Below are 57,671 nucleotides of genomic sequence, written 5' to 3' on the forward strand. Positions count from 1 at the left end.
GCTGCCTGAGCTACCTGAGCTACCTGAGCTACCTGAGCTACCTGAACTTCCGCTTCCACTTTTGCCAGAGCTACCGCTGCCTTTGCTGCCTGAGCTACCTGAGCTTCCTGAGCTTCCGCTGCTTCCGCTACCACTGCTACCCTTGCTACCTTTAGGGCCTTTATGTCCTTTAGGGCCTTTTGGTTTTTTTCCGCTACCAGAGCTACCGCTGCTTCCGCTACCAGAGCTACCGCTGCTTCCGCTACCAGAGCTACCGCTTCCGCTTTTGCCAGAGCTACCACTGCCGCTTTTGCCACTGCCAGAGCTGCCACTGCTGCTTTTGCTGCTACCGCTTTTACCACTGCCAGTAGATCCTGAACTGTCTGAACTTGACTTATTGTTACCTCCCTTTTTACCAACAGGATTATTATCTAGAAACCCAACTACACCATTTTCTTTAGCTTGTGAAAGTAATTGTTCAATATCAAGCTTTAGTACCATTATTCCACCACTTTCTTAACAAATTTTTCTTTTCTATTTCAATTTATGATGATTTTATCCATTTGACATAGACAATCATATATTTTTAAACCATATTTTTTAGAGTTTCTATACACAACCACCCAAGAGAATGCATATATCTAAAAAAAATGTTATTTAGGAGAATTCAAGTGTTAAAATATGAAATTTTGATTAATCCGAAGTGGTTAAAAAAATTGGATAAAGACATTTGGAATGATGAATTAGTCCCTGCAGTATTAAAGATAGGAGAAGATCGTTTTAATGTAAAAATTTCCTATCGAGGCAATGTAATAAGGGATAAGAAAAAAAAATCTTATCGAATTGTCTTTCAAAATCCGTACAAGGTCAATGGTGCACATGAAATTCATCTTAATGCAGAATTTTCAGATGTATCATTAAGTAGAAACAAATTATCGCTGGATTTTTTTGATCGAATCGGAGTCATATCTCCCCACTCCCGGCATGTTCTGCTGAATATCAATGGATATAGTAAGGGCATCTATTTAGAGATTGAATCTTTTGATCAATATCTTCTTGAAAAAAGAAAATTGCCGGATGGTCCGATTATTTATGCCACCAATAATCGAGCCAATTTCTCCTTATTAACTAAGAAAAAGGAAATGAAAAAACGATTAGACCAGGGATATACATTAAAATATGGTGATAAAGAAGATATCCTTGATTTAAAAAACCTTATCGCGATGATTAATGCTCTAAACAATCAAGATTTTGAAAAAGAAATCCCACATGTATTGGATGTCGAGAAATATTTCAGATGGGTCGCTGGAGCTGTTTGTGTCCAAAATTATGACGGGTTTATCCATAATTATGCATTATATAAAAATGGTAAAACCGGACTATATGAAATTACTCCTTGGGATTATGATGGGACATGGGGTAGAAACCTCCATGGCAGAAAACTTGATTATGATTATGTACCATTAACAGGATTTAACACACTTTCAGCAAGACTTTTCCACTTTAACCACTTTAGAAAACAATATAAAGAAATACTTTCAAGTATTTTGGAAAACGACTTCACTCTGGACGTCCAAAAACCAATTATCAATAAATTATTTGATTATTTAAAACCACACATGAGTCTAGATCCCTTTATTAGTTCAAACGCAGCAACATTAGAACAAGAAAAAAAGGTTTATTTTAATTTTATTAAAAAAAGAAGCTCTTACCTTAAAGAAGAATTAGCATTATTCGTATAGATAAGAGGTATATGAATCTAATCATATACCTTTTTTTTGCCTATTTTTACCCAATTCAGTAAAAAAAGGCTCCTTTATTAGTACAACATCATCCCGTGATACATATAGATGCAGTGTAAATGTTTATTTAATTTAAAGGAGGATAATTCTTTTATGGATAGAGAAATGATGGAACAATTTGTTGGCAAAATAATTAAGGTTGACCGGGGTGGTCCAGAATCAAGAAGTGGTAAATTACTGGCAGTATTTGAAGACTTCTTTGCCATCTTAACTGAACACGATGGAGTCGTATATTATAAGACAAATCATGTCAGAAGTATCACAGAAAGTTCAAAAGATGATATGAAGTTTGGATTGAAGGTCCCAAATAAACTTGATTTTAAAACGGCCGAAAACTTTGTGAAGCTTTTAAGAAAAATAAGATTTCAATGGGTGAAAATTAATCGTGGCGGTCCTGAATCATTTGAAGGCGTACTAAGCGAGGTAAACAAACATTTTGCTTCACTGATTGTTAAAGAAGAAGTTGTCCGTGTCTCAATGAAACACATTCGAAACATAAGCTACGGACTGAAAGTGGATAATTCACAAAAAGATGATTCCAATGAATCTAATGGTAATGACAACGACCACAAGAACGACGATAAAGACGATGATAACAAAGATAACAGTAGTAAGAACAGCAGTAGCAAGGACAGCAGTAGTAAGGACAGCAGTAGTAAGAACAGCAGTAAAAAGAACAATGATAAATAAGGATCACGAATAAAAATTTGTCGCTTCTCCACTAGAGGAGCGACCCATTATCTCTTTAAGGAGGATTAAACATGGGGATAGATAAATTTTCAGCTGCATTGGATTTATTAAAAGGCTTTAGTGTAAATCTTTATGTAGGTGAAGAAGTATTTAAAGGAAAACTAATTGGTGTTGAGGCAGACCATGTAGTGCTGGAAACCGAAAATAAATACATTTTTTATTATAACATTGATAAAATTCAAGCAATCACAAAAAATACAAGAGAGTTTCAACCTGAGAAAACAACGGCAAAATTTCTAAAAACACAGAGTTTAACAGATTTACTCCTTTCCTTTCAACATACTTGGGTAACGATATTGACTATCAACAAACAAAGATTTACTGGTGTTTTAAGCGAAATTGATACAGACTTTGTTACTTTAATTAACGGTGATGAACGGATCTTAATAAAATTAACACATGTGTCCAACATCCTCAAAGGTATTATTAAAGAAGAGGCTGTGAAGACGTCTTCATCAAATAAAAACGAAAATAATAATAAAGATTCTGATAATAAAAAAGAATCAAAGGATCGTTCATCTTCTTCCGGTGATAAAGATGACTCAAAGAATCATTCATCTTCCTCCGGTGATAAGAAGGACTCAAAGAATCATTCTTCTTCCGGTGATAAAAAGGACTCAAAGAATCATTCTTCCTCTTCCGGTGATAAAAAGGACTCAAAGAATCATTCATCCTCTTCCGGTGATAAAAAGGATTCAAAGAATCACTCTTCTTCTTCTGGTGATAAAGAGGAATCCCAAAAAAAGAAACAAAAAAATTCGAATAGTAAAGAAAAGTCTGCTAAGAAAAAAGAAGAGACCGTTAAAGAAGAAGTGGTTGAACCTAACAATACAATGGTTTGGTCACAACCAATAAAAATTGAAGCAACAATGGTTAAAACCAGGGATGAGCTCGTTCCAAATAACTTTAAGATTAAGAAATCTCAAACAGACGAAAAAGAATCGTCCAAAAATTCCATTGAAATGAAAAAGTCAAATGATATGAGCACTAAAGATAACAAGTGTGAAGAAGCTAAGTCGACCAAATCAATATCTAGCGAACAATCGAAGGAAATGAAACAAGTAAAAGAAGTAGTTTCTATACAAAATACAGAAAATCAGCCTGCTCCGCCGTATAAATTACTACAGAATGAAACAAAATCAACAAAAAAACAAGAAGAAGCAGAGAAAGTAGTTAAATCAACAACTACACAAAACCAAGCAACTAAGAAAACAGAAGATAATAAACCAAATGATATGAACAATAATAGCAACAATCAGAATGTATGGAAACAAAAGGAGAAAGAGCAAAGAGTTCTTCGTTTTTCCGGTGAACCAATTAAAACTGACAGCAAAATACCTTTCCCGTTTTCCGGATGGCCAAACAGAAACAATCGAACATCAAGATTGAATTAATGAAATCTCATCGTAATAGTGAAAATATATATAAGACCATTCCTTCATATTGCCCCTGTTAAAATCCCCAAAAACCATACAAATATGAGTTGGGCAGTTCTAATCATGTATACATGTTATAAGTAGTTAGTGATATCAGCCCTCCTCTATTTGTAAAATGGGATTACCTAGGAAAGGATGTGAAAAAATGAAGTTGAAAGATAATATTGGAAAATATATCAGACTTGAGATTTCGGGAAAGAAATTCATTAGTGGAGTACTGATTGATGTAGGCAGCGATTTATTGGTCGTTTTTAATGGATATGACTACCTGTACATCCCTGTTATTCATTGCCAAAATTGGCGGTATTTAAAACATGATGAAATTAAAGAAATTGATGAAATTACCCTTAATGACGAACCAACACCCATTTATAATAATAACGAAGAAATTTCACTAAGAAAAACTCTGACAGCTGCTAAAGGTATTTTTACAGAAATATATGTAACAAGCAATCAAGCACTACATGGTTATATCATAAGTATTATGAATAATTATTTTGTTTTCTACTCGCCAATATATAAAACCATGTTTATATCTCTTAACCATTTAAAATGGTTAATTCCATACACAAATAATCAACGTCCATACGGTCTAAGCAACGCAAATCTGCCAGTAAATCCGAGCAATATCACCTTTGCCAGATCGTTTGAGGTTCAAATTGAAAAACTAACTGGAGAATTGATCGTCTTTAATATCGGGGAGAATGAAAATGTTATCGGAAAGGTAAAAGGGATTAAGGATAATTTCGTGGAATTAATCGGTGCAAAAGAAGATCCAGTCTTTATTAATCTTCAACATATTAAAACAATCCATTTGACTTAACTGGTTTATTTTTTCTATAGCTTATTTGTAAACAAGCTTTTAAAACAAAAAACAGAGTGTCTAGAGACACTCTTTTTATTAAACTATTTTTCTTTTACATAAGCAGTTTCCGTTTTTCGAGTAAATGACAATAATTCAAACGCAATTCCGTATAGGAAAGTAACAAGGAACATCGAACCAATCATATCAAATATGACATGCTGTTTAACAAATAGGGTTGAAATGATAATCAAAGTCCCGACAACATGGATACAAACATTGTTAATTAGATGTTTGTTTTTAATATGAAGTGAAGCAAGCATTATAACAAATGTGGTAAGTACATGGATACTCGGAAAACAATTAAACGGGCGATCATTTGCATAAATCCACAAAACAAGATGATTAAAGATATTATTACCTTCAATAGTTGGTCTTGGGACTGTGGTTTGAAAAAAGAAATAAATAACAAAACAAATCAGTTCTGCTACAACAATTAAAATTAACGTTTTAAGGTATACTTTTGTGTCCTTATAACAAAAGTAGATTAAATAACAAAAAATGTAAGCATACCAAAGGATATATGGAATGATAAAGATCGACAAAAACGGGATCGCTTGGTCAATTGACGTACTAATATCGACAGCTCTATGTGAACGGGAATTTAATAATTCATAAATTTTGGCTAGAAGAGGAATCACAAGCAAAAATAGTAAATAGGGAGCTTTTTTTATTAAACTTTTCAATCAAATTCCTCCCTTAATAAATAAAAACCTAATTTTCTAGTTTACTATACAGAAATAGTCGAACACACTCCATGGTACCACAAATACAGTAAAAATAAATGAACTTTCCATACTTCTCTCAAATTTTTTTGGAGTCCATTTTTAGTGTCACTACTTTGGTGTCATCTGTGGTGTCAGGCACCGTTCGTGGACACTTCTCATAGTTTGTCCGTCTCCAATGTACACTTTCCGAATTCCCAAGTGCTTACAAAACTGTCCCAGGATGAAATTATGCTAAACTAAATTACAACACAAACTTAGTTGTGAAGGTGGTGGAATGGTGGACCGTATTATCTTATTTGATGGGGTTTGCAATCTGTGTAATAACAGTGTGAAATTTATAATAAAACGAGACACCTCGGGCTATTTTAAATTTGCCTCACTCCAAGGTGAGACTGGCCAAAGATTATTAAAAAAGCATAGCTTAAACTATGACCTAAATAGTTTCGTCCTAATTGAAAAAGAAAAGGTCTATATAAAATCAAGTGCTGCTCTTCGTGTCTGCAGTCAATTAGGCGGGGCTTGGCGCATATTATCGATGTTCCGCTTCCTCCCTCCACTTTTCAGGGATTTCCTTTACGACATAGTTGCTAAGAATCGTTATAAATGGTTTGGAAAAGAAGAAAGTTGTATCCTCCCTTTGCCAAAATGGAAGCAGAGATTTTTGGACTAAGGGTGAATTGTTTAATACATCGGAAACTGGTAAATGGTGGAAAACACTCTAATTCTAACTAATATTTTATTCCCTATAGCATAGATATTATTAATACTATTTTTTACTGCAGGAGGGTATTTATGGAGGTTGTCGTTAGAAAAGGAGATTCATTATGGCATTACAGCCAGATGTTTCATATAAATTTGCAGCTATTAATTGATTCGAACAGAAATGTCGATCATAATAATCTTTCTGAAGGCCAACGTGTACGATTACCAGGCTTTGCTGCCCAGGATTATCAGATTCGCCCTGGCGATACCCTATGGAGTATTGGTCAACGCAGATCTCTTCCCCTAGAGGCTATTACTTTGGTTAATCCTAACCTGGATGAAAAAAATCTAAATGTAGGTCAAACCATTAAGGTTCCAACTAGGATCACTTGGAGATTAGTGGATAGTGGCCAAAGTTATGATTACATCAAATTGATGAATGATATCAAGAGATTATTAGAGGTTTATCCGTTTATGCAGATACCTGTGATTGGTAAGACAGTTCTTGGGAAAAAAATTCCAGAGATCATCATCGGAACGGGTGAAAAAAGAGTTCATTATAATGGATCATTTCATGCCAATGAATGGATAACCACATCAATCATCATGACCTTTTTAAATGATTATTTATTAGCCCTGACAAATCATAATCTGATCCGTGGACTACCCATGTTTCCACTTTACCAACAAAGCATTTTATCTATTGTCCCAATGGTAAATCCAGATGGAGTAGACCTCGTTCTACATGGCCCCCCAGAAATCGAAAATTGGAATAAAAGAGTGGTTGATTTCAATAAGGGCAGTACAGATTTTACGGACTGGAAAGCTAATATTCGAGGGGTTGACCTAAATGACCAATTCCCGGCTAGATGGGAATTAGAAAAGGCAAGGAATCAGACTGAGCCTGGACCAAGAGATTTTGTCGGTGAAAAACCTTTATCAGAGCCTGAAGCAATGGCAATGGCGAAACTAATAAAAAAACGAGATTTTGTAAGAGTTCTAGCCTTTCATACACAAGGTGAGGTCATCTACTGGGGTTTTGAAAATCTTGAACCTCCTGAATCAGAGGACATTGTGAAAGAATTTAGCCGAGTAAGTGGTTACGAGCCTATCAAAACGATCGAGAGCTATGCCGGTTGCAAGGATTGGTTTATTCAAGATTGGAAACGACCAGGATTTACGATTGAACTCGGCCGAGGAATAAATCCACTTCCATTGTCACAATTTGATGAGATCTATCAAAAATCACTGGGAATTTTCTTGGCGGGACTTTATATGTAAAAAAGGAGGCCGAAAAACACCTGCCTCCTTTCCCTCTAAATAAAATTAGGCTTTTGTATAATTAAGATCCCAAATTACACCAAAGGCATCTTTTACCTTCGCATATTTTGCTCCCCAAAAAGTATCTTGCAGCTCCATATAAACCGTTCCTTTTTGACTAAGAGTATCATATATCCCACGGATTTCATCTTCGCTTTCGAATTCCAGTGTTAATGAAATATTACTCCCTACTATGACAGAATTCCCCGGAAACGCGTCTGAGGCCATTAGGAAAAGATCATCCTTTTTAAATTGAGCATGGATTACACGATCATGCGCCTCTGGCGGTGTCGGATAGTCTGCCTCACCATAGGTTTGAAGATTTGATATTTCGCCGCCGAATACTTCACGGTAGTACTCTAATGCCTCTTTTGCATTTCCATCGAACATTAAGTATGGTGTCGCTTGACCCTTCATTTATAACACTCCCTTTTGATTAACATCAATATTATTTACTCCACTTACCGCAACAAGACCTGCTTTTCCTAAAAATTAATTTTTATTTCCTCCGACTTCTGATCCCTGATAAGATGCCTTATGAAACTTTTCAATTAACTTAAACAGTTCCTCACCCTTTTCAGGCAAGTTGGTGTCAGGCACCATATTCAAAAACATAGCTCGGTAAGATTCGGGCACCCATTTGTAATCATGTATGTAATCAGTTAAGGTAAAACCGCACTTTTTCCAAAAACGATTCCTTGAAAGTGTCTCAGGCGTTTCTTCGGATTCAACTTCAATCAACAGACTTTTCATATTTCCTTTGGTCATTGACCATTCTTGAATATACTTCATCATTTTCATGCCTATCCCACGATGCTGCCATTTGTGGTGGACAGCCAAATAATCAATTAGCAGTCCCTGCGCTCCTTCCAACTTCCCGGTCAATGCCATCGCCACTATTTGACCTTCTTCAACTCCTATATGTAGGAAACAAAGCTGTTTCTGAAACATATTCCGAATGATCTTCTCCGGCTTCGCTCCTTTCCCATCGAAAGCTTGATGGTAAATAGGACTCACCTGTTTCCAAAGTTTTTCATCCCATTGATTTATTGTTTGAAATTCCAAGGCAGTTTGCCTCCTACTTTTTTCTTTTATTACCAAAATACCCAGTAAGGAAGATTTTTATAAAAAAAAGGACCTTTGAAATAAAATCAAAGGTCCAAATGAGAACTTGGTGGTCTAGGCCAAGTCCTTAATTAGGAGGTCTAAACTCAGAAGAATTTAAACATCTTTATATTACCATTTTCAAAATTTTCTTTCAATCATTATTCCTTTAAAGTGTAAAAGTTTCTGCAATGTTATAAAAATAAAATTTTTCCTTGTTGACATACCTGTATATACAAGTTAGAATGAAATCGTAATCATAACTTGTATATACAAGCAACGATCGTTTATGAAAACGTACCCATTGACTGTATATAGAGTGATAAAAAAATAGAGGATAGAAACTGGGGACATGCCCATTCAAACAGGGGGAAAGACAAATGACGAAGTACACAGATCCTTCAAATGATCTATTAAAACACATTGGCGGTAAAGAAAACATTGCAGCCGTTACCCATTGTGTTACAAGAATGCGGTTCGTTTTAAACGATCCAAGCAAAGCGGATATTAAAGAAATCGAGTCCATTAAGCTTGTAAAAGGTACATTTACCCAAGCCGGACAATTCCAAGTCATCATTGGGAATGAAGTATCTAGCTTTTATAATGAATTTGTAAAAATTGCTGGTGTGGATGGAACTTCTAAAGAAGAAGCAAAAGAAGCAGCCAAACAGAATATGAACTGGCTGCAACGAATGATGGCCCACCTAGCCGAAATCTTTACCCCATTAATTCCTGCACTAGTTGTCGGAGGTTTAATCCTCGGCTTTAGAAACATCATCGGTGATATCAAATTACTTGATAATGGAACAAAGTCCATCATCGAGGTTTCACAGTTCTGGGCAGGTGTTCATTCCTTCCTATGGTTGATTGGTGAAGCAGTATTCCACTTCCTTCCAGTCGGAATTACCTGGTCGGTTACGAAAAAAATGGGCGGCTCACAAATCCTAGGTATCGTCCTTGGTATTACCCTCGTTTCTCCGCAATTGCTTAATGCCTATGCTGTAGCAGGTGCAAAGGATATTCCTGTCTGGGATTTCGGTTTTGCAAAAATTGAAATGATTGGTTACCAAGCACAAGTAATTCCTGCAATTTTAGCTGGATTAGTGCTTGCTTTCTTAGAAACTAGATTACGTAAAATTGTTCCAAATTCCATTTCCATGATTGTCGTTCCATTCTTAGCGTTAATTCCTACTGTTTTAATCGCTCATACTGTTTTAGGCCCTATCGGCTGGAGCATCGGTTCTGGAATTTCTCATGTAGTGTATTCAAGCTTAACCTCTTCATTTGGCTGGGTATTTGCGGCAATCTTCGGGTTCGCATATGCACCACTTGTTATTACAGGGTTGCACCACATGACGAATGCGATTGACTTACAATTAATGAGTGAACTTGGCGGAACAAACCTATGGCCAATGATTGCACTATCTAATATTGCCCAAGGTTCAGCTGTACTTGCGATGATCTTTATCAATCGTAAAAATGAAGAAGAAAAACAAGTATCGATTCCAGCAGCCATCTCTTGTTACCTTGGAGTAACAGAGCCAGCAATGTTCGGGATTAACTTAAAGTATGGCTTCCCATTCCTTGCTGCGATGATTGGTTCCATGATTGCAGGTGTTGTCTCCGTTGGTAGCCACGTTATGGCTAACTCAATCGGTGTCGGTGGTCTACCAGGCTTCCTTTCCATCCAAGGTCAGCACATGACGATGTTTGCCATATCAATGGTTGTAGCCATTGTCGTTCCATTCCTACTAACAATTGTTTTTGCTAAAACACGCATGAATAAATTTTCTTTTAAAAAATAAAAGCTAAATCACATATTTAGGAGGGAGACATGCTCCCTCCTTTTCTCCATTAAATTACTTAATCGAAAATAGGCAGGTGTTTGAAATGTCAAATGAATGGTGGAAAAAAGCAGTCGTCTATCAAATCTATCCAAAAAGCTTTCATGATACGACTGGAAATGGAACTGGAGATATTCAAGGCATTATTGAAAAATTAGACTATCTAAAAGAACTCGGTGTAGAAGTCCTTTGGCTTACTCCCATCTATAAATCTCCTCAAAGAGATAATGGTTATGATATCAGCGATTACTACGCAATTCATGAAGATTATGGAACGATGGATGACTTTGATAGGTTACTAGCAGAAGCACACAAACGCGGCTTAAAAATCATCATGGATATTGTTATTAATCACACATCAACAGAACATGAATGGTTTAAACAAGCACGCACCTCTCGAGATAATCCTTACCGTGACTTCTACATCTGGAAGGACGGCAAGCACGGTGAGACGCCGACAAACTGGGAATCTAAATTTGGTGGTTCGGCATGGGAATATGATGAGACAACTGAACAGTATTACTTACATTTATTCGATGTGACCCAAGCAGATTTAAACTGGGAAAATGAAAAGGTCCGTGCAGCTTTATACGAAATGATGCACTTTTGGTTAAAAAAAGGTGTGGATGGCTTCCGTCTCGATGTTATCAATTTAATTTCCAAAGACCAGAATTTCCCTCAGGATGACAGCGACGGCCGGAAATTTTATACCGATGGACCAAGAATCCATGAATTTTTACATGAAATGAACGAACAAGTTTTTTCAAAATACGATATTATGACGGTCGGTGAAATGTCATCTACATCAATTGATAACTGCATTAAATACACGAACCCAACCCAAGAAGAATTAAACATGACATTTAGCTTCCATCATTTAAAAGTCGACTATCCCAATGGTGATAAATGGACTAAAGCGGACTTTGATTTTCATACCTTAAAACAGATTTTATCTAATTGGCAGGTTGGAATGAATCAAGGCGGCGGCTGGAATGCCCTCTTCTGGTGTAATCATGACCAGCCACGAGTCGTGTCCCGTTTCGGCGATGATCAAAAATATCATAAAGAATCGGCTAAAATGCTGGCCACCACCCTTCATATGATGCAGGGAACCCCTTATATTTATCAGGGCGAAGAATTTGGGATGACCAATCCTAACTTCAACTCCATTGATGAATATCGAGATGTAGAGTCCTTAAATATTTTTAACATCAAGAAAAATGAGGGTATGGACCAACATGAGATTATTGACATCCTAAAACAAAAATCCCGTGACAATTCAAGAACGCCAGTCCAATGGAATGCAAATGAAAACGCAGGCTTCACAAGCGGGACTTCTTGGATTCAAACGGCAAGTAATTTCCAGGAAATCAATGCGGAGCAGGCACTTAAAGATTCAGACTCTATCTTTTTCCACTATCAAAAACTTATACAAATACGAAAAAAGTATGATGTGATTACAGATGGAAAATATCTCCCTATTTCTAATGAAGATGATGCTATATTTGCATATGTTAGAACAAGTGGCTCTGAAAAATTACTAGTGATCAACAATTTTTACGATAAAGAGAAAGCATTCGTTCTCCCTGCTGATTTACATCTTGATGAGTATGATAGTGAGATGTTACTCTCTAATTATGAGGATTCGACACCAAATGGCCCGGAAATCTCCTTGCGGCCATATGAATCGATTGTGTATTACCTGAAAAGATGAACGGAGATGTCATAATGACGAACAAGTACCTAACGATCTACAACATTATTGTCGAGCAAATAAAAAGTGGAGAAATTCCGCCACAAACGCTTCTTCCCTCTGAGAACGAATTAAAAGATCAATTCGATACATCGAGAGAAACGATTAGAAAGGCGTTAAATTTGCTTTCGCAAAATGGCTATATCCAAAAAGTTAGAGGAAAAGGTTCGATCGTGATCGACATCAGCAAATTTGATTTTCCTGTTTCGGGGCTGGTTAGTTTTAAAGAACTGGCAAATAAAATGGGCAGTAAACCAAAAACGATTGTGAACGAGCTCTCGTTAATCAAACCCGATGGTTTTGTCAGGCAGCAGCTACAACTGGGAAGTAAGGACCTGGTATGGAAGGTAGTTCGTACAAGGGAAATGGGCGGGGAGAAAATCATTTTAGATAAAGATTTTTTATCTAAAAAGCATGTTCCTTCCCTAACAGAAGAAATTTGTGCGGATTCCATTTACCAATATATTGAAAATCAATTAAACCTTACCATTAGTTTTGCCAAAAAAGAAATTGTCGTGGAAGAACCTTCATTCGAGGATCGGTCCCTATTAGACCTTGAAGGTTTTCACAATGTAGTCGTCATAAAAAACTATGTTTATTTAGATGATGCCACCCTCTTTCAATATACGGAATCAAGGCATCGGCCTGATAAATTTCGGTTTGTAGATTTTGCTCGCAGATCCCATTGATTTCAGTAAGGAGACCTCCAATCCAATTTCGGGGGTCTCCTTTTTTTTACTTTACGTCATATTTAGAGTTTCGTATTAAAAGGATTTTGTCCATGATGTTTGTTACAATAGACGTAACCAAAATCTTGAGGTGAAAATAGTATGTGCGGCAGATTCACGTTAACAGCTACGTTCGAGGAAATCATTGATCGTTTCGATATTATATCTTTTCTTGAAGAAGAAAATTATGCTCCGAGTTATAATATTGCTCCATCTCAGGCCGTCCTTGCCGTGATTAACGACGGCAAGTCAAATCGGATGGGATTTTTAAAATGGGGCTTGGTCCCGCCCTGGGCAAAGGATGCATCCATTTGCCATAAGATGATTAATGCCCGAGCAGAAACATTATCGGAAAAGCCAAGCTTCCGAACAGCCTTCAAAAAGAAGCGTTGCTTAGTCGTTGCCGATAGTTTTTATGAATGGAAACGACATGAAGATAAAAGTAAAACCCCGATGCGAATTAAACTAAAATCCGATGATCTGTTTGCCATGGCAGGCATTTGGGAGTCTTGGAAATCACCTGAAGGAAAAACTCTCTATACTTGTTCTGTGATAACAACCGAACCCAATGAACTAATGAAAGATATTCATGATCGGATGCCCGTTATTTTGAAGCCAGACGATGAAAAAACATGGCTGGATCCATCCGTCTCTGATACCAATGATTTAAAAAAACTACTTATCCCCTTTGATGAAAACTTAATGGAGACTTACGAAGTATCCTCCTTAGTAAACTCACCGAGAAATAACAACATTGAGCTTATTCAAAAAATTTGTTAGTCCTTTTTAAAAAAATAGGCTTAAATTATTAAAAATATTTTTTCCATATGGACATGTTTACTACATGCACGTCCAAGGTTTTACATATCATGTATTAACCCATAAAAGTTTTCCTTCTTTAGAAAGTGGTAATCGGCCACTTTCTTTTTTTTGTGGAAAAAAATGGGCAAAGTGCAGCTACCCGAGCTATAATGGCGGTAAGGAGATTAAAAAATGAGAGGAGATTTCCTATGGACCAACTGGTAAAAAAATTCTATGACCTTCCTACAACCTGTGTATCCGATGCGATGGATGGCTTAAATAACCTCCACCCTGCGATTAAACCTCTAAAAGAAGAATATAAGCTTACTGGAAGAGCTTTAACGGTGAAGATTCCTGTCGGTGATAATCTTGCCGTCCTAAAGGCAATCCGTGCGTCAAAACCAGGGGATATTTTAGTTATTGATGCTAAAGGAGATCCATATCGTGCCATTGCTGGTGATTTTGTTATTGGCATGGCTCAAACACTTGGAGTCGGTGGCATCGTAGTTGATGGTGTCATTCGTGATATTGTTGGAATCAAGGGCTTGAACTTCCCCGTCTTCTCGAGGGGCACTACCGTTGCAGCAAGTGGTAAAGCAGGAGTTGGAGAGATTAATATCCCGATTTCATGCGGCGGAATGACAGTATATCCAGGCGATATCATTGTTGGGGACGCGGACGGCGTCGTGGTCATTCCACAAATGGTCGAACAAGCTGTATTGGAAAAGTCCCTCGAAAAATTAAAAAACGATCAGATTAGAGAAGAGCGTATAGCTGGTAATCGTGAGGCTATTATGAAACATTTAGATGAACTCATTAATAGGTAAAAAACTAACAACCCCCTTTTCCATACGGAATTGGGGTTAGCTATTATCTTATTCGCTCCCTTTCGTGTCCCACCATTCCCGAACCTCAAAAATGCCGATGACTTCATTTTTTGCTTTTTCAAAAACCTCTACCGTTTCGTTAGTGGAATAAGAGAAAATATAGTGGGTGGATGATTCGCCCATTATTCGAAAGGAACTGATTTCCCCATCTTTCATTTCAACCATATACACTTTTCCGGTCAAAACACCATTTGCTTCGGCTAAATTTTTCATGAATGATCATCTCCTTACATTACTTTACTCTCAGATTAGCAGATTACATGCTTCATAATATGAAAGAAATTCGAAAAAATAACGAATATTAGTAATACTTTTGGAGATAACAAACACCTAACTTATTTTTTCAAATAGAGAAATAATAAAAATAATTCGATTCCCTTTCAAAACCAATTTTTTCATAAAGACGTTGGGCTGTACTATTTTCCTTACCTGTCTCAAGCAAAATCCCTTTTGCTCCTGTTTCCTCTGCAAACAAAATCGCCTTATGTATTAATTTTTCCCCAGCACCTTTTCCGCGGAATTGTTCCTTTACATATAAATCATTTAATACCCATGATCGCACCATGCTAACAGAAGAAAAGGATGGATATAACTGAACAAAACCAACGGGATGTTCTCCATCAACAGCCATAAACACAACGGATTCGTCGTTCATTATTCTAGCTTTTAAAAACTCTCGTGCGCCCTCTAAGTCGGACGTTTGCTCATAAAATACCCGATATAAATCAAACAATACCGTCAACGATTCGAGATCATTAATAGTTGCTTTTTGGATAATCAATTTTTATTTCCTCCTAGTTAAGATCAGTTTATTAATCTACGAGATTGAGTGAAATTCACAATATTACAGAAGGAATATCTTAAGTAAATGCAGAATATTAAAACATTATTATTGAACCACGATATTTGGTCGTTTGTTCAACTCTGTAGAATAATTTTGCTTGGGGGTAAATAGACATGAACGTTTCTTTAGACGTAAGGCACGCTTTGTCTGAAAGAATTATTCCTTTTAATGATAGGCTAGCACCACTTTTCATTCGAGACAGCTTACATTCTCTCATTCCGGAAGGCACAGAACATATTTACGTAATAGGGATTGGTTCAAATGTCATAAGTGGTGACAGTCTAGGTCCATTTGTGGGTACCTTACTACATAATCTATACCCCAAACACTTATCAGTAATCGGAAACCTTGAATCTCCCTTAGATGCACAAACGCTTATCCCACAGGTTTCTCGGACCCTGCCCCAAAAAAGTTTTGTCATTGCCATTGATAGTGTTCTAGGGTCTGAAAGAATCGTTAACACTATTGTTGTTCGTAACGGTTCATTGTTGCCTGGGGCGGGGTTAGGAAAAAAACTTCCTCCGATGGGAGATTGCAGCATTATGGGGGTTGTCCTGGAAAATGATCCACGATTGGAATGCTCTCTCCTTTCCACGAATCTGCATCTTATTTACACTATGGCAACAAATATTGCCAAAGGGATATCACTAGCTGTGAGGCAATATTATAAATATCCTTCGCTCCATCCAATTTTGCATAATTGCTGGTAATGGATGAGGTAGATTTAGTGACCCTTCTTATAATACCAGATATTTCAATTAATTGAAACGAACCAATTCAAGAGAGAATAAAAAATGGCCCGGAGGTTCCTCCGGACTACTATCTTCCTTCATTTACTATTCCTTTTGATCCCATAAATAATTAACAACGGCATCATATTGTTCTTTTGATAATGAACCTGGAGCGGACTTAGGCATTTTCTTTTCAACAAAACTATAAAGATCCTCTTTCTTTTGAAAATCGGCATGAATTTTCGTTGAATCCAGTTTTACTTGACCACCAGTAATGTCACCTGAACTATGGCATGTAATACAGCTTTTTTGAAAGATGTCATCCCCTGCAATCGTGCTAGCGGTTTCACTTGCTGGTTTACTAGACGGTTCTTTCGATGTGTCATCATCATTACAGGCACTCAATAAACCAATCATTAAAATAAATAATCCCAAACCAAAAATCCTTTTCAAGCTTTCACCCCTTTTTTGGTTTCCTTGGGATTGCCTTTATATTGGAAATAGAGGCCTACTGGCAATCTCAGTGGTAAAAATAAACATGCCCTATGACATATTATTTCTAAAGTCCTATGATTATTCCTTCATAAATACTTTGGTTAAGTAACTTAATTTTCTATTTGGATTCCACTGTACGACTTTTTATGACTGAGTGATTTTTTTTGCAAAGAAAAAAGGACAGATAAAGCAGATAACCTGCCTTAATCTATCCTTTTTTCATTTATTCACTTTCGGATTCATCTTTATTAAACCAAAGTGGATCATTATTATCCTCTTCACCATTATAGTTAATAAGGATTTCTTCCCCTGCTTTGATATCCTTGTACGCGTAAAAATCAAATGTGTGATTCGGGAAGTTAATTTCATATGTAGCATTGGGCTCATAAGAATGGTTAAACAACATCCCGTATCCTAAAAGAAGTGCGGTGTGGTTAATCCCATATTCAAATGCATAATCAGCAAGCAGTGTTTTCTCTATATGAACATGCTCCTCATTAGGATAAGGAATAACGGGTGCTTCATGGATCAGCTCACCTTTTGCAATATCACGAGTCGCAAATACCCCTCTATTTAATTCCCCATCACTAAGCTTCGAAGTCTTAATCTCAATCATCTTAATCACCTATTTGTACTTTCCATTAAAGTTTTTAATCATAATATAGCTTGCCATTATCTACAGAAGAAAGCAAATGTTTTTTCTTTCCACACATTTTTCGCTGGTGCCTGACACCAAGACAGATAAAACTACAATCATCAAAAAACTGTCAAAAGATATTCTTCACAGCTTTAGGTGAATAGGTCATTTTTTTGAAGAGGAAAACATAAAATAGGAATATACGTTCGCAACAGGAGGCGGGGACATGGGGAACTTGATTACAGGAGAAATGTTGGTTAAGTATTACGAGCTGAATAAACAGAAAAAAGAAATAGAAATGGAAATGAATGAATTAAAGGATGCCTTTCAAAATTACTTTAATAATCTAGTAGGATCTAATCATAAAGGAGAAATTACCATAAGTGGCTATAAGCTTCAACGGCAAATACGAAAAACAGAAAAATATGACGAGGTTGAAACCATTAAAAGATTAGAAGAATTACAGATGAATGATCTCATCCAAGTGGTGAAAAAACCAGATGATGTAAAAATCAAAGCCGCTCTTAACCTAGGCTTATTAAATCCCGATCATTTAGAAGGTTGCATAATTTCGACTAGCTCCCCTGCTATTTCAGTGAAACCAATCACACCAAGATAAGGTATGACAAGGACCCCCGCATCCTCCCTTTTGATGCGGGGGTCTTTGTTCATAAAATCGTTGCGAAATAATGGAGGAATTGAAGAATCTATAGAGAAATACATATATGTACACGCTAACAATCCTATTATCATTAAAAGATGAGGATGAATCCTTGCCTGCCTTGGCAGTGCTCTTGTCTCCATGGACAGATATGGAAGGTACAGGAGAATCAATGGAAACAAGGGCGGATGCGGATCCTTGGCTTTCACCTAATGCATCTCGTGCCCAGGCAGCGGGTGTCGAAGTTACTTTTAAAGTATGGGATGAAATGTGGCATGTTTTTCAAACGTTTGCTATTCCAGAAGGTCAACAGGCGATTGACGAAATTGGGGATTTTGTTCAAAAGCATTTGGAGTATTAGGTTTCCTTCAATTCATTAACTTTTTAAGAATATAACAAGTTCCATCTTCGGCAAAAAATAAAGATTCCCCTTCGTTCACGTTGAAATTAACATTTTTTTTGTCATAGATGAGTTTTGCTATTTTTTCAAATTTCTCAACGACTTCTATTGATGGGTTTACAATGATATCTTGTTTTCCATGTGTCGTAACAAATCCTTTTGGGTTATATTTCCTTTCGGGCTTTAATTCTGTACTCCAACTGCCATCTAGAAGAACGGAACATGCGGTAAACTTAGTTTTTCTGGTTTGAACAGACCAAAGCTTTCGACAATTACATCGATGTATTTTGAATTTCATCACCCAATACCCTCTTTCAAACTGAAAAATTCAAAATATGATTATTGTAAATTGTATTCCCGCAGTTACAAAATTATTTATAATAGCCTGATTGGGAGATAGGAGCTTCAAGAAACATTCTGGAGCAAATGCTACGGCTCCCTAAAAGATAAGTTTGGAATTGAATGGCTATTTAATTATGATAATGGCGAAAGCGTAAAGTAATTGGGTTTAATAAGGAAGACCGGGCAAATTTGCCCGGTCCTTTATTGAATTTTTTATAAGGGCATCATACGCTTCCTAAGGTTACCGTTAAGCCTCGATTTGCTGACTTACTTTTGCTTGCTCTTCGTCTTGTCCCCACCCTTTGCAAACATCAATCCATTCTTTAGCAAATGAATACTGATATAATTCATCTTTCGTTAATTCGATTGCAGAGTTCGTGCTGCCACAAGCGGGGAAAACTGTCTCGAAACGCTGCATTGATACATCCAAATAGACTTCAAGCTCATTATTCAGCCCAAACGGACAAACACCGCCAATGGCATGACCAGTTTGTTCGAGAACTTCATCTGGTGAGAGCATCCTTGCTTTGAATCCGAATTGATGACGAAACTTCTTATTATCAATTTTTGCATCACCTGCAGCAACAATTAAAATAGCTTTTTCCTCGCTCCCTCTAAAAGATAAAGTTTTCGCAATTCGAGCTGAAGCTACTCCAATGGTCTCGGCAGCCTGTTCCACTGTGGCACTCGAGGTATCAAATTCCATTACATCTCCATCACGATCCCATTGTTTAAAATGGGCCTTCACACTTTCCAATGACATCTTATACATCCTTTCCCTAACGTATTATTAGAATAATATCATACTTTAAAGGGATAAAGCGAAAAGACGTCTTGTACCAGTAAGTTTGGTAATGTTTATATTTTTATTCCCAAATTTTAAATTGATTTTCAATATTGTCAAAATCAATTTTTCCTTTTTTCATCTTTGGAGGACAAATCGAGTTATATTTCAGGATTCTTTCATTAATGGCATCTATCAAGTTCATTATTTCAAATTCAGCGGATTCAAGTTCTTTTAATGTTATGGCTTTAGAAATCTTATGTCTGATTTCCTTTTGTAAAATTACAAATGGCGGGAGATAACCAGCATCGCTATCTGTGTTGAGGAAATTGGAATAGACATCCCCAGAAAATATAAGGGATGGAATGGGTTTGCCGAATCGTGGGTGCTTTTTGATTTCCTTAGCTAATTGGGAATCACATACTATTTGATCCATCAAATCTGCATGACCAGCTTTCTTATAGACCATAAATTCTCTTCTCCTCTCAACTTCTTACATATATTTTCTTTATTCGCTACTTCGCTCCCATAATCCTTCGATTAAAATTGATTTTTCCTTAAGTTTTTTAAACTAGTTTCCTAAAAAGTGCTATAATCATTGTTACATTTAAAAAATTAAGATATTAGTATTGTTTCATAATGGAGGGATCAAATGAATTCGCAAGTAGCAGTAATGTCCTCCCCAAGGATAAAAGGCATTTTTTTAGTGCTGATTGCGGCGACATTTTGGGGTGTTTCAGGAACTGTCGCTCAATACTTATTTCATCAACAAGGATTTAGTACCAACTGGCTAGTTGTTAACAGGCTGATTTTTTCAGGTTTTGGCTTGTTATTTTTTTCTCATACGGTGGGGAAACAGAATATCTGGGCCATTTGGAGAAATAAACAGGATATCTTCCGTCTAGTAATCTTTGGTGTAATTGGCATGTTTGGCGTACAATATACGTATTTCACTGCCATTGAACAAGGAAATGCAGCAACGGCAACCGTTTTGCAGTACCTGGCACCAGTGATAATTGTCAGTTATTTAAGTTTTCGTGCAAAGGAATTACCTAAAATACATGAAGTAATTGCGATTGGATTAGCCATCTTCGGAACCTTTCTACTTGTGACGAAGGGGAATATCCATTCCCTCTCCATTTCATCCTCTGCCTTTACTTGGGGAATTCTATCTGCTTTTGCACTCGCTTTTTATACACTCTATCCTGGAAGTTTGTTGAATAAATGGGGGTCGCTTCTTACAGTTGGCTGGGGAATGATGATCGGTGGGATTGGCTTTAGCTTGATTCATCCTCCATGGAAGTTTCAAGGCCATTGGAGCTTAACGTCCTTTCTAGCTGTAGTTTTTGTGATTATTTTCGGAACATTAATCGCCTTTTTTTGTTTTATGGAAAGCCTGAAATACATTAATGCTTCTGAAGCAAGTCTTCTCGCTTGTGTCGAGCCATTGTCAGCGGCTTTTTTAGCCGTAGCCTGGCTCCAAGTATCATTTGGCCCTGCCGAATGGATTGGTTCCATTTCAATTATTTCAACTATTTTTATTTTATCTGCTGTTAAACGGTAATCATAGCTACAAAAATAGTGCCTGACACCACTAAATAAAAGAAGCAGACCTATTTTCAGGTCTGCTTTCATTATTGTTAGGAAATAATATAGTTCATAACATTTAAGTAGTTCTTTGAATCCAGCTCCAGTGCCCAGAGGCTAGTGGACTTCGCTCTCCGCCCTACGATAAGTCAACATCGAATCGCTTTCGCTCTCCGTGTTTCCTTTATCTCAGTTGAAGCGCTCCAGTCCATACGCCGCTAAACGGGCACTTGCGCTTTTTGTTTATTATTCACCTAAATCGACATTATGGTAGACTTGTTGAACGTCTTCTAGGTCTTCTAATACATCAATCATTTTCTCGAATTTAGCTTGTGCGTCTTCAGGAAGGGCGATTTCATTTTGCGCAAGCATCGTTAGTTCAGCCACAGTAAAATCAGTAATCCCCGCATTTTTGAATGCTTCCTGCACGGCATGGAATTGTTCTGGCTCAGCATAAACAATTACCGACTCATCTTCTTCAATAATGTCTCGTACGTCAACATCTGCTTCCATCAACAATTCAAGTACATCGTCCGCCGTTTTTCCTTCGACGCCGATAACAGCGGTTGCATCAAACATATAAGCAACTGATCCACTTACTCCCATGTTTCCTCCGTTTTTACCAAATGCAGCACGTACATCGGAAGCCGTGCGGTTCACGTTGTTTGTCAGGGCATCAACAATAACCATCGACCCGTTTGGACCGAAGCCTTCATATCGAAGTTCAGAATAGCTTTCCTCAGAACCGCCCTTAGCTTTTTCAATTGCTCGGTCAATAATGTGTTTTGGTACATTGTATGTTTTTGCACGCTCTAAAACAAATTTTAAAGCTTGATTCGATTCAGGATTTGGTTCACCCTGTCTAGCAGCTACATAGATTTCAACCCCAAATTTCGCATAAATACGGCTTGTATTTGCATCCTTTGAAGCTTTCTTTTCTTTAATATTGTTCCACTTACGTCCCATTATGAACACTCTCTTTCCGCTTTTGAATCTACACTAAATTATTAATATGAAACTAGATCTACCTCAAGACATGTTCCATATAATAATTAAGTGTTCATTACTTATTTGATTGTTTCTATCATTGACAAATAATATTATACAGTAATTGCATCATTTGTTAAGAGTCTATTACTTAAATTCAGTTAAGAAATTGCTTTTAGTATAGATTAAATGACAAAAAGAGGTCGAAACCGATGAGTTTCGACCTCTTAATAGCATTAGAACTAAACCAGCATTTGAAACAGAGTACTATCTTTATTGACTTCGCGATATAAAAAGCCCTTCGCTTTGATTCGTTCAATCAATGGTGTGTAGTCTTCCTTATCCTTCAGTTCAATTCCAACCAAGGCTGGACCTGTTTCTCGATTATTCTTTTTCGTATATTCAAAATGGCTAATATCATCGTTTGGTCCAAGGACATCATCCAAAAACTCACGTAACGCACCCGGACGTTGCGGGAATTGGACAATAAAATAATGCTGCAGTCCTTCATAAATTTTTGAGCGCTCTTTGATTTCCTGCATCCGACCAATATCATTGTTACCGCCACTGACGATGCAAACAACCGTTTTACCCTTAATTTCATCTGCATACATATCCAAGGCTGCTATAGAAAGGGCTCCAGTCGGCTCCACAACGATGGCATTTTCATTGTATAACGATAATAATGTTGTGCAAACCTTTCCTTCCGGAACAACAAGAATATCATCAACGATTTCTTTGCAAATGCTAAAGGTCATTGATCCCACCGTCTTCACAGCAGCACCATCTACGAACGGGTCAATTTCTTTCAATGAGGTAACTTCCCCTTTTAAAAATGATTCCTTCATACCAGGTGCACCTTGTGGCTCGACCCCAATTAATTGCGTTTCTGGAGAATAGTGCCTTAAATACGTGCCGACCCCAGACAAAAGCCCGCCTCCGCCAATTGCGGCAAACAGATAGTCAATTTTTTCAGGGCAATCATTGAGCAGTTCAACGGCAACCGTCCCTTGTCCAGCAATCACATCGGGATCATCAAAGGGGTGAATAAATGTCCGATTTTCCACTTGACTGCATTCCCTTGCTTTTTCATAAGCATCGTCAAAGGTATCCCCAACCAAAACAATCTCAACATCATCTTTACCCCAAAATTTAACTTGTTTTACCTTTTGTTTTGGTGTTGTACTTGGCATAAAGATTTTCCCATGAATATTTAAGAGATGGCAAGAATAAGCAACCCCCTGCGCATGGTTTCCTGCACTTGCACAAATAATTCCATTCTTTAACTCATCTTCATTAAGTTTCTTAATTCGATTATATGCCCCGCGGATTTTAAAGGAACGAACGCTTTGTAAATCCTCTCGTTTTAAGTAGACATGGCAGCCGTATCGTTCTGACAACAAGTGATTGTATTGCAGGGGAGTTGGCGAAATAACATCCTTAATGGTATGGCTGGCAATAATAATATCCTCCACATTAAACACTTTCTTATCAACTTGTTGATTCATCTTCCTTTTCCCTCCTAATTTTTTGCATCCATAAAGAAATTTTCATAAGAATAAATACATTTTTTAAACACAAAAAACTCGCCCCCATAGTATAGGGACGAGTTAACTCGCGATACCACCCTACTTCCGCAACAAACAAACACTGCGGCTCTCGATCAACGTACCATTCTAAGTACGTGTTCCATTGTAACGGCGGAATTTCCGGTCTAGCTTACTTAACAGTTTCAGCTACACATCTCCGAGATGATCTTCGAATACGTCCTGACATCGACTTTCAGCAACTGTCGACTCTCTGTAGAACAAGGGCATAATCTACTCTTCTCATCATTGATTCATCTTCAATTTTTATAAGGGTACCATTGAAAAAATAACCTGTCAATATTTTTTGACTATTTTAATTATTTTGTTAATTATAAAGCGCTTACATCATTTTTAGTGTTCTTTCGCCTATTTCATTCCCTTAATTTGTATATTTTATTTCGCCACCGATGATGGTCATATCAATCTCAGTTTGGAATAGTTCGTCAGGATTCTCCATTGTAAATAAATTATTAGAATAAACCGTTAGATCCGCTAGCTTACCTCTTGAAATCGTCCCTTTAAGATTTTCTTCATTGGTAGCGAATGCACCCCCAATTGTAAAAAGCTTAACGGCTTCAAGCATTGAGAGTTTCTCTTTGGCATTCCAGCCTTTATGAAGATGGCCAGGAGTTCTACGGGTAACCGCAGCATGAATACCAAGCAGAGGGTCTATAGGTTCAACGGGTGCATCGGAACCGCCGGCACACAAAACGCCCGATTCAAGTAACGTTTTCCATGCATATAAATATGGCTCCCTTTTTTCGCCTACTCTTTCCTTCACCCATGGATAATCACCTATCACGAACCTTGGTTGAATATCAGCAATCCGGCTCATATCAACTAAACGCTGAACTAAATCATTCCGAACCAGGGATGTGTGAATAATCCGATCACGGTAGTCCACTTTTGGAAATTGATCCAGAATATCTAGAACACTTTCTAACGCCTTGTCGCCAATCGTATGGACAGCTAGTGGCATGGCGTGTTCTCGTACCTCTTTAACCACTTGATAAAGGGTTTCTTGGTCATACATAGCATCTCCAAACTGACTCGGGTTATCGTGATAGGGCTCTGATAGGAGCGCCGTTCTTCTCCCAAATGCTCCATCAGCAAAAATTTTTATCGCTCCTATTTGTAGTTTGTCATTTCCATAGCCTGCATACATTCCTCTTTCTTTCAATTGATTAAGATAGGGGTAATCAATGAGCAGATTACAGCGTAAACCTTGGCCTTCCTGGTTAATTAATTCATCATACATTTTATACGTGGAATCCAAACCGCCTAAATAAGCAGGATCATTGGTATGTACACTTGTTAGCCCCTTCTTCACCGCAAATTGCATCGCTTGCTGTAAGCCATTCTTTAACTCTTGATAGGTTCGTTCCGGTATGTATTTTGTTATCAGCTGGGAAGCCGATTCGAGCAGCATCCCTGTCGGCTTTTTGGTAATCGGATCAAGTACAACTGTTCCGCCAGTTGGAATATGAATCTCCGGATAATACTGACTCATTTCAAGTGCCTTGCTATTCACTAAAAATGCATGGTGACAAATCCGTTTTAGATAAACAGGACAGTGCGGTGCAACAACGTCTAACTCATCTATGGTAGGAATAGTTCCTTCTGTAAAGAGATTTTCATCCCAGCCCATTCCGACAAGCCACTTCCCAGGCGCAACGGTATTCGCCTTTTCCCTAATTTTATCAAGCATTTCGCTTTTTGATTTTACACCGGTTAAATCAAGGTCTAAAAAGTTGAACGCCACACCAGAAAGATGCAGGTGGCTATCAGTCAATCCGGGCGTAACCATTTTCCCCCGCAAATCAATAATGTTTGACCCATTTCTGCCCCAATGTAGGATCATTTCGTGGTGAGAACCTATATCTATGATTCTACCATTCTCAACGACAACAGATTCCACTACTGGTTGATTCGCGTCCAAAGTATAGATTGTCCCATTTGTAAAAATTGACTTTGTCATAATATTCTCCCTTTCCTTCATTATATTTCAGTTTTACCATATTGAAAAAAATGTGTAAAACTCATATGTTATGGAATTAGAAATGGAGGTAAGCCAGATTCTATCTTCTTTAGAGATAGTATCTGGGAATCACGACCAATTCGAACTCTATAAATATAAAGATGCTGCCCCTTTTTGATAAACGGATTTTCCGCCCATAAATGTTTCCACTACCTGTATTTCATCAATTTTCACAGGGCTCACTTCAAAGATATCTTGGTCAAGTATAATAAAATCGGCATGATATCCTGGAGCCAGCTGTCCAACCTTCGGAATGCGGGTAATTTCTTGAGCGGCCCTAGTGTAAAGAATGATGGCTGTCTCTAAATCTACTTTTTGTTCTTGCCCCGTGTCTTTCCCGTCATAGGCCCGGCGTGTAACAGCAGCTTTAATTCCTACAAATGGACTTACCGGATCGGCCCATGCGGTCGCAGGTGCATCAGATGAAAAGGCAACCTTGATTCCTGCTTCTAGCATTGACTTTACAGGATAGGTCTTCTTTGTCCGCTCGGCACCTAGGTTATTATGGTAGCTTTCAATTTCTGCAAATAAGAAGATTGGCTGGGTAACAAAAGCTATTCCGGTTTCAGCTGCACGTTTTAAGGCTTGCGGTGTTGGCATCGCCGCATGTTCAATCCTGATCGAAGGTGCATCTGTAAGCCAGCCTTTTTTACCATAAAATGTGTCAACAATTAAATCAATTGCCTGCTCACCCATGGCATGGATAACCAACTGAACATTATTTTTCTCTGCCCCCTCTGCTGCCGCTATTAATTCTTCCTGGGTAGTCATTTGAATGCCATAATTCTCCCCTTCACCTAAGAAAGGTGGATTTACCCATGCGGTTTGGCCGGATACACTGCCATCTGAGAATAACTTAACCCCGCCAATATGGATTTGGTTTTCAAGGCTAGTTTTTTCGTTTTCCAAGATCGGTTGTTTCTTTAAATCTTCCCAAATATAGTAGAGTACTGTCCGTTGCTTTAGTCCTTTTTTGACTGCATCATTATACATATCCAAATAATCAGTTGGTTCCGTTCTGCCCATTGCATCGGTGATCGCTGTAATTCCATGGGAGAGTAGCACATTACTTAACTCGGCAAGTATTTCAGCGTTCTCTTCGAGTGTTTTCACAGGCATAATCCGAGTGACAAGGTCCTTGGCATTCTCACGTAAAATGCCAGTTGGTTCACCGTCTACATCCCTGTCAATCTGACCGCCTGGCACTTCAGGTGTATCCCTTGTAATTCCTGCTAATTCCAAAGCCTTGCTGTTAACAACCACAATATGTGCACACGTCCGTGTAATAATAACAGGAACGTCTGCAGCAGCTTGGTCTAGATCCCAGCGTGTGGGTGAACGTCTTTCCAGCAACTTTCCTTCATCATATCCCCAGCCTTCAACCCATTTATCCTTCCCTTGAATACCGCGCGAACTTCTAACCTCTTTAATTAAATCTTCAATGGAATGAATTAGCGGAGGCGTACAAGCTATATGCTTGGATGCATTAGCAAGGTACAATGGGTGTAAATGGGCATCAATTAAGCCCGGCAGCACTCTTCGACCTTTTAGGTCAACGCATTCTCCGTCTAATGTCTCTAAATCTGCTTGACACCCAATCCAGTCTACTTTGCCATCACGTACCACCATAGTGTTTGCATATGGTTTATCTGGATTAGCTGTGAAAATTTTTCCATTTATATAGGTACACTCATTGTTCTTATGATTAGTCATTATTTCTCCTACTCCCCTTCTATGAAACTAGCTAGTTGTCATCATTTAACGTATTCATTAGTTAAGCACTCATATCCATTTCGATATTTTCTTTTCGAGCAGTTGCCCTATAAAGCAGTGCTCCTCCAATAAATCCGATGATTGCTGGTAGAAGCCATGCGAACCCCTTGCTGCTTAACGGGATCATTGAAATCAAGTCATTAGCAAGCTTTATATTTAATCCATAGGCTCCTAACATTTCAAATAGGCTAACTAAAACTGTTAACAAGACCGCCCCCTTGTATGCCCCTGCATTTGGGATATATTTACGGAAGACACCAAGGAATACTATTACAATCGATACTGGATAGAGTCCCAAGAAGAGTGGAAGCGCGAAGTTAATAATTTTTTCAACCCCAAGCAGGCCTACTGAAACTCCACAAATACATATGACTAGAACCCAAGTACGATAGCTTACTTTATTTTTGGTCAATTGACTGAGAAAATCGGCAATCGACGCTGTAATCCCAATCGCCGTTGTAAGGCAGGCTAAGGCAACAGCAACAGCCAAGAAAATCGTTCCATAATCTCCTAGTAAACGATGAACAAGTCCCGTTAAAAGAGCAGTACTCTCAATATCTTTCGGGAATAGACCTGCACCTGTAGCACCAATATAAAGTAAGCCACCGTAAACAATTAATAGACCCACACCTGCGATGATGGTACCAATAATCGCAACTTTTCTAACGTTGGCAGAGTCCTTATACCCTCTGTTACCAACAGCTCCGATAAATACTGAGGCACAAAGTAGACCAGTAAAAAGGTCACCCGTCTGATAGGCACCAGTAAAAGCATTAGAAAATGAGTTTGGAAGTTTTGTATCAATCGGTGCCGAAACTGGATCGAATGTACCTTTAAAGATGATGAATAATAATATAACTAATAAGCCAGGTGTCAGCACTTTTCCCACTTTATCGATAAGATTTGATCGGTCATTGGCAAAATAATAATTAAGGGCAAAGAAGATAATCATCGTTCCAACGGCAGGAAAATGCGGAAATAGTGTATGAACGCCTATTTCATGAGTGGTAGCAGCCGTTCGAGGGACGGAAACGACCATGGCAACACATAACATACACAGAATATTGTAAACTTTATAAAACCATGGACTAATTGGGTTGGTTAAGACTTCAAATTTCCCTTCAGCATTTAAAACAGCTATTAGTCCAAGTAAGGGCAGGATAATTCCAGTAAGAACAAAACCTGCGAGAGCGGTTGGCCAATCTGTCCCGGAAACAAACCCGATCGATGGCGGAAAAATTAAATTTCCAGCCCCGAAAAATACAGCGAAAAAGGCAAAACCAAAAATGAGACTATCACGGTAAATCTTGTTTGTTTTCATACGATGCACTCCTTTAATTACTGAAATTCCTTACAATGGATAGTTTTTGACCAATCGTGCAATCGCTTATGAATATTTAAAATTTATAAATAATTACACGTTATTTAAATGTCATGCAATAATTGTGCCAACTTTTTAAAAACCAATCGACAATTTTGTGAAGCTTTCGAATAAACCTTATTAAATCCTCTTTTAACGACAATAAATTTTTAAAAAATTTAAATAATTATTACACCTTTCTTGAAAGTGTATCGGTATAAATCAAACCGAGAAACTATAATTGTAAAAATTTTTTTATTTCGTAAAAATACTTTTACAACAAAAATACTGCTGGAATCAAAAGATCAAGAACTTTCAACAAATTAAAAAAATGCCCACGGAAAAGAGGACATTTTTCTAATCATAGTCATTGGGACTAACAATCCAATGACTATGATATTTTTAGGTTCAAACTCTATTGCTCAATTATGCTTGTCGATTTGGGACTTATGGCACGAGTAGCTTTTACCTTTTTCTTAGTGTCTGGGCTGTATTTTACCTCCAACTTATGGAATATATAAGTGAATATCCCAACAAGAATAAGATAAAACAAGCCAGTCACCATATAGGTTTCCAATGGCCGATAATTGGCTCCAGCAATTGACATCGTTGCACCCCATAAATCTGTCATACCAATATAGGCCACTAGTGCTGATTCTTTCAGCAATAGGATAAATTGGTTTCCAAGGGAGGGTATAGCCCGTTTGAAGGCCTGCGGTAAAATAATTCTTCGCATCGCTAACTTGTAAGTCATCCCAAGAGAGCGTGCTGCTTCCATCTGACCATTATCAATCGATTGAATGGCACCGCGGAAGATCTCCGATATATATGCCCCATTGTGAACAGATAAGGCGATGACCCCTGCCCAAAATTGTGGTAACGTAAGAATGGACGAGATTCCAAAATAGAGAATACAGATTTGGACAATCATTGGCGTACCACGAACGAGGATTAAATAACCCTGAGAAATTAGGTTTAGGAATTTAATATTAGAGAGTGAAAAAAAGGCAAATACAAGACCGATAATACTCCCTATTATAAGTGAACTAACGGTTACCTTCATTGTTACTAATAATGCATCAAATAATGAGCTATAGTTTGATTGAAAAATTTCTAGCATGTCAAATCCCATCCAGTCAACAAAATAATTATTTTAAATCTGATTTAACTTGCATTATTTACCTGTATCCATAAGATTGTAACCAAACCATTTATTACTGATTTCTTTATAAGTTCCATCCGCGATGATTTCGTCTAAAGCCTTGTTGATTTTTTTAGTTAATTCTTTGTCCTCTTTGTTTGTTGCGATTGCTTGATTGTCTACTTGCAGTAATTCATCTACTGCCTTAATTTTTAAGTCCCCTTGAATAATACCAACTTTACCAAAAATATCATCACAGATAACTGCATCAACACGCCCTGTCGCTAAGTCCATTAAAGCAGTCATGTCCCCTTGAGAATAAACCATGACTTTATCCTGATCGGTTAACTCTTTTGCAAGCTTTTCATAGATTGTTGCTGGTGTAACCCCAATTTTCTTACCCTTTAAGTCTGCTTTCGACTTAATTTCAGTATTGGTAGTACTTACAAAAATTCTTGAACCAGATTTGTAGTAGGGATTCGTAAAATCTACAGCTTTCTGACGTTCTTCCGTTACTGTCATACTTCCAAGGATTGCATCAAATTTTTTATCTCTAAGTCCTTGAATAATGGTCTCAAATGGAAAGGTGATTGCTTTTGGTTTCATATCCATTTTTTTAGCCAAAGCTTCACCAATTTCAACATCAAAACCTGTAAGTTTCCCATCTTCCTTATAATTAAAAGGCTTAAATAAACCGCTCATGGCATAAACAAATTCTTCTTGTTTCTCAGCAGTGTTTGTTTCCTGCGCTGAACCACATCCCGCAAGAACTATGGAAATCATTAATATAGCTGAAATTAAACTGACAATCGTCTTCTTTTTCATTTTATTGCCCCCTGTTTCTTTTATTTATTTTAAAATGCTATTTAAAAACTGTTTTGTTCGCTTATTTTGCGGATGATCAAAGAAGTTGTTCGGATGCTCTTGCTCCAAAATTTGTCCATCATGCATGAAAGCCACCCGATCTGCAACCTCACGTGCAAAACCCATCTCATGGGTAACGACCACCATCGTCATCCCATCATTTGCTAATTGCTTCATAACTTGCAGCACCTCGCCAACTAACTCAGGATCTAGCGCTGACGTTGGTTCATCAAAGAGCATGATTTTCGGCTTCATCGCAAGTGCTCTCGCAATTGCTACCCTTTGCTTTTGCCCGCCTGACAAGCTATCTGGATAGATATCTGCTTTTTCTCTTAATCCTACTTTTTCTAGTAATTCGTAGGCGTGCTGCTTTGCCTCGTCCACTTTTCTCTTTTTCACAAAGATGGGTGCTTCAATAATATTTTCTAGAACTGTTTTATGAGGAAATAAGTTAAAGTGTTGAAAAACCATGCCAACCTCTTCACGAACTTTATTCAAATTTGTTTTATTTGGAACGATTGGTTCTCCTTCAATCTGAATCTCCCCGTCATCATATACTTCTAAAAAATTTAAACAGCGGAGTAAAGTGCTTTTTCCCGAGCCGCTTGCCCCTATTAAAACAACTACTTCTTTTTCATTAACGGTTAAATCGACACCCTTTAATACGGTTAAGGAGCCAAAGGATTTTACCAAATTTTTCAATTGAATCATTTATTGCTCTCCCCCTTTCTACGAAACTATGGAAATTAGTTATATATGTAAATTCTTATCAACTGTGGTTTTGCAGTTGATTACTTTTCTAAACACCTCCTTATCAACATGAGAACTTTACGTACTTACTATTTATTAATGCAATTCCTGTGCCAACTTTTATAATATTAAAATTATTTAGTCAATTAGGATTAGCTTATCTATGCTAAAATGCTAAAAATCATTTAGAACTCTCCCAAAATTTTAAAACATAAATTATTTTTTACCTTTAGAATTTTCTGATAATATCTTTTATCATTTTCAACTATCTTTCTTTTTGAGTAAAAATTTTTACTTATTCGTAAAATATTTTTAGCGACAAGTAACTAGTTTTTCATTTGAATCAAAAAAACAGCCACAGATTTTATACAATCCGTGGCCGTCCCATTTTGTTTTTCATTGATATCACATGACCGTTTATCCTAGTTGGTACTTTTCGATTTTATATTTTAATAGTTGTTTCGATAGACCCAATTGTTTGGCCGTTTCTGTTAATTTTCCATTCTTGCTGCTAAGTTCTTTCATTATCAGCTCTTTTTCAAATTGTTCTACCGCTTCTTTTAAGGATTCGAACTTATTATCCATTTGATCACTTGTAGGAGATTCGTGATATTCCCTCATTCTTTTTGGAATATCCTCTATCGTGATATGATTGGTAGAAACATTATTATATGCCGTTTCAACCGCATTTTTTAATTCTCTTATATTCCCTGGCCAAGGATACCGATTAAAACACTCAATAACCTCAGGCTGACACCCTTCAATATAAATATTCATATTATTGTTATAAAAATCGATATAATATTCAAGCAGCTTTTCTATATCTTCTTTTCGATCCGCTAAGGTTGGTAAATCAATCTGGACAACTCCCAATCGATAAAAAAGATCCTCTCTTAACCGTTTTTCTGTAACTAAAACATCTGGGTCCTCATTTGTTGCTGAAATCACTCGAATATCAACACTAATATTTTTATCTCCACCTATTCTTCTAATAACCTTTTCTTCAATAGCTTTAAGAAGTTTTACTTGAAGATAAAAATCTAAGGAATTAATCTCATCTAAAAACAATGTGCCGCCTTCAGCTTGTTCGAATAATCCTATCAAAGCGATCGCACCAGTAAAGCTCCCTTTTACCGTGCCAAACAAAGTACTTTCTAATAGGTTTGGCGGAACCGCACCACAGTTTAGTGAAATAAATGGTCCTCCATAACGATCGCTCAAATTATGGATCGACTGTGCAATCATTTCTTTTCCTGTGCCTGTTTTACCGTTGATCAATACAGTTGAATTTGTCATAGCAATTTTTTTAATTTTATTTTTAATTGCTTCCATTTTTGGATTGACACTAATGATATTATCAATGGTGTAGATGGTATTGTTTCTTCGATAAAGCTTATGACTTGCAAATTTGTCTAAGGATTGGATGTTTTCTTTTGTATAAAGGTGTTTTGAGAATTCAATTGCCCCAATTATTTTTTCATTATCTTTAATTGGATAGGTAGAATTTATCGTAACAAATAGATTTCCATTTTTCATGATTAGTTCTTGTTTTACATTGCATACCGCTTTTCCATTTTTTAAAACGTTCATAATGGTACTATTTTCATGCGAAAGGTTCTTATAAGAGGAGGTTACATGCTTTCCCATAAATTCTTCAGGTCTAAGGCCGATTTCTTTTAGTACATTTAAATCCGCTAAATCATTAAAGATAATAATCCCATTTTCATCTACAACTAAAACATTGTCATAATCTGTTAATTGTTGAAAATCCTTCAAATTAATATTCAAAATTCAACCTCCTATCCCAAGGCTTAATCATTATATAGACAATATTTTACCACTAGTCGGCACTCATGCAAAAACTCTTTCCAAATAAACGGAAAGAGTTTTTTAAAAGTATATCGAATTCCTTAATCAGATCCTGTAATTAACAAATCATCTTGGATGGTTGCTAGGACTGTTTGAGTAGTAACTTCTTGGCCCTTCTTTATAGGTAAAGATGTGATATACCCGCTGATCCCGATCGAAATCTCTTCAATTCTACCGTTCTGGGTTTTTATTAAAAACAGTTTTTCCCACTCATATACATGGTCGTTTTCCTCTGTATAAACAGTTTCCACGATCCCAGAACATGGACTGAAAATATCTTCTTCCACCACTACTGACAATTTTCGTCACTCCTTTTTTTATTTTCGTACAGTCATAGAACAGATAGAGATTTTTCCGTCCATCCTTGTAGGGAGATTTCAATCATTTAAAGATTAATCTACTCCTTTTATACCCATCCTCTGAAACGAGAGGCCTCAGCAACTTTCTTTATTCCAACCATATAAGCTGCTAAACGCATGTCAACTTGATGTGTTTTAGAAGTTTGATAGATATTATCGAAAGAGCTAACCATTACCTTCTTAAGCTTTTCTTCTACTTCTTCCTCTGTCCAATAATAACCTTGATTATTTTGCACCCATTCAAAATAAGATACAGTTACCCCGCCTGCGCTTGCAAGGATGTCAGGAACAAGGATAATACCACGCTCGGTTAGAATCTTTGTTGCTTCGAGTGTTGTCGGACCATTCGCTGCTTCCACAACAATCGCTGCTTTAATATTGGCAGCATTATTGGCTGTGATTTGGTTCGAGATAGCTGCCGGCACTAGAATATCACACTCTAATTCAAGTAGCTCTTGGTTTGTGATCGTATTCTTAAATAGTTGCGAGAACGTGCCGAAGCTATCCCTTCGATCAAGCAAGTAATTAATATCAAGTCCGTTTGGATCGTATATAGCGCCATACACATCGGATACAGCCACAACCTTAGCACCTGCATCATGCATAAATTTGGCCAAATAACTTCCAGCATTCCCAAAGCCTTGAATGACCACACGGGCTCCTTGCAACTGTTTCCCTATTTTCTTGACTGCTTCTTCAATACAGATTGTTACACCCCGGGCAGTCGCTGTTTCACGGCCTTGAGAACCTCCAAGGACGATTGGTTTCCCAGTTATAAATCCTGGTGAATCAAATTCACGTAAACGGCTGTACTCATCCATCATCCATGCCATAATTTGTGAATTCGTATAAACATCTGGTGCAGGAATGTCTTTTGAAGGTCCTACGATTTGGCTGACCGCACGAACATAGCCGCGGCTTAAACCTTCAATCTCTCTAAAGGACATATTTCGCGGATCACAAATGATCCCGCCTTTACCACCGCCATATGGAAGATTGGTGATTCCACACTTTAAGCTCATCCAAATGGACAACGCTTTTACTTCTTCTTCATCCACTTCAGGATGGAAACGGACGCCGCCTTTAGTTGGGCCGACCGCATCATTATGCTGGGAGCGATAGCCCGTAAATATTTTGACAGAACCATCATCCATTTTTACTGGAATGCGGACTGTTAACAATCTGATCGGTTCTTTTAATAATTCATACATTTCGCTATTATAGCCCAATTTTGATAAAGCTTTTTGAATAATCGTTTGGGTTGAATTGAATAAATTTAATGATTCTTGTTCTTTTTGTTGTTCCTTTTCCATTTCAGTTACTATCGCTTTAACAGACATGACTGACACCCCGTCGTATAATAGATTATTAGTTTTTTTATTTATATAATTGGCTGTTGATTTCCGCTCCAGGCGCTTCGCTTTCCGCGGGCGGTCCGGGGAGCCTCCTCGGCCCCGTCCTCCCGCAGGAGTCTTCGCGCCTTCCGCTCCAATCAACATGTGCCAAAATCAACAATGAGCTTTAACATAGCCTTTATTTAAAAATTAACTTAAAACCGTTTTGATTTTTTCAAAAGCCCAATCGATTTCTTCTTTCGTAATGGTGAGTGGTGGAGCAAAACGAATAACGGTATCATGTGTTTCTTTACATAATAAGCCTGTTTCTTTTAACTGCTCACAATAAGGTCTTGCTGCTTCTGTTAGTTCAACTCCGATAAATAAACCTCGGCCTCTTATTGTTTTAATTTTTGGATTATCGATAGATTGTAATTGTTCAAAGAAGTATTTACCTAATTCAAGTGAACGTTCTGCTAGTTTTTCCTCTTCAATTACATCCAATGCTGCAAGCGATACTGCGCAAGCCAGTGGATTCCCCCCAAACGTTGAACCATGAGAACCTGGATTGAAAACGCCTAATACATCTGAATTGGCAACAACACAAGATATTGGGAACACACCGCCGCCTAGTGCTTTACCTAAGATCAACATGTCAGGGTTCACATCTTCCCAATCACATGCAAACATTTTTCCAGTACGTGCCAAGCCTACTTGAATCTCATCAGCAATGAATAATACTTTGTTTTCTTTACACAAATCAGATGCAGCTTTCAAAAATCCTTCTGGTGGTAAAATAATTCCTGCTTCACCTTGAATTGGCTCGATTAAAAATGCTGCTGTGTTTGGTGTGATCGCTGCTTTCAATGCTTCGAGGTCACCGTAAGGAATTAAGTTGATTCCAGGCAGCATCGGACCAAATCCACGCTTATATTCCGGATCAGATGATAAGGATACGGCACCCATTGTACGGCCATGGAAATTCCCTACGCAGGCAATAATTTCTGCTTGATTTTCAGCAATCCCTTTTACATCATAACCCCAGCGACGTGCTGCTTTTAGTGCCGTTTCAACAGCTTCTGCTCCAGTATTCATTGGGAGTGCCATATCTTTATTGGTTAACTGACAAATTTTCTCGTACCATGGACCAAGTTGATCATTATGAAAGGCACGAGATGTTAATGTTACTTTATCTGCTTGGTCTTTCAATGCTTGAATAATTTTTGGATGACGATGTCCCTGGTTAACGGCTGAATAAGCGCTAAGCATATCCATGTAACGATTACCTTCTGGACTTTCCACCCAAACTCCTTCTGCCTTTGCAATAACGATTGGCAGTGGATGATAGTTATTTGCACCAAATTTATCTGTTTGTTCTATGATTTGATTTGTTTTAGTTGTCTCAGTTATTGTCATTATAGTTCCTCCTTCAAATTTCCTCGACAGGTGGAGTAAATCCCACCTCCACCTATCGAGGCATCTAAGCTGTAGTTTTTATAGCGTTTCAGATGTTGTTTTAGCCTGCATGTGTAGCAATAAATATTCAGGACCGCCTGCTTTGGAATCTGTACCCGACATATTAAATCCGCCAAACGGTTGATAACCAACAATCGCACCCGTACAAGTTCTGTTAAAATAAAGATTCCCCACGTGGAATTCTTCACGTGCTCTTTCAATATGCTCACGATTATTTGAAATTAATGCACCTGTTAATCCGTAGTCAGTATTATTCGCAATGGTCATCATATGATCAAAGTCACGTGCTTTACTAATACCTAAAACAGGTCCAAAGATTTCTTCCTGCATGAGGCGTGCATTTTCGTCTAGGTCAGCAAATATAGTTGGCTGAATGAAATAACCCTTAGAATCATCGCCCTCTCCGCCTGTCATAAGCCGGCCTTCTTGCTTGCCAACTTCAATATAATTCATGATTTTTTTGAAGGATTTGCCATCAATAACAGGTCCCATATAAGAATTTGCATCTTCAGGGCTGCCCAGAGTTAGTGTTCTTGTTAAAGCAACCACCTTCTCAAGGACGACATCATAGACTTCCTGATGAATAACTGCACGAGATCCTGCCGAACATTTTTGACCTGAAAAGCCGAAAGCGGAATAGACAATACTTGCTGCTGCTAAATCTAAATCCGCATCATTATCTACTACTACGGTATCCTTACCGCCCATTTCAGCAATAACTCGTTTGATCCATTTTTGGCCTGGATGAACCTTAGCAGCACGTTCATTAATGCGGCAGCCAACTTCGCGAGAACCGGTAAAGGATACGAAGCGTGTTTTTGGATGATCAACTAGGTAATCCCCGATTTGCGCGCCGCTGCCTGGAACAAAGTTTAGAACTCCTTTTGGAAGTCCTGCTTCCTCCATCAACTCAACGAATTTTGCTGCTACTACTGGTGTTGAGTTAGCCGGTTTTAGAAGAACCGTATTCCCAGAGACGATGGCTGCTATTGTTGTTCCTGCCATAATCGCTAATGGGAAGTTAAAAGGTGAAATGATAATCCCCACACCTAGTGGAATATAATTATATTGATTGTATTCTCCGTCACGGCTTTGTACTGGTGAGCCATCTTTCAATCTCAGCATTTGACGGCCATAATATTCGATGAAGTCGATTGCTTCTGCTGTATCGGCATCTGCTTCTTTCCATGGCTTTCCGGCTTCCTTGACAAGATAAGCAGAAAACTCGTGTTTACGGCGGCGCATAATTGCAGCTGCCTTGAATAAAATATTGGCACGATGTTCAGGCTTCCATGTTTTCCACGTTTCAAATGTGGTTAATGCGGCATGCATAGCCTTTTCTGCTAACTCTTGATTGGCCATGGAAACTCTACCAATGATTTCTTCCGTATTTGCTGGATTAATAGAGATAATTTTTTCTTCTGTTGTAATTGATTCCCCTCCAATTACAACTGGATAATCCTTTCCTAACTGCGATTGAACGTAGGCAAGTGCATCTTGAAAAGCTAGTTTATTTTTTTCATCTGCAAAGTTTGTAAATGGTTCATGTGTATACGGTTTCAATGTTTGTTCCCCCTTGTCGTTTGCTACAGTTAAATAATATGCAAGTTCCGTGCCAACATTAATTTTGCATGAATAAAGGATTTTTTGTTCAATTGGTGCCAAAATATTTTGCGCAAAATATATAATTTATTGAAAACGGCAAAAAAATTTTGCATTTTAAAAAATCAATACTTAAATAGGTGCATACAAATTGTTTTAATCGAAGGAGCAAAAAGAGTTCATTGAAAATGAATAAATACATATTAAACATCTTGTCTTGATTTCATGATATATTTAGATTAATAGAAAGATAATTCAGTTATTTCAAAGGAGAGATTTATATGATGATCCCTTACAAAGGAATTTCCCCAGATGTTCATGAATCAGTTTTTGTGGCACCTGGTGCTTATTTAATTGGTGATGTGAGAATTGGAAAGGATTCATCTGTCTGGTTTAATGCGGTATTACGTGGTGATGACGGGCCAATTATCATCGGTGAACGCTGCAGTATTCAAGACAATTCCACGATTCATTTATTCGAAGGATTCCCAGTCGAAATTGCTGATGATGTGACAATTGGCCATAATGTTATTTTGCATGGCTGTAAGGTCGGCAATCGATGTATTATTGGAATGGGTTCAACGCTTTTAGACAATGTAGAAGTTGGCGAGGATTGTATTATAGGAGCCAATACGCTGCTATCTGGAGGTATTAAAATTCCCCCTCGCTCACTCGTGTTGGGTTCACCAGGAAGGGTGGTCCGCGAAATTACTCAGAAGGACCTGGACTTGTTACAAATGTCCAGCGAGCACTATGTTCAAAGGGGAAAAGAGTTTAAGGAAATACTTAAATAATCCTTAAGAATAAAAAAGAGGTGCCTGACACCAACAATTGCTGGGTGTCAGGCACCATGAAGTTTAAAACTATTTACTCTCACTTAAAGCAGTTGTTTTAGCAGGAATGACAAAGCTGAGTACAATTGTAATTAAGCTCAAACAAAGGGCATAAAGAAACACGTTTTTCATTCCAATAACGATGCTTGCAGCCTGATTGATGATGAGTCCCATGATGGTGACCCCGATTGATGTCCCAATGTTTTTTAGAAACATTTGCAGCGAAGTAGACATGCCTTTGATATGGGATTCAGCAAATTCTTGGGAAGCGATCGTTCCAACCGCAAATAATAAGCCAAATGAAACGCCCTGGATAGTTAAGATTAGAAACAGACCAATATAAGATAAATCAGTGATGAATAGGTATAATGCTAAGCCTGAAGCAGTTGTGATGAAGCTTCCGATGATAAATAAGCTTTTATATCCATAGCGTATAATCCACTTCCCTGCCGGGGTACTGCCAAACATCCAGCCCACCGCAATACTGAGAAGAATTAGTCCACTTTTATAAATACTCATATCATTACCTTCTTGGAGATACAATGGAATAAAGTTGGATGTTCCAAAAAAGGACAGACAGTAAAATAACATAAAAAGGTTAGTCATTAGGATTCCCTTGTTTTTAAACAATGATACTGGCAAGAACGGATGTGCTTCTTTCCTCTCCACCAATATGAAGACAATCAAACCGATAATCCCAAGGATAATGTACCAAATAGAATTATTTACATTCGTAGATAACAATAATAGCGTAATCGAAATCCCAAATAAGAAGAAACCTTTGTAGTCGATATGGGTCTTTTTAAATTCGATTTTTTCCTTATAAGGAATCATACAAAGAACCGTTGCAATTCCAATGGGAATATTGATAAAGAAGATCCATCTCCACGTTAGTGCTTCGACAAAGAAGGAACCCAATACGGGTCCAACAATGGATGAAATTGCCCATATGCTGCTAAAGACCGCTTGAATTTTCCCACGGTTTTCTATCGTAAACAAATCACCTACGATAATCATGGAGAGTGGGATCATCCCGCCTGCCCCTATTCCTTGGACACCTCTAAAAATAATCAGCGTACCAATGGAATTGGCCATTCCACAGAGAATCGAACCAAGGGTAAATATTGAAACAGCGATAATTAACAGCTTTTTCCGACCATACATATCAGATAATTTCCCGTAAAGCGGGACCGTAACCGTACTTGCCAACATATAGACAACAAATATCCATGCAAACAGCTCCATTCCTCCGAGCTGTTTCACTATAGTTGGACTTGCCGTTTGCATAATATTTGCATCAAGTGCTGATATTAGGGTTGATATTACAAGGCCCCAAAACACATACCTATTCTTTTCCATATATTCCTCCGACACAGTTTAATTAAAATTCCTAATACTTTTGATGAACATAACAAAATAGTTAAAAAAAGAACTTCACTAAGCATTTGTTTAGATTGTAACGAACCCACAATTCCTCTCCTAATCTCTTTCATCTAACTCTATTATGATATTTTATCATTTTTTCAAGTAAATAGAATAAGCCATTCGTTATGAATGGCTCACCTCCATCTTTAATAATGGCTGAGTAATTGTTGGTAAAATTATTTCAATGGTGGTTCCTTCGTTAATTTTACTGTAAATGTTTAGTTCCCCATTATGGCCTTCGATAATTTTGTAGCAAGTCATTAGGCCAAGACCTGTTCCCTTTTCCTTCGTGGTATAAAATGGTTCCCCTAGAGTAGAGATTCGTTCCTCCGGAATCCCAACCCCCTGATCAATGATTTGTACCGAAATTTTCCCATCTTCTTTTTTCATAACGTATACATTAATATTTCCGCCTTTAGGCATTGCTTCAATCGCATTCTTAAGTAGGTTTAGAAAAACTTGTTTTAGTTGATTTTCTTCGCAGCTAATCAACGGCAAATCATTGTCAAAATCCACAAAGATTTGAACATTATTTAAAAGAGACTGGTTGTTAATTAAGGTGACAACATCCTTTAATAACATCTTTATATCCCGTGTTATATATACGGCAGCTGTCGGTTTGGCAAGCACGAGGAACTCCCCGACGATATCATTAATCCGGTCAAGCTCTGTTAACAGAATATCAAAGTATTCCTCTTTCCTAGTGCTGGTCCTTAAGAGTTGGATAAAACCTTTTATAGATGTGAGTGGATTCCGTATTTCATGGGCTATACCTGCCGCCATTTGGCCTAATAATGCCAATTTTTCAGACTTTTGAAGTAGACGTTCTGTTTCTTCCATTTTTTCAGTAATATCGTTGCCAATGGACAACACCGCATCTTTTCCCCCAAAAACGATAAACAAGGAAGATACTTCAAAGAAAAATGGTGTTCCATCCAAACGTTTTGCTTTGTATTCGATGGTGTTTACGGGCTGCTTTTCTTTCTTTATTTGTTTAAAACGTTCAAGCAAACGATTTTCATAGTCTGTGACAATAAAATCAAAAATGGATTTCCCCATTACATCTTCTAGTTTGGTAGCACCAATCATGTTCATGGCAGCCTTATTTACATATAAAAACCTATGATTACTCGTAATATAGACGGGTGCAGGCAATGAATCTATTAACTTCTTATAGCTCTCCTCACTAGCACGTGCCTTTTTTTCATAATAGCGTGCTTTATCATATTGCCAACCCATTACCCATGCAATCAGGGTAAAAAGAAAAAAGTCTATCGAAAAAAAAGGATGATGTTCGTAAATCTTTTGGTAACTGATATATAAAACCGAAATCAGCACCAGGATAATTTGACCCGATTTATTCATTATTCCGCCCTCTTAATTAGGTATATTTAGTTATGCAATTCTACATAATTATAATTAATCCTGCATAAAAATCAATTAATTATTATTATGGTGAGAAAAAGAAAAAAAGCCATCAAATTTCAATGGCAATTATCTTTAGTTCGACGATTTTTGAATTTTTTTCTGATTGTAAAATCATATTTTATCACAAAAAAAGAGTCTATAATATTTAATTATAAACTCTTACAATCTCATTTTTTTATATAAGTATCTCTTTTTTAACACTTTCCGGAAACCAGGATAGTTTCTCCGATAGTTTGACAACTTCTCCGATGACTATCATGGCTGGATTTGTGATTCGATTTTCATTTACAACTTCAACAATCGTCTCAAGTGTACCGACAACTGTCCGTTGATTTCCTGTTGTCCCTTGTTCAATTACAGCTATAGGTGTTTGAGACTCCTTTCCACAGGATATAAGTTGGCTGCATATAAAAGGAAGATGTTTGACACCCATATAAATAGCAAGAGTATCGACACCATGGGCTAGATGGTCCCAACGAATGTTTTTTGGTTTGCCACTTAAACAGTGACCTGTAATCATAGCAAACGATTGACTCCATTCACGGTGAGTGACAGGAATTCCCGCATAAGCCGGGGCTGCAATACCAGAGGTAATCCCAGGTACAATTTCAAATTCGAGCCCATTTTGAACCAGCACTTCCGCTTCTTCACCGCCTCGGCCAAAAATAAATGGGTCTCCGCCCTTTAATCGAACAACTGTTTTACCAGCCAAGGCCTTATCTACTAATATTTGATGGATGGAATCTTGGGAAACACAATGGTTTCCCGGCTCTTTTCCGCAATAGATGAACTCAGCGTCGCTCTTACCGTATTTCAGCAACACCGGATTGACTAACCGATCATAAAGAATAACGTCTGCCTGCTCAAGACATTTCGCTGCTTTAACCGTAATTAATTCAGGATCACCAGGACCAGCTCCAACAATATAGACTTTCCCCTTTGTTTGAATCATAAAGACCTCCATTTTACTGAACTAATCGATTAAGAGAAATACTTCTTCCCCTTCTATTCTGGTTTTATAGGTTTTCACACAGCCTGCATCCGGCTCTTGCACCTTCCCATTATCCAAACATATTTTCCAATCATGCATGGGACAGAAAACAAATTCGCCGCTTACCATTCCTTCGCTCAAAACCCCGCCTTTATGTGGACAGCGATTTTCAACGGCACGCACACTCCCATTTAATAATTTAAAAACAGCCACTTCTTTATCTCCGACACAAACAGTCTTTCCTAATCGTTCTGGAAGATCCCGTACAGAACCGATTGATACCATTTCTACGCTATTCTTTGTCATTGGACGATGTCCTCCTTTAAATGTAAGTTCTTACGACATTACTACACTCTCAAACAATTCTTTTCTTACTTTTTCATCCTCTGTTATTGTCTTCCATGGGTCCTTAATTACAGATAATGCGTCATCCATTCGTTTATTTAATTCTTGACGTTTTCCCTTATCATCAAGAACCGACCGTACATGTGTTAACCCTACACGTTCAATCCATGCCGAAGTACGTTCTAAATAGTTGGCTGTTTCACGGTAATATTGAAGGTACGCACCGGTAATTTCCATCGCCTCTTCTGATGTTTTCACGGTGTATAGTAAATCTCCCCCGCGTAAATGGGTTCCGCCATTCCCGCCGACATAAAGTTCCCAGCCCCCGTCAATTCCAATAAACCCAATATCTTTAAACCCCGACTCCGCACAGCTTCTCGGACAAGCAGAAACAGCCATTTTCACCTTATGAGGTGTTTGTAGTCCTTCAAATTTCTTCTCAAGGTCGATGCCTAGACCCATGGAATCTTGGGTTCCAAAACGGCAGAACTGTTCACCGACACATGTTTTCACTGTACGTAGTGATTTTCCGTAGGCTGACCCGGAAGGCATATCCAAATCTGTCCATACTTTTGGCAAGTCTTCTTTTTTAACCCCGAGTAAGTCAATCCGTTGTCCGCCTGTAAGTTTTACTAGTGGTATTTCATATTTATCTACCACGTCAGCAATCCTTCGTAGGTCTTGTGAATTCGTTACACCACCGTACATTCGTGGTACAACAGAATATGTTCCATCCTTTTGTATATTGGCATGCATCCGCTCATTGACAAACCGGGACTCTCTTTCGTCCATATATTCTATCGGATTGACCATCCCTAAATAGTAATTCAAAGCAGGGCGGCATTTTGAACAACCTTCCTCAGTACTCCACCCAAGAACATTCATCACTTCTTTGATATGGGTCAAACCTTTGGATTTAATCTCTTCCACTATTTCATCTCTCGAAAAATGAGTGCAGCTGCAAATCGCTTCTTTCTGTAAAGTGCCGTCATACGCTGACCCAAGTGTATGTTGTAACACTTCTGCAACAAGTGGCTTACATCCCCCGCAAGACCGAGAAGCACTGGTACAAGCTTTGATTTCATCAATGGATGAACAACCTTGATTCTGTATCGCCTGGATAATCGTTCCTTTGGTTACACCATTACATCCGCAAATAATGTCCTCCTCACTCATGGAAGCTACTAAACTGCTCCCGAAATCATCATTAAGTGGCTGTAAAAGTGATACCTTCGTGGTAAAGGAAACATCTGCTTGCTTTTGAATCATCGAAAATAGGCGATTTCCATCACTGCTATCCCCAAACAGTACGGCGCCAACAATTTTATTGTCTTGAATCACGATCTTCTTATAAATGCTGTCATTTCCATCAAAGACTTTAATGGCTTCCTTTCCTTCACCTTCCATAAAATCTCCGGCAGAGAATACCTCGACCCCAGAAACCTTCAGTTGTGTAGACAAAACGGAGCCGTGATAGCCATTGGTCTTCGCTCCGCAAATATGATGAGCTAATACTTTTCCTTGTTCAAACAATGGTGCTACAAGACCGTATACCGATCCGTTGTGTTCGGCACATTCTCCTACAGAGTAAATATTAGGAACACTCGTTTGTAGGAAATCATTCACGACAATACCGCGATTAATAGCAATACCACTTACTTTGGCCAATTCGATATTTGGCTTAATACCAACAGCCATCACGACTAAGTCTGCATCAAGGACCGTTCCATCGCCAAACCTTAAACCTTCTACGCGGTCATCTCCAACAATTTCTTGCGTTTGTTTTTCTAATAAAAACTTCATTCCTTGTTTTTCTAATTCCGACTGTAATAGTTTCCCTGCCTGTGGATCTAATTGTCTTTCCATCAAATAAGGGGCGAGATGTATAACAGAAACATCCATTCCAAGGTTTAAAAGTCCTCTGGCAGCTTCGAGTCCGAGTAATCCGCCGCCAATTACGGCCGCTTTTTTATACTTCCTCGAGGCTTCAAGCATCACTTCGGTATCCCTTATATCCCGAAAAGCAGTCACACCGATCTTTTCAGCTCCTGGAATCGGAAGGATAAATGGGAGTGACCCTGACGCTAAAATCAACTCATCATATGGTTCAATTCTTCCTAAATCGGTTACAACAACTTTCTTCAATGGATCAACTTTGATCACTGTTTCACTTGTAAACAACTGAATGTTGTTTTCTGTGTACCAATCCCAGTCATTAAGCGTAATGTCTTTAACCTCTGTATCACCTTGTAAAACCTTTGAAAGCAGTATTCTATTATAATTCGGATGTGGTTCGCTTCCGAAAATGGTAATCTCAAATAACTCCTTAGATAGTTTTAAAATCTCTTCAATGGCTTTAACTCCAGCCATTCCATTACCTACAAGAACCAACTTTTTCTTATTCACGTTAGGTTTCCTCCCTTAGAATGTTTCTTAAACTATAGCATAGACCACTCAATAACTAACTTAATGTGTAAGGTCTTCTAACATAGAAATTTCAATTTAGGAAATCCTTTACTGGACTTACCTTTACAACACTGACTTTAAATCCAGGCATTTTACAGACAGGATCCAATTCTTTTGAGACAAGGAGATTAATATTTTGTGAGTCGGCCCAGTGGAAGGGAACAAAAATGGTATCATGGCGAATTGTTTCCGACCATTTGCTTCTAACCACAACACTTCCTCTTCTCGATTCGATTTTCACTAATGATTGGTCTTGGATTTGAAATTTTAATGCGGTTGCAGGGTGAATTTCCATAAATGGTTCTACATTCCTTGCCGCTAATGCTGGACTTTTTCTTGTTTGCACTCCTGTTAAGTAATGTGACATGACTCTTCCTGTTGTTAAATAGAGTGGAAACTCTTCAGATAATTGTTCTTTTGGAACCTCAGGGATATTCGAAACAACCACCATCGCTGCCTTTCCATCTGAATGGGCAAAGGATGTCTCAAACACTCTTTTCGTCCCACCATGGTCAGTAGCTGGGCATGGCCATAATATTCCGCCTTCCTTCCTAAGACGTTCATATGTCATTCCAAAATAATCCGCATTCCCCCCACGGCTTGCCATTCTTAATTCGGAAAAAATTTCCTCTGCAGATGAAAAGGAAAAATACTTTTCTTTTCCAAGTACACGGGCAATTTCACAAATGATTTGCCAATCATGCTTCACTTCTCCTGGACAAGGATAGCTTGCTTCCCGTAATGTTACCCGTCCTTCTATATTCGTCATCGTTCCTTCATCTTCTAGATAAGAAGAAGCTGGCAATATTAAATCGGCTAATCTCGCTGTTTCTGAAACAAACAGATCCACCGCGACAAAGAATTTTAATTTTTTAAAGGCCTCTTTGACAAAGTGGGCATTTGGATTGGAGACCATCGGATTGGAACACATCAGAAACAAGCCTTGAATTTCACCTTCATAGATTTTCTCGATCATTTCATAGGCAGAAACACCTTTATGTGGTAAGTCGTCCTTTTTAACTCCCCAAACACTGGCCACATATTCTCGATGTTCTTCGTTCTCAATCGACCGATATCCAGGAAGCTGGTCTGCTTTTTGGCCATGCTCTCGCGCCCCTTGGCCATTTCCCTGTCCTGTAATCGCCCCATAACCACAGCCCGGTTTGCCAATTTTCCCAGTTGAAACCAGAATATTTAGGAAATTTCGGACCGTCATCGAGCCATTTGTGTGCTGTTCTACCCCTCTCGCTGTAAATATCATTCCTGTTTCTTCTTTACCAAACCTTACTGCCGCTTTGCGAATGAGTTCAATTGGAACGCCGGTAATCTCTTCAATTTCTTCCGAATTAAGGGATAATACATACTCTCTAACTTCTTCAAATCCGTTCACACGTTTTTGAATAAAGTCCTTATCAACATAATTTTCTTCAATGATAACTTTCAATATCCCATTAGCTAACACAGCATCTGTTCCTGGTTTAGGTTTTAAATGCAAGTCTGCTATTTTCGTTGTTGCTGTTTCACGAGGGTCGATAGCGATAATATAGGTACCATTTTCTTTCGCTTTTTCAAAATAAGGCATTATCGTTGGCTGACATTCAGCAATATTCGTCCCGGCTAATATAATGCAGCGAGTCGATGGAATTTCTGCCAAGCTGTTCGTGAATCCTCGGTCCAACCCAAAGGTTTGACTCGCCGCTGAAGCAGCTGCTGACATACAAAGACGTCCATTATAATCAATGTATTTTGTTTTTAATGCAACCCTAGCAAATTTTCCCAATAAGTAAGCTTCTTCATTTGTGATCGACGCGCTCCCATAAACCGCTAAGGCATTCAGTCCGGATTCTGCCTGGATTTTAGTAAAGTTTTCTTTAATTTTATTCAAGGCCGTCTCCCAAGAAACACGAACAAATTCTCCATTTACTTTTAATAATGGATATTTCAAACGGTCCTTATGAAAAGCATGTTGATGGGCGTTCATACCCTTAATACATAAACGCCCCTCCGAGGTTGGATTCTCTTTACCAATGGTTATATATTTTTTTCTCGTAACAATCGATTGTTCAATCAATTGCATTTTACATTGCATACTACAGTATGGACATTGTGACTCGTATTTTTTTTCTGATTTCACTTCTTGTTCCTTTGTACGAAAATACTTTAAAAATGCTTCTGTCAAAATAGCTCACCCTTTACTCACTTTTTTTCGTAATAGTTAATTTTAACGAACGTTCCTTATAGGACTGTTGATGATCTGGAACTTTTTACTAAAAGTTTTTTGCGTAGCAAACGATCTTTCTCTAACCGCAGCAATAATTGCTGGCGATGTTCTAAGTCAAATAGAATTTCGCGCACATGCACTAAACCAACCCTTTCGATCCATTGCCATGTACGTTCAAGGAAATTGGCCGTTTCACGGTAATATTGAATAAAGGCACAAATAATTTCGATCACATCATGATTCAATGATTCAAGGCATAATAACTCACCTGCTCGTACATTACGTCCACTGCTGCCACCGACATAAATTTCCCAGCCAAGACTTGTTCCAATCACTCCGATATCTTTCGTAGTCGAACCTGCACCATTATGCATACAAGCAGATATGCCCATTTTCACACGGTAGGGTGTGGTGAGAAATTCCAATTTTTTTTCGAGACTGACAGCCAGTTGAATCGATGATTGCTTGTCACAACGGCAAATATGCTCGCCGATACTTGTTTTAATATTTTGAACCATATTTCCATAAGTGGAACTAACATCCATGTTCAAATCAGCCCAAACATCAGCCAGGTCCTCTTTCTTCACCCCCATCAAATGAATTCTTTGTTCACTAGTTACCGCAACATTAGAGATGCTATATTTCTCTGCAACATCGGCAATCGTTCGCAGTTGTTCTGCTGTCGTTTTTCCGCCGTACATCTGTGGGACAACGGTGTAAGTACCATCTTGTTGAACAATGGCATTCATTTGTTCGGATACAAAAAGTGATTCTTGTCGGCTCTCATACTCTGGATATATCATTCCTAAATAATAGGCTAAGGCAGGACGACAGGTAGTGCATCCTTCCTTATTTTCCCAATTAAGCACCTCGATTACTTCTTGTACCGTAGTGCAGCTTTGCAATTGCATCTCGTAAACCACTTCATCTTCCGTTAACGATGTACATTGGCACATTGATTTTTGTTCAATGACCTCATCAAATTCATCGCTCTGGATATAGGAAAGAAGATCAGATACTAACGGTTTACAGCCGCCGCAAGAGCTGGATGCCTTGGTACACTTTTTTACTTGTTCCACGGTCGTTAATCCATTTTTTAGAACCGCTTCAATAATGGCCCCTTTCGCTACTCCGTTACAATTGCAGATCATTTCGCTATGCGCCATAGAAGCGACGGAATCCCCGCCGTCAATTGACGATTGAAATAAAGTAACTTTCTCTACGTCCGACATATCTTGTTTTTTCATGATCATATCTAGCAATCTTGTACGGTCCCTAGTATCACCAAATAAAACGGCGCCAACTATTTTAGAATCTTCAAAGACAAGCTTTTTATAAGTACCATCTAACTCATCATGAATTTCAATTGATTTAAGACTTTCATCACAGGTAAACTGACCAACTGAAAACACATCCACACCCGATATTTTTAATTGAGTGGAAAGAATAGTTCCTTCGTATCCTTTAGATTCCAAGCCGCAAATACGTTTGGCTAAAATCTTCCCTTGGTCATAAAGAGGTTTCACCAATCCATAGACAATTCCTCGATGCTCCACGCATTCACCAACAGCGTAAATATTCGGTATATTCGTTTCCATATAATCATTAACGAGGATGGCGCGGTTAGTTTCGATTCCGCTTTCCTTTGCTAACTGTATATTGGGTCGTACCCCTACTGCCATTACAACCAAATCAGCTTCTGCTTCGGTGCCGTCCTTAAATGACACTCCTTCCACGCGCTCGCTTCCCCAAATCTCCTTTGTTTCTTTTTCAAAAAGAAAATGAAATCCTTGCTTTTCTAACTCTGTTTGCAACAGTTTCGCTGCGGTTTCATCCAGTTGTCTTTCCATTAAATTTAGGCAATTATGCACCACGGTTACTTCCATATCAAGATTGAGCAGACCTTTGGCAGCTTCTAAACCTAAGACTCCACCGCCAATCACTACCGCTTTTTTATAATGCTTCGCTGTTTCAATCATTTTCTGACAATCTTCCATGGTTCGAAATGTGATGACTCCTTCTTTATCAACACCTGGCAGCGGCAGCTGAAATGGAACAGAACCTGTTGCGATTATTAGTCGGTCATAAGGAACCTCCTGATTTTTATCCGTCTTAACAAGTTGTTTTTCCGTATCAATTTTTATCACCGTTTCTCCAGTAAACAGTTTGATGTTCTGTTGGTTATACCAATCACGATCATTGATTGTAATATCTTTAAACGATGTACCACCCTGCAAGACGGCCGATAATTGGATCCGATTATAGTTAGGGTGTGGTTCGCTTCCGAAAATCGTAATCTCAAAGGAATAAGGTGAATGCTTTAAAATCTCCTCAATGCTCCGCACCCCTGCCATTCCATTACCTATCAGTACGAGTTTTTGCTTATCCATTCTAAAAGCCTCCGTATGTTCGATATTTGGGTAACTGAAACCATAAATATCCCCTATTATTCCATAAAACTCATCAAAAGAAATTCAGTGTGTAACATTTTCTAACACAATAAGTTTCGTGTTAGAGTTCCTTACACGCTATGAGACATCTCCTGTTTCAATACGTTATTGTTAAACAAAGCAAGGGAAACACAAATACCAACAATGTTAAGGAGGAAAAGTGATGAAAAACAATATCGGTTTATTTTCATTCTTGGTTTTACTAGTAAGGGTCATGTTTTCAAAAGATAGCTGTTTTGAATGGTAATAAAAGTAAAAATGTAATTTGATAGTTAACTATGATACAAATAGAAGGGAGAACAACATTATGAGGTTATCAGATCTAAAAAAAAGCGGGCATGCGCCATCATTAGCAGCGTCATTTTTATATTTTGATGTTAGTTTCATGATTTGGGTGATTTTGGGGGCACTAGGGGTTTATATAACAAAAGATTTTGGACTATCTCCCGCTCAGAAGGGTTTCATCGTTGCTGTTCCAATCCTAAGTGGATCGTTTTTCAGGCTCATCCTTGGAGTTATGACGGATCGTATTGGTCCGCGAAAAACAGCAATAAGCGGGATGCTCGTCACCACCATCCCGCTTGCTTGGGGCTGGTTATTCGGACAGACGTTAACCGAACTTTACTTGATAGGAATTCTACTCGGAGTAGCAGGAGCAAGTTTTGCGGCAGCTATACCTATGGCAAGCAGATGGTACCCGCCACATTTACAAGGACTTGCAATGGGAATTGCAGGAGCTGGAAACAGCGGAACACTTTTTGCTACATTATTTGGCCCGCGTCTTGCAGAAAATATTGGCTGGCATAATGTAATGGGATTAGCTATTATTCCTCTTTTGATTGTATTTATCTTGTATATTCTTCTTGCAAAGGATGCACCTTCACAACCAGCTGCAAAACCGGTGGTTGAATATTTGAAAGTATTTAAACAAAAAGACACATGGTTTTTTTGTTTGCTTTATAGTGTCACCTTCGGAGGATTTGTCGGTTTGTCCAGTTTCTTAAGCATCTTTTTTGTGGATCAATACGATTTATCAAAAGTAAGAGCAGGCGATTTTGTCACTCTTTGCGTAGCGGCAGGAAGCTTTTTCCGTCCTGTTGGTGGTTTCATAGCCGATAAAATCGGCGGCGTACGCCTTCTGACCTTTTTATTTATCGGGGTCGCGCTCAGTATGTTCGGCGTGAGCCAGCTTCCATCTTTGGCTATTGTGACAACCTTATTGTTTTTCGGAATGCTCTGCCTTGGAATGGGAAATGGTGCAGTATTTCAATTAGTTCCACAGCGCTTCCAAGAAGAAATTGGGATGATTACCGGGATTGTCGGAGCAGCTGGCGGGGTTGGCGGATTTTTTGTACCAAATATACTTGGATCACTTAAGGAAATTACCGGAACGTACGGATCTGGATTTATCGTTTATACAGGGGTTGGAATCACGGCTTTAATAGTTCTACTTATTGCACAAATGTCATGGCGAAAAACCTGGTCACCAAAAGAAGCCTCAATTAAAAATTAGAGATAATTTTTTGGACGACCACTAAAAAGTAAGAAATAGAAGGAGAACCTGAAGAAGGCTATTCTTGAACCTAACGGGGTCCTAGAATAGCCTTCTTCAATTTAACTGCTTTTTTGCATAGGATGCCTTCTTCAATCTTCTAAAATCTAGGTTGTGGGGTACCGCTTGTAAGATGCGCATCAAACATATCAATAATTTCAAGAAATCTATCAGCCTCACGAAAAACATGGTCTGCTAATAGTGGATGGATGATACTCTTTATTTTACATTGCTCAATTAAATCACGTGCCGTTTTCTTGAAGTCCCGTAGAGAGGAGACCGATACACGATTCTGATCCAGGAATTGATCTAAAAGAGGAACGGTTTGAGATTGTGGTTTCATAGATTCTAAGTCTCTTGCTTGATACATCAATTGATCAAAGTCATTGCTGAAATTTTGGGCTATATCAATTAACTTCCTTTCGGATGGATCCAGTAGATGACCAATAAATTTAGCATGGTCTGCCATAATTCTTAGAAAGAAGACATTTTCTTTTATGATGGCATCTGGAAGGGGTTTTAATTTACCTTCGTTTAATTCCACTAATCGTTTTCTAAAATAATTAGCTTCTCTACTTGTATGATCAACTAACAGTGGAAAATTATTTGCCCCCGGCAATTTACATGTAAGTATTAAACCTAGTACTTTTCGTTTAAATGCAAAAATGCTGGTTGCAGCTTGTTGTACTTCCGAATTAAATCTTCTTATTTGTTCAGGATCTGCTTGATTGGTAGTGGAATGTGCAGTTTGTTCGATGCGTTCGAACAATTGATAAAATTGATTAGCCTCTTGGATTAGTTGAGTATCCTCTGCTCTAAAACCTAATCGAAGAAATAAAGAATGCTCTTTCATGATCCTAGACCAAAAACGTATTTCATTTAACGATCGCTCAACAAACATTCCAGATGTAACACCTGTATCAGGATGTTGTAAGTTTTCATTCCCATTCATTCAATCCCCCCCCAGTAAATACTTCATTCGTTCTATTCTTATTAATAAATTCATATAAATATACCCAAATAAGAGGTTCAAAAGGTTCCCCTTTGTAAAATAAGAAAAATATAATAACAAAAGAAAAGAAGTTAACAGACATATATTATTATAGTAGAAATGAGAATTTAAGGGGGATTATTATGGGTTTCTATTGGGTAGGTTTTGTTTTTTGGTTATTAATTGGGATTTCATTGATTTTCCTAGTATGGGGAGTAGGTAAAAAATCTAATTAATACCAAAGAAAAGAGTAACCCGACAAAATTGAACAGGCGCTCCTTTTATCTTGATATTATCACGTTGAAAAAACATTCTACATATTCCTTTTTTTCTTCTCATAAAATGGACAAGGAGTGATAGTCCTGAGGAGGTATTTATGTGGAATTGAAAAATACAATTGATATGGTTTATTTCTTTAAACTATGAAAAGAACTTATTTAACCTATTTCTGCATTTTATTTGGGGCTACCCTTCAGGGCATGTCGATGTCCTTGTTTTTATTTCCTCACTCCATCCCTTCCGGCGGGGCAGCAGGACTTGCGATCTTGGTAAATCACTGGTTTCATTTATCTCTTGGTTTCTCTTTATGGTTATCTAATATTGTTTTTCTACTTTTCGCTTTAAAGTATTTTGGATACACCTGGACCATTCGAACGATTCTTTCGGTTGCTATTACCTCCACGACAGTAACTTTTCTAACAGCCCTAGTTCCACATCTTCATATCCATATTATGGTGGATATACTAGGTGGAAGTGTTTTCTTTGGTATTGGTGTAGGATTATTGATTCGAGCGGGGGCATCCAGCGGTGGAATGGTCATTCCAGCATTAATGATCGCTTCCTATAAGAAATGGAGTCCCGGAAAAGTAATGATGGGAATAAACTTTTTGATTTTTTTATTAACCGCCCTTGTGATTGATTATAAAATTGTTATTTTCGCGGTTATTTGCCAATTCTTTTCGACGAATATCATTGATTTTATTTTTGAATTAAAATTACAAAAAATAAGATTCCTAACGACAAATTGGAGAAAAAGATAAGAAGATCCCTAAAGAATCTTCTCTTCCTTTAAATAGGCTAAAATTTTTTCAACGGATTGATCAAGTGTCATTTTATCAGTTTCAATCATGATTTCTGGATCATTTGGCACCTCGTACGGAGAGGATATTCCCGTAAAGTCAGGGATTTCTCCTTTTCTTGCTTTTTTATATAGCCCTTTTGGGTCCCGGTCTTCACAGATATTGATAGGACAATTCAAAAATATTTCAATATATTCGCGGGGATCAAACATATTTCGAACAAGCTGCCGATCATCAAGAAATGGAGAAATAAATGCAGAAGAAACAATCAGGCCGCTGTCAACAAACAGTTTTGCCACTTCCCCGATTCTCCGAATGTTTTCTCTCCTGTCCTTAACGCCAAAACTCAAATCACTATTTAGCCCGTGGCGAATATTATCACCGTCCAAAACATAGCTCCTAATATTTTGTCGATACAAAGCATGATCCACAGCATTAGCCAAGGTAGATTTTCCTGATCCAGATAAACCTGTAAACCACAATACACAGCTTTTATGCCCATTTAATAGGCAGCGATCTGTTTTTTTCACCGTTGACTGATGCCAAATAATATTCTTACTATTTCCCATTTCATCACCTCTTTATTTTCTAAAAATAGTTCGCCTTAAGGGGTCTCCAAACGGCGGGTTTCATCTAGGTAGGCTTCTTTCATTCCTTGGATTAGAATTTCGACCACTTCTGGCCGGCTAAATTCCTTTGGCGGCTGTTCCCCGTTTTTTAACATACCTCTCACCTTTGTGCCTGATAAAATTACGTGTTGCTGTGAATCATGAGGGCATGTTTTTTCAGAAGCCATGTTTTCGCATTTTTTACAATAAAAGCTATGTTCAAAAAAGAGCGGTTTTATGCCAAGTTCTTCGTCAGTGAAGTGACTAAATATTTTTTGGGCATCATATGTTCCATAATAGTTTCCTACTCCGGCATGATCTCTCCCTACTATAAAATGAGTACATCCAAAATTTTTCCGGACGATGGCATGAAAAATTGCTTCCCTAGGTCCAGCATATCTCATCGCGGCAGGAAAAACAGAAAGGAACACCCGATCTTTCGGGTAATAATTTTCGATTAAGACTTGATAGCTTTTCATACGGATTTCACCGGGAATATCATCCGATTTGGTCTCACCCATCAACGGATTTAAGAAAAGCCCATCGACAGTCTCTAATGCTGTTTTTTGAATATATTCATGGGCCCGGTGCACGGGATTTCGAGTTTGGAAACCAACTACCGTATTCCAACCTAATCTCCTAAACTGCTTCCTTGTTTGGATGGGGTCCAAATAATAGCTTTCAAACTTACTTTTCTCAGGTCTTTTTATCAGGGTAATGGGACCTCCGAGATAGATCTCCGGCCGTTCTAACAGCCTTTTAACCCCTGGGTGATGAATATCGGTTGTTCTGTATACCATCTCAGCTTCAAACTTTTTATCAGGGATAAATAATTCCTTCACATCCATTACACCATACACAGTGCCATTATGGATTAGATTGATCATCTCACCGGTTTTAAGTTCCTTCGCTTTATCTTTGTTAATAGCTAATGTAATCGGTAACGACCACGGGAGTCCATCGGACAATCTCATATTTCTAACGACTGAATTATAGTCAGTTATCCCCATAAACCCAGTAAGCGGGCTATATGCACCATTTGCAATTAACTCCAAATCACTTAATTCTAAATTTCCTAGTTCTACATAATTACGAGTGTAATCAATTGGAGTATTTAGGTTGATCCTATTTACCAATTCACCCCCATGGGGGACACTTTCACTCATTTTACTCCCTCCCTAATCTCTTGAATTTGCCTTTGTGGCCTATAATGTTTCATGGAGTCCGCATTCAGTTTTCGATTGACCAGCCCACCGTCCGGAACGAGAGTCTCTTGAATCTGCGACAGGCTTTGTACAGGGAGCACAGCCAATACTTGGGTACCCTTTATCGTGTAAGGGATTGTAGGGTAAATGATTTAGATGGATATAATTCATAATGTCTTCCCATGACCAGTGAATGAGGGGGCAAATTTTTATTTTCTTAAATTTTTCATCCTTATTTATATATTGCGTGTTACTCCTTGTGGGGGATTGATCTCGCCTCAGACCTGTGATCCATGCCTCAACATCCTGTAATGCTTCCTTAAGAGGAACCACCTTTCTTAAATGACAGCACAGATTGGGGTTACTCTGCCACAATTCGTCTCCGTACCATTTGGTTTGTTCATCTAACGATATCCTTGGTTTAATAAGATCGATCTGCAGCGATGGGTAGCTGTTCCTAACTTCCTCAATTAATTGATAAGTTTCTGTAAAGTGGAGGCCGGTATCGAGGAAAATAATTTTCGCATTTTTATTTACTTTATGAATTAAATCGATTAAGACAATTCCCTCTGCGCCAAAGCTGCACGAATAGACAATTTTGTCTCCATAATTTTGGTAAGCCCATTTTAAAATATCTAGAAAATCGCGAGGATGGTCCAAAAGGGTACCTACCTTTTTTTCATCCCAATTTTCATACGTCAACAGATCAGACAAGTAAGGTCACCTCGACTTTCTATCCTCGAAGATTGGAATTCAATGCTAGTGTAATACAGGCATTGTTTTCGACGATTATTTTATTCATGTGATTAACATCGCCAAACTGCGAATATGAAATCATTGCCCTAATCCACGATCCATGGCCAAACACTAAAATATTGGACAACTTCTTATATTTCTCGATGAACAAAACAACCCTTTCTTCTAAATTCTTAATACTTTCTCCTAAAACGAGATCTTTTGGATTATTAATCCAAATCTCACGATATTTCTCGAAAAGTTCTTCCTTTGGACGCCCTTCAAATGGACCAAAATCTAATTCGTCTAATAAACCCTCTGTTTGGCATGCGTGGCCATAAAGCTGAGCTGTTTGATAAGTTCGTTTCAGGGTGCTGGCCAAAACAAGTTCAAATGGTGCTAATTTTTTTAGCCGCTGCGCATTCTCTGCTATTCCTAAATATAATTCATCTGTTAATGGGGATAGTTCTATATCTCTCCTGCCTTGCAGCCAGGTTTTTTTATTCCATTCTGTGGGAAGATGTCTGATTAGCGTTATTTGCATTCATTTCCCTCCAAAAAAAATGTTTCACTTCTAAGACCACAGCGTTGCGCTTCTAATATTAGAACATCTCGTATTTTTACATTTCCTAAATTGACATTCGGTCCAATTTCTTTAATAAAATACATTTGATGTTTTGCCGAGGGTGCTTCAAAGATGATTTTTTTGCTGTCAACATCTCTGACCAACTCTTGAATTAAATCGGACTTAAGATCACCACATTTTTCATAAATACCTGATGTCCCAGATTCCCTCCCTTCTGTAATCACATACTCACATCCGGCTTCTAAGAAGAGCGATATTTCTTCCTTCCATCCAGAAATAGACATTTCCAGATTAGGATCCTTGGAACCAACTTCAGAAATGATATGAAAGTCATTTTTTAATTGTGAAATTAAACGGAGGCGTTCATTTATTGGGATATCTAGTGTCCCATTAGATATTTCGAGCCATTCAATCCCTAAATCCTGTAAAAAGGATAA

55 protein-coding genes, 1 pseudogene and 1 other annotated feature (1 of these 57 running past the window's edge) are annotated in these 57,671 nt (G+C 38.0%); of the genes and pseudogenes, 19 read left to right on the top strand and 37 right to left on the bottom strand.

Translation table 11 applies throughout. The features are described from left to right. The coding region (locus tag J7E63_RS23915) for a hypothetical protein (RefSeq protein ID WP_215017122.1) at nt 1–341 on the bottom strand (341 nt) is incomplete at its 3' end. A gap of 309 nt (nt 342–650) precedes the next feature. On the opposite strand from J7E63_RS23915, the gene J7E63_RS23920 reads away from it, so the two are divergent. From J7E63_RS23920 to J7E63_RS23935, 4 genes are all read left to right on the top strand, one after another. Further along, entirely contained in the window at nt 651–1,721 is a 1,071-nt protein-coding gene (locus tag J7E63_RS23920) for a CotH kinase family protein (RefSeq protein ID WP_215017124.1), read from the top strand. A gap of 153 nt (nt 1,722–1,874) precedes the next feature. Then, nucleotides 1,875–2,471 carry a hypothetical protein gene (locus J7E63_RS23925; RefSeq protein WP_215017126.1) on the top strand — a complete coding sequence of 199 codons (597 nt, stop codon included), beginning with the start codon at nt 1,875–1,877 and terminating at the stop codon, nt 2,469–2,471. Between the two features lie 71 nt (nt 2,472–2,542). Next, nucleotides 2,543–3,925 (top strand): hypothetical protein, encoded by a 1,383-nt coding sequence (locus J7E63_RS23930; RefSeq protein WP_215017128.1) that lies wholly within the window; start codon nt 2,543–2,545, stop codon nt 3,923–3,925. Nucleotides 3,926–4,112: 187 nt separating this feature from the next. Continuing rightward, the gene (locus J7E63_RS23935) at nt 4,113–4,790 is read left to right on the top strand and encodes a DUF2642 domain-containing protein (RefSeq protein ID WP_215017130.1); all 678 of its coding nucleotides are present in this window, start codon (nt 4,113–4,115) and stop codon (nt 4,788–4,790) included. An 83-nt stretch (nt 4,791–4,873) separates the two neighbouring features. Here J7E63_RS23935 and J7E63_RS23940 read toward each other — a convergent pair whose 3' ends face one another. Further along, complete coding sequence (locus tag J7E63_RS23940; RefSeq protein WP_215017132.1) at nt 4,874–5,515, bottom strand: phosphatase PAP2 family protein; 642 nt, start codon at nt 5,513–5,515, stop codon at nt 4,874–4,876. A gap of 319 nt (nt 5,516–5,834) precedes the next feature. Between J7E63_RS23940 and J7E63_RS23945 the strand changes: the two genes are divergently transcribed. Further along, nucleotides 5,835–6,227: a thiol-disulfide oxidoreductase DCC family protein gene (locus J7E63_RS23945; protein WP_215017230.1), complete on the top strand. Its 393-nt coding sequence runs from the start codon at nt 5,835–5,837 to the stop codon at nt 6,225–6,227. Nucleotides 6,228–6,349: 122 nt separating this feature from the next. Further along, nucleotides 6,350–7,540 carry a M14 family metallopeptidase gene (locus J7E63_RS23950; RefSeq protein WP_215017135.1) on the top strand — a complete coding sequence of 397 codons (1,191 nt, stop codon included), beginning with the start codon at nt 6,350–6,352 and terminating at the stop codon, nt 7,538–7,540. 45 nt (nt 7,541–7,585) lie between these two features. Here J7E63_RS23950 and J7E63_RS23955 read toward each other — a convergent pair whose 3' ends face one another. Further along, complete coding sequence (locus J7E63_RS23955) at nt 7,586–7,996, bottom strand: VOC family protein (RefSeq protein ID WP_215017137.1); 411 nt, start codon at nt 7,994–7,996, stop codon at nt 7,586–7,588. 75 nt (nt 7,997–8,071) lie between these two features. Further along, entirely contained in the window at nt 8,072–8,644 is a 573-nt protein-coding gene (locus tag J7E63_RS23960; RefSeq protein ID WP_215017139.1) for a GNAT family N-acetyltransferase, read from the bottom strand. Nucleotides 8,645–9,063: 419 nt separating this feature from the next. Here J7E63_RS23960 and treP point away from each other — a divergent pair, with 419 nt between their 5' ends. From treP to J7E63_RS23985, 5 genes are all read left to right on the top strand, one after another. After that, the gene (gene treP / locus J7E63_RS23965; RefSeq protein WP_168244124.1) at nt 9,064–10,488 is read left to right on the top strand and encodes a PTS system trehalose-specific EIIBC component; all 1,425 of its coding nucleotides are present in this window, start codon (nt 9,064–9,066) and stop codon (nt 10,486–10,488) included. 85 nt (nt 10,489–10,573) lie between these two features. Continuing rightward, nucleotides 10,574–12,241 (top strand): alpha,alpha-phosphotrehalase, encoded by a 1,668-nt coding sequence (gene treC, locus J7E63_RS23970; RefSeq protein WP_215017141.1) that lies wholly within the window; start codon nt 10,574–10,576, stop codon nt 12,239–12,241. A gap of 14 nt (nt 12,242–12,255) precedes the next feature. After that, complete coding sequence (gene treR / locus J7E63_RS23975; RefSeq protein ID WP_215017143.1) at nt 12,256–12,969, top strand: trehalose operon repressor; 714 nt, start codon at nt 12,256–12,258, stop codon at nt 12,967–12,969. Between the two features lie 141 nt (nt 12,970–13,110). Continuing rightward, nucleotides 13,111–13,788 carry an SOS response-associated peptidase gene (locus J7E63_RS23980; protein WP_215017145.1) on the top strand — a complete coding sequence of 226 codons (678 nt, stop codon included), beginning with the start codon at nt 13,111–13,113 and terminating at the stop codon, nt 13,786–13,788. 230 nt (nt 13,789–14,018) lie between these two features. After that, a complete protein-coding gene (locus tag J7E63_RS23985) occupies nt 14,019–14,636 on the top strand; it encodes an RraA family protein (RefSeq protein ID WP_215017147.1) in 618 nt (205 codons plus the stop codon). Nucleotides 14,637–14,684: 48 nt separating this feature from the next. Here the strand turns inward: J7E63_RS23985 and J7E63_RS23990 are convergent, their stop codons facing one another. Then, nucleotides 14,685–14,909, bottom strand: a complete 225-nt coding sequence (locus tag J7E63_RS23990) for a BRCT domain-containing protein (RefSeq protein ID WP_215017149.1) — start codon at nt 14,907–14,909, stop codon at nt 14,685–14,687. 130 nt (nt 14,910–15,039) lie between these two features. Further along, nucleotides 15,040–15,477: a GNAT family N-acetyltransferase gene (locus J7E63_RS23995; protein WP_215017151.1), complete on the bottom strand. Its 438-nt coding sequence runs from the start codon at nt 15,475–15,477 to the stop codon at nt 15,040–15,042. Nucleotides 15,478–15,653: 176 nt separating this feature from the next. Here J7E63_RS23995 and yyaC point away from each other — a divergent pair, with 176 nt between their 5' ends. Then, on the top strand, nt 15,654–16,250 hold the full coding sequence (gene yyaC, locus J7E63_RS24000; protein ID WP_215017153.1) for a spore protease YyaC: 597 nt from the start codon (nt 15,654–15,656) through the stop codon (nt 16,248–16,250). A 126-nt stretch (nt 16,251–16,376) separates the two neighbouring features. Here the strand turns inward: yyaC and J7E63_RS24005 are convergent, their stop codons facing one another. Then, complete coding sequence (locus J7E63_RS24005) at nt 16,377–16,724, bottom strand: c-type cytochrome (protein ID WP_215017155.1); 348 nt, start codon at nt 16,722–16,724, stop codon at nt 16,377–16,379. 265 nt (nt 16,725–16,989) lie between these two features. Beyond that, nucleotides 16,990–17,382 carry an SET domain-containing protein gene (locus tag J7E63_RS24010; protein WP_142292176.1) on the bottom strand — a complete coding sequence of 131 codons (393 nt, stop codon included), beginning with the start codon at nt 17,380–17,382 and terminating at the stop codon, nt 16,990–16,992. Between the two features lie 247 nt (nt 17,383–17,629). Between J7E63_RS24010 and J7E63_RS24015 the strand changes: the two genes are divergently transcribed. Beyond that, the gene (locus tag J7E63_RS24015; RefSeq protein WP_215017157.1) at nt 17,630–18,022 is read left to right on the top strand and encodes a hypothetical protein; all 393 of its coding nucleotides are present in this window, start codon (nt 17,630–17,632) and stop codon (nt 18,020–18,022) included. A 106-nt stretch (nt 18,023–18,128) separates the two neighbouring features. Continuing rightward, entirely contained in the window at nt 18,129–18,425 is a 297-nt protein-coding gene (locus J7E63_RS24020) for an alpha/beta hydrolase (protein WP_215017159.1), read from the top strand. A 7-nt stretch (nt 18,426–18,432) separates the two neighbouring features. On the opposite strand, the gene J7E63_RS24025 is transcribed toward J7E63_RS24020, so the two are convergent. Further along, on the bottom strand, nt 18,433–18,762 hold the full coding sequence (locus J7E63_RS24025) for a hypothetical protein (protein WP_215017232.1): 330 nt from the start codon (nt 18,760–18,762) through the stop codon (nt 18,433–18,435). Nucleotides 18,763–18,864: 102 nt separating this feature from the next. On the opposite strand from J7E63_RS24025, the pseudogene J7E63_RS29815 reads away from it, so the two are divergent. Beyond that, nucleotides 18,865–18,966 (top strand): annotated as a pseudogene (locus tag J7E63_RS29815) (VOC family protein); the annotation flags it as partial. 87 nt (nt 18,967–19,053) lie between these two features. On the opposite strand, the gene J7E63_RS24030 reads toward J7E63_RS29815, so the two are convergent. Further along, entirely contained in the window at nt 19,054–19,569 is a 516-nt protein-coding gene (locus J7E63_RS24030) for a YbaK/EbsC family protein (RefSeq protein ID WP_215017161.1), read from the bottom strand. A 103-nt stretch (nt 19,570–19,672) separates the two neighbouring features. Beyond that, entirely contained in the window at nt 19,673–20,059 is a 387-nt protein-coding gene (locus J7E63_RS24035; RefSeq protein ID WP_215017163.1) for a hypothetical protein, read from the bottom strand. Between the two features lie 183 nt (nt 20,060–20,242). Here J7E63_RS24035 and J7E63_RS24040 point away from each other — a divergent pair, with 183 nt between their 5' ends. Further along, nucleotides 20,243–21,154 carry a DMT family transporter gene (locus J7E63_RS24040; protein ID WP_215017165.1) on the top strand — a complete coding sequence of 304 codons (912 nt, stop codon included), beginning with the start codon at nt 20,243–20,245 and terminating at the stop codon, nt 21,152–21,154. A 269-nt stretch (nt 21,155–21,423) separates the two neighbouring features. Here J7E63_RS24040 and J7E63_RS24045 read toward each other — a convergent pair whose 3' ends face one another. The 13 genes from J7E63_RS24045 to pruA all read right to left on the bottom strand — a co-directional run bounded on the left by J7E63_RS24045 (nt 21,424) and on the right by pruA (nt 38,280). After that, nucleotides 21,424–22,143 carry a YebC/PmpR family DNA-binding transcriptional regulator gene (locus J7E63_RS24045; RefSeq protein ID WP_215017167.1) on the bottom strand — a complete coding sequence of 240 codons (720 nt, stop codon included), beginning with the start codon at nt 22,141–22,143 and terminating at the stop codon, nt 21,424–21,426. A gap of 263 nt (nt 22,144–22,406) precedes the next feature. Continuing rightward, nucleotides 22,407–23,672 (bottom strand): threonine ammonia-lyase IlvA, encoded by a 1,266-nt coding sequence (gene ilvA / locus J7E63_RS24050; protein ID WP_215017169.1) that lies wholly within the window; start codon nt 23,670–23,672, stop codon nt 22,407–22,409. A gap of 90 nt (nt 23,673–23,762) precedes the next feature. Next, nucleotides 23,763–24,009: a binding site (T-box leader), on the bottom strand. A gap of 123 nt (nt 24,010–24,132) precedes the next feature. Beyond that, nucleotides 24,133–25,731, bottom strand: coding sequence for an amidohydrolase (locus J7E63_RS24055; RefSeq protein ID WP_215017171.1), 1,599 nt, complete (start codon nt 25,729–25,731; stop codon nt 24,133–24,135). Nucleotides 25,732–25,878: 147 nt separating this feature from the next. Continuing rightward, the gene (locus tag J7E63_RS24060; RefSeq protein WP_215017173.1) at nt 25,879–27,504 is read right to left on the bottom strand and encodes an amidohydrolase; all 1,626 of its coding nucleotides are present in this window, start codon (nt 27,502–27,504) and stop codon (nt 25,879–25,881) included. 61 nt (nt 27,505–27,565) lie between these two features. Beyond that, complete coding sequence (brnQ, locus tag J7E63_RS24065) at nt 27,566–28,885, bottom strand: branched-chain amino acid transport system II carrier protein (RefSeq protein WP_215017174.1); 1,320 nt, start codon at nt 28,883–28,885, stop codon at nt 27,566–27,568. 454 nt (nt 28,886–29,339) lie between these two features. Further along, nucleotides 29,340–30,044: an amino acid ABC transporter permease gene (locus tag J7E63_RS24070; RefSeq protein WP_215017176.1), complete on the bottom strand. Its 705-nt coding sequence runs from the start codon at nt 30,042–30,044 to the stop codon at nt 29,340–29,342. 54 nt (nt 30,045–30,098) lie between these two features. Continuing rightward, a complete protein-coding gene (locus J7E63_RS24075) occupies nt 30,099–30,890 on the bottom strand; it encodes a transporter substrate-binding domain-containing protein (RefSeq protein WP_215017178.1) in 792 nt (263 codons plus the stop codon). A 24-nt stretch (nt 30,891–30,914) separates the two neighbouring features. Continuing rightward, the gene (locus tag J7E63_RS24080; protein ID WP_215017180.1) at nt 30,915–31,640 is read right to left on the bottom strand and encodes an amino acid ABC transporter ATP-binding protein; all 726 of its coding nucleotides are present in this window, start codon (nt 31,638–31,640) and stop codon (nt 30,915–30,917) included. 456 nt (nt 31,641–32,096) lie between these two features. Continuing rightward, complete coding sequence (locus J7E63_RS24085) at nt 32,097–33,467, bottom strand: sigma-54 interaction domain-containing protein (RefSeq protein ID WP_215017182.1); 1,371 nt, start codon at nt 33,465–33,467, stop codon at nt 32,097–32,099. A 122-nt stretch (nt 33,468–33,589) separates the two neighbouring features. Continuing rightward, on the bottom strand, nt 33,590–33,847 hold the full coding sequence (locus tag J7E63_RS24090) for a biotin/lipoyl attachment domain-containing protein (protein ID WP_251033723.1): 258 nt from the start codon (nt 33,845–33,847) through the stop codon (nt 33,590–33,592). Between the two features lie 107 nt (nt 33,848–33,954). Then, complete coding sequence (locus J7E63_RS24095) at nt 33,955–35,220, bottom strand: Glu/Leu/Phe/Val family dehydrogenase (protein ID WP_215017236.1); 1,266 nt, start codon at nt 35,218–35,220, stop codon at nt 33,955–33,957. A 231-nt stretch (nt 35,221–35,451) separates the two neighbouring features. Next, entirely contained in the window at nt 35,452–36,657 is a 1,206-nt protein-coding gene (locus tag J7E63_RS24100) for an ornithine--oxo-acid transaminase (protein WP_251033724.1), read from the bottom strand. Between the two features lie 78 nt (nt 36,658–36,735). After that, a complete protein-coding gene (gene pruA / locus J7E63_RS24105; RefSeq protein ID WP_215017184.1) occupies nt 36,736–38,280 on the bottom strand; it encodes an L-glutamate gamma-semialdehyde dehydrogenase in 1,545 nt (514 codons plus the stop codon). A 320-nt stretch (nt 38,281–38,600) separates the two neighbouring features. On the opposite strand from pruA, the gene J7E63_RS24110 reads away from it, so the two are divergent. Further along, nucleotides 38,601–39,113, top strand: a complete 513-nt coding sequence (locus J7E63_RS24110) for a gamma carbonic anhydrase family protein (RefSeq protein ID WP_215017186.1) — start codon at nt 38,601–38,603, stop codon at nt 39,111–39,113. A 69-nt stretch (nt 39,114–39,182) separates the two neighbouring features. On the opposite strand, the gene J7E63_RS24115 is transcribed toward J7E63_RS24110, so the two are convergent. From J7E63_RS24115 to nirB (J7E63_RS24145), 7 genes are all read right to left on the bottom strand, one after another. Then, nucleotides 39,183–40,511, bottom strand: coding sequence for an MDR family MFS transporter (locus J7E63_RS24115; protein WP_215017194.1), 1,329 nt, complete (start codon nt 40,509–40,511; stop codon nt 39,183–39,185). Nucleotides 40,512–40,700: 189 nt separating this feature from the next. Continuing rightward, entirely contained in the window at nt 40,701–41,942 is a 1,242-nt protein-coding gene (locus J7E63_RS24120) for an ATP-binding protein (protein WP_215017197.1), read from the bottom strand. 238 nt (nt 41,943–42,180) lie between these two features. Then, nucleotides 42,181–42,957 carry a uroporphyrinogen-III C-methyltransferase gene (gene cobA / locus J7E63_RS24125; RefSeq protein WP_215017199.1) on the bottom strand — a complete coding sequence of 259 codons (777 nt, stop codon included), beginning with the start codon at nt 42,955–42,957 and terminating at the stop codon, nt 42,181–42,183. A 21-nt stretch (nt 42,958–42,978) separates the two neighbouring features. Then, nucleotides 42,979–43,302 carry a nitrite reductase small subunit NirD gene (nirD, locus tag J7E63_RS24130; RefSeq protein WP_168244151.1) on the bottom strand — a complete coding sequence of 108 codons (324 nt, stop codon included), beginning with the start codon at nt 43,300–43,302 and terminating at the stop codon, nt 42,979–42,981. A gap of 30 nt (nt 43,303–43,332) precedes the next feature. After that, a complete protein-coding gene (gene nirB / locus J7E63_RS24135; RefSeq protein ID WP_215017201.1) occupies nt 43,333–45,747 on the bottom strand; it encodes a nitrite reductase large subunit NirB in 2,415 nt (804 codons plus the stop codon). Between the two features lie 91 nt (nt 45,748–45,838). Next, nucleotides 45,839–47,986: an assimilatory nitrate reductase catalytic subunit NasC gene (gene nasC, locus J7E63_RS24140; RefSeq protein ID WP_215017203.1), complete on the bottom strand. Its 2,148-nt coding sequence runs from the start codon at nt 47,984–47,986 to the stop codon at nt 45,839–45,841. Nucleotides 47,987–48,042: 56 nt separating this feature from the next. Further along, nucleotides 48,043–50,418 (bottom strand): nitrite reductase large subunit NirB, encoded by a 2,376-nt coding sequence (gene nirB / locus J7E63_RS24145; protein WP_215017205.1) that lies wholly within the window; start codon nt 50,416–50,418, stop codon nt 48,043–48,045. Between the two features lie 367 nt (nt 50,419–50,785). Between nirB (J7E63_RS24145) and J7E63_RS24150 the strand changes: the two genes are divergently transcribed. Next, complete coding sequence (locus J7E63_RS24150) at nt 50,786–51,991, top strand: MFS transporter (protein ID WP_215017207.1); 1,206 nt, start codon at nt 50,786–50,788, stop codon at nt 51,989–51,991. A gap of 139 nt (nt 51,992–52,130) precedes the next feature. Here J7E63_RS24150 and J7E63_RS24155 read toward each other — a convergent pair whose 3' ends face one another. Next, on the bottom strand, nt 52,131–52,982 hold the full coding sequence (locus tag J7E63_RS24155; RefSeq protein WP_215017210.1) for a DUF2935 domain-containing protein: 852 nt from the start codon (nt 52,980–52,982) through the stop codon (nt 52,131–52,133). 461 nt (nt 52,983–53,443) lie between these two features. Here J7E63_RS24155 and J7E63_RS24160 point away from each other — a divergent pair, with 461 nt between their 5' ends. Further along, nucleotides 53,444–54,061 (top strand): YitT family protein, encoded by a 618-nt coding sequence (locus tag J7E63_RS24160; RefSeq protein WP_215017212.1) that lies wholly within the window; start codon nt 53,444–53,446, stop codon nt 54,059–54,061. A gap of 8 nt (nt 54,062–54,069) precedes the next feature. Here J7E63_RS24160 and cysC read toward each other — a convergent pair whose 3' ends face one another. The 5 genes in view from cysC to J7E63_RS24185 are tightly spaced (at most 39 nt apart) and all read right to left on the bottom strand, a layout consistent with a single transcriptional unit that may run on beyond the window. Beyond that, nucleotides 54,070–54,669 (bottom strand): adenylyl-sulfate kinase, encoded by a 600-nt coding sequence (cysC, locus tag J7E63_RS24165; RefSeq protein ID WP_215017214.1) that lies wholly within the window; start codon nt 54,667–54,669, stop codon nt 54,070–54,072. A gap of 35 nt (nt 54,670–54,704) precedes the next feature. Then, a complete protein-coding gene (gene sat, locus J7E63_RS24170) occupies nt 54,705–55,874 on the bottom strand; it encodes a sulfate adenylyltransferase (protein ID WP_215017216.1) in 1,170 nt (389 codons plus the stop codon). Between the two features lie 39 nt (nt 55,875–55,913). Beyond that, a complete protein-coding gene (locus J7E63_RS24175; RefSeq protein WP_285289971.1) occupies nt 55,914–56,618 on the bottom strand; it encodes a phosphoadenylyl-sulfate reductase in 705 nt (234 codons plus the stop codon). Between the two features lie 28 nt (nt 56,619–56,646). Beyond that, nucleotides 56,647–57,192 carry a histidine phosphatase family protein gene (locus tag J7E63_RS24180; RefSeq protein WP_215017220.1) on the bottom strand — a complete coding sequence of 182 codons (546 nt, stop codon included), beginning with the start codon at nt 57,190–57,192 and terminating at the stop codon, nt 56,647–56,649. Beyond that, nucleotides 57,183–57,671 carry the 3' portion of a phosphosulfolactate synthase gene (locus J7E63_RS24185; protein WP_215017222.1) on the bottom strand. The gene runs 273 nt beyond the window's last position, so the window shows 489 of its 762 coding nt (coding positions 274–762); its start codon lies beyond the right edge, outside the window — the gene reads right to left on this strand; its stop codon occupies nt 57,183–57,185. The genes J7E63_RS24180 and J7E63_RS24185 overlap by 10 nt, the downstream gene beginning before the upstream one ends.

It is taken from the genome of Bacillus sp. ISL-75 (genome assembly GCF_018613095.1).

What these genes read in the sequence shown, in the direction of transcription:
- cobA (WP_215017199.1), bottom strand. Translation starts at nt 42,957, where the DNA reads ATGATTCAAACAAAGGGGAAAGTCTATATTGTTGGAGCTGGTCCTGGT.
- J7E63_RS23930 (WP_215017128.1), top strand. Translation starts at nt 2,543, where the DNA reads ATGGGGATAGATAAATTTTCAGCTGCATTGGATTTATTAAAAGGCTTT.
- cysC (WP_215017214.1), bottom strand. Translation starts at nt 54,669, where the DNA reads ATGGGAAATAGTAAGAATATTATTTGGCATCAGTCAACGGTGAAAAAA.
- nirB (WP_215017205.1), bottom strand. Translation starts at nt 50,418, where the DNA reads ATGGATAAGCAAAAACTCGTACTGATAGGTAATGGAATGGCAGGGGTG.
- J7E63_RS24010 (WP_142292176.1), bottom strand. Translation starts at nt 17,382, where the DNA reads ATGATTGAGATTAAGACTTCGAAGCTTAGTGATGGGGAATTAAATAGA.
- J7E63_RS24045 (WP_215017167.1), bottom strand. Translation starts at nt 22,143, where the DNA reads ATGGGACGTAAGTGGAACAATATTAAAGAAAAGAAAGCTTCAAAGGAT.
- J7E63_RS24115 (WP_215017194.1), bottom strand. Translation starts at nt 40,511, where the DNA reads ATGGAAAAGAATAGGTATGTGTTTTGGGGCCTTGTAATATCAACCCTA.
- nirD (WP_168244151.1), bottom strand. Translation starts at nt 43,302, where the DNA reads ATGACAAAGAATAGCGTAGAAATGGTATCAATCGGTTCTGTACGGGAT.
- J7E63_RS24070 (WP_215017176.1), bottom strand. Translation starts at nt 30,044, where the DNA reads ATGCTAGAAATTTTTCAATCAAACTATAGCTCATTATTTGATGCATTA.
- J7E63_RS24060 (WP_215017173.1), bottom strand. Translation starts at nt 27,504, where the DNA reads ATGACTAATCATAAGAACAATGAGTGTACCTATATAAATGGAAAAATT.
- J7E63_RS24100 (WP_251033724.1), bottom strand. Translation starts at nt 36,657, where the DNA reads ATGACAATAACTGAGACAACTAAAACAAATCAAATCATAGAACAAACA.
- J7E63_RS24080 (WP_215017180.1), bottom strand. Translation starts at nt 31,640, where the DNA reads ATGATTCAATTGAAAAATTTGGTAAAATCCTTTGGCTCCTTAACCGTA.
- treC (WP_215017141.1), top strand. Translation starts at nt 10,574, where the DNA reads ATGTCAAATGAATGGTGGAAAAAAGCAGTCGTCTATCAAATCTATCCA.
- treP (WP_168244124.1), top strand. Translation starts at nt 9,064, where the DNA reads ATGACGAAGTACACAGATCCTTCAAATGATCTATTAAAACACATTGGC.
- J7E63_RS24160 (WP_215017212.1), top strand. Translation starts at nt 53,444, where the DNA reads ATGAAAAGAACTTATTTAACCTATTTCTGCATTTTATTTGGGGCTACC.
- J7E63_RS24015 (WP_215017157.1), top strand. Translation starts at nt 17,630, where the DNA reads ATGGGGAACTTGATTACAGGAGAAATGTTGGTTAAGTATTACGAGCTG.
- sat (WP_215017216.1), bottom strand. Translation starts at nt 55,874, where the DNA reads ATGAGTGAAAGTGTCCCCCATGGGGGTGAATTGGTAAATAGGATCAAC.
- J7E63_RS23950 (WP_215017135.1), top strand. Translation starts at nt 6,350, where the DNA reads ATGGAGGTTGTCGTTAGAAAAGGAGATTCATTATGGCATTACAGCCAG.
- J7E63_RS24150 (WP_215017207.1), top strand. Translation starts at nt 50,786, where the DNA reads ATGAGGTTATCAGATCTAAAAAAAAGCGGGCATGCGCCATCATTAGCA.
- J7E63_RS23980 (WP_215017145.1), top strand. Translation starts at nt 13,111, where the DNA reads ATGTGCGGCAGATTCACGTTAACAGCTACGTTCGAGGAAATCATTGAT.
- J7E63_RS24055 (WP_215017171.1), bottom strand. Translation starts at nt 25,731, where the DNA reads ATGACAAAGTCAATTTTTACAAATGGGACAATCTATACTTTGGACGCG.
- J7E63_RS23925 (WP_215017126.1), top strand. Translation starts at nt 1,875, where the DNA reads ATGGATAGAGAAATGATGGAACAATTTGTTGGCAAAATAATTAAGGTT.
- J7E63_RS24040 (WP_215017165.1), top strand. Translation starts at nt 20,243, where the DNA reads ATGAATTCGCAAGTAGCAGTAATGTCCTCCCCAAGGATAAAAGGCATT.
- yyaC (WP_215017153.1), top strand. Translation starts at nt 15,654, where the DNA reads ATGAACGTTTCTTTAGACGTAAGGCACGCTTTGTCTGAAAGAATTATT.
- J7E63_RS24075 (WP_215017178.1), bottom strand. Translation starts at nt 30,890, where the DNA reads ATGAAAAAGAAGACGATTGTCAGTTTAATTTCAGCTATATTAATGATT.
- J7E63_RS24035 (WP_215017163.1), bottom strand. Translation starts at nt 20,059, where the DNA reads ATGGTCTATAAGAAAGCTGGTCATGCAGATTTGATGGATCAAATAGTA.
- J7E63_RS24095 (WP_215017236.1), bottom strand. Translation starts at nt 35,220, where the DNA reads ATGGAAAAGGAACAACAAAAAGAACAAGAATCATTAAATTTATTCAAT.
- J7E63_RS24020 (WP_215017159.1), top strand. Translation starts at nt 18,129, where the DNA reads ATGTACACGCTAACAATCCTATTATCATTAAAAGATGAGGATGAATCC.
- brnQ (WP_215017174.1), bottom strand. Translation starts at nt 28,885, where the DNA reads ATGAAAACAAACAAGATTTACCGTGATAGTCTCATTTTTGGTTTTGCC.
- J7E63_RS23985 (WP_215017147.1), top strand. Translation starts at nt 14,019, where the DNA reads ATGGACCAACTGGTAAAAAAATTCTATGACCTTCCTACAACCTGTGTA.
- J7E63_RS23955 (WP_215017137.1), bottom strand. Translation starts at nt 7,996, where the DNA reads ATGAAGGGTCAAGCGACACCATACTTAATGTTCGATGGAAATGCAAAA.
- treR (WP_215017143.1), top strand. Translation starts at nt 12,256, where the DNA reads ATGACGAACAAGTACCTAACGATCTACAACATTATTGTCGAGCAAATA.
- J7E63_RS24025 (WP_215017232.1), bottom strand. Translation starts at nt 18,762, where the DNA reads ATGAAATTCAAAATACATCGATGTAATTGTCGAAAGCTTTGGTCTGTT.
- J7E63_RS24155 (WP_215017210.1), bottom strand. Translation starts at nt 52,982, where the DNA reads ATGAATGGGAATGAAAACTTACAACATCCTGATACAGGTGTTACATCT.
- J7E63_RS24180 (WP_215017220.1), bottom strand. Translation starts at nt 57,192, where the DNA reads ATGCAAATAACGCTAATCAGACATCTTCCCACAGAATGGAATAAAAAA.
- J7E63_RS24030 (WP_215017161.1), bottom strand. Translation starts at nt 19,569, where the DNA reads ATGTCATTGGAAAGTGTGAAGGCCCATTTTAAACAATGGGATCGTGAT.
- J7E63_RS23990 (WP_215017149.1), bottom strand. Translation starts at nt 14,909, where the DNA reads ATGAAAAATTTAGCCGAAGCAAATGGTGTTTTGACCGGAAAAGTGTAT.
- J7E63_RS24120 (WP_215017197.1), bottom strand. Translation starts at nt 41,942, where the DNA reads ATGAATAAATCGGGTCAAATTATCCTGGTGCTGATTTCGGTTTTATAT.
- J7E63_RS24110 (WP_215017186.1), top strand. Translation starts at nt 38,601, where the DNA reads ATGATGATCCCTTACAAAGGAATTTCCCCAGATGTTCATGAATCAGTT.
- J7E63_RS23935 (WP_215017130.1), top strand. Translation starts at nt 4,113, where the DNA reads ATGAAGTTGAAAGATAATATTGGAAAATATATCAGACTTGAGATTTCG.
- ilvA (WP_215017169.1), bottom strand. Translation starts at nt 23,672, where the DNA reads ATGAATCAACAAGTTGATAAGAAAGTGTTTAATGTGGAGGATATTATT.